55 protein-coding genes (1 of these 55 running past the window's edge) are annotated in these 55166 nt (G+C 74.1%); 31 read left to right on the forward strand and 24 right to left on the reverse strand.

Translation table 11 applies throughout. The annotated features are described in order from the left end of the window. On the forward strand, positions 1-339 hold a 339-nt coding region (locus ABZ449_RS02465; RefSeq protein ID WP_360338844.1), incomplete at its 5' end, for an alpha/beta hydrolase fold domain-containing protein. Between the two features lie 187 nt (positions 340-526). Further along, entirely contained in the window at positions 527-955 is a 429-nt protein-coding gene (locus tag ABZ449_RS02470; RefSeq protein ID WP_360338847.1) for an Ohr family peroxiredoxin, read from the forward strand. Between the two features lie 337 nt (positions 956-1292). Here the strand turns inward: ABZ449_RS02470 and ABZ449_RS02475 are convergent, their stop codons facing one another. The 3 genes from ABZ449_RS02475 to abc-f form a co-directional block, all read right to left on the reverse strand. Then, positions 1293-1844, reverse strand: coding sequence for a hypothetical protein (locus ABZ449_RS02475; RefSeq protein ID WP_360338850.1), 552 nt, complete (start codon positions 1842-1844; stop codon positions 1293-1295). Positions 1845-1927: 83 nt separating this feature from the next. Then, positions 1928-2491 (reverse strand): CGNR zinc finger domain-containing protein, encoded by a 564-nt coding sequence (locus ABZ449_RS02480; RefSeq protein ID WP_360338853.1) that lies wholly within the window; start codon positions 2489-2491, stop codon positions 1928-1930. 310 nt (positions 2492-2801) lie between these two features. Then, positions 2802-4436: a ribosomal protection-like ABC-F family protein gene (gene abc-f, locus ABZ449_RS02485; protein ID WP_360338856.1), complete on the reverse strand. Its 1635-nt coding sequence runs from the start codon at positions 4434-4436 to the stop codon at positions 2802-2804. Positions 4437-5013: 577 nt separating this feature from the next. Between abc-f and ABZ449_RS02490 the strand changes: the two genes are divergently transcribed. The 3 genes from ABZ449_RS02490 to ABZ449_RS02500 all read left to right on the forward strand — a co-directional run bounded on the left by ABZ449_RS02490 (position 5014) and on the right by ABZ449_RS02500 (position 7995). Further along, entirely contained in the window at positions 5014-5673 is a 660-nt protein-coding gene (locus ABZ449_RS02490; RefSeq protein ID WP_360338859.1) for a molybdopterin-dependent oxidoreductase, read from the forward strand. After that, positions 5621-6286, forward strand: coding sequence for a cytochrome b/b6 domain-containing protein (locus ABZ449_RS02495; RefSeq protein WP_360338862.1), 666 nt, complete (start codon positions 5621-5623; stop codon positions 6284-6286). Before ABZ449_RS02490 ends, ABZ449_RS02495 begins: the two co-directional genes overlap by 53 nt. Before the next feature lie 95 nt (positions 6287-6381). Beyond that, on the forward strand, positions 6382-7995 hold the full coding sequence (locus tag ABZ449_RS02500; RefSeq protein ID WP_360338865.1) for a tannase/feruloyl esterase family alpha/beta hydrolase: 1614 nt from the start codon (positions 6382-6384) through the stop codon (positions 7993-7995). 314 nt (positions 7996-8309) lie between these two features. Here the strand turns inward: ABZ449_RS02500 and ABZ449_RS02505 are convergent, their stop codons facing one another. The 4 genes from ABZ449_RS02505 to ABZ449_RS02520 all read right to left on the reverse strand — a co-directional run bounded on the left by ABZ449_RS02505 (position 8310) and on the right by ABZ449_RS02520 (position 13201). Next, a complete protein-coding gene (locus ABZ449_RS02505) occupies positions 8310-8738 on the reverse strand; it encodes a hypothetical protein (protein WP_360338868.1) in 429 nt (142 codons plus the stop codon). A 99-nt stretch (positions 8739-8837) separates the two neighbouring features. After that, entirely contained in the window at positions 8838-11621 is a 2784-nt protein-coding gene (locus ABZ449_RS02510; RefSeq protein ID WP_360338871.1) for a LuxR family transcriptional regulator, read from the reverse strand. A gap of 200 nt (positions 11622-11821) precedes the next feature. Continuing rightward, positions 11822-12673 (reverse strand): alpha/beta hydrolase, encoded by an 852-nt coding sequence (locus tag ABZ449_RS02515; protein WP_360338874.1) that lies wholly within the window; start codon positions 12671-12673, stop codon positions 11822-11824. Positions 12674-12838: 165 nt separating this feature from the next. Further along, complete coding sequence (locus tag ABZ449_RS02520) at positions 12839-13201, reverse strand: hypothetical protein (protein WP_360338877.1); 363 nt, start codon at positions 13199-13201, stop codon at positions 12839-12841. A gap of 248 nt (positions 13202-13449) precedes the next feature. Between ABZ449_RS02520 and ABZ449_RS02525 the strand changes: the two genes are divergently transcribed. Both ABZ449_RS02525 and ABZ449_RS02530 read left to right on the forward strand, forming a co-directional pair. Beyond that, a complete protein-coding gene (locus ABZ449_RS02525) occupies positions 13450-13644 on the forward strand; it encodes a hypothetical protein (RefSeq protein WP_360338880.1) in 195 nt (64 codons plus the stop codon). A gap of 269 nt (positions 13645-13913) precedes the next feature. Next, positions 13914-14288 (forward strand): hypothetical protein, encoded by a 375-nt coding sequence (locus tag ABZ449_RS02530; RefSeq protein ID WP_360338883.1) that lies wholly within the window; start codon positions 13914-13916, stop codon positions 14286-14288. A 149-nt stretch (positions 14289-14437) separates the two neighbouring features. Here ABZ449_RS02530 and ABZ449_RS02535 read toward each other — a convergent pair whose 3' ends face one another. The 3 genes from ABZ449_RS02535 to ABZ449_RS02545 all read right to left on the reverse strand — a co-directional run bounded on the left by ABZ449_RS02535 (position 14438) and on the right by ABZ449_RS02545 (position 18304). Continuing rightward, positions 14438-14998: a hypothetical protein gene (locus ABZ449_RS02535; protein ID WP_360338886.1), complete on the reverse strand. Its 561-nt coding sequence runs from the start codon at positions 14996-14998 to the stop codon at positions 14438-14440. A gap of 127 nt (positions 14999-15125) precedes the next feature. After that, complete coding sequence (locus ABZ449_RS02540) at positions 15126-16448, reverse strand: MFS transporter (protein WP_360338889.1); 1323 nt, start codon at positions 16446-16448, stop codon at positions 15126-15128. Between the two features lie 503 nt (positions 16449-16951). Then, on the reverse strand, positions 16952-18304 hold the full coding sequence (locus ABZ449_RS02545) for a right-handed parallel beta-helix repeat-containing protein (RefSeq protein ID WP_360338892.1): 1353 nt from the start codon (positions 18302-18304) through the stop codon (positions 16952-16954). Between the two features lie 40 nt (positions 18305-18344). Between ABZ449_RS02545 and ABZ449_RS02550 the strand changes: the two genes are divergently transcribed. The 3 genes from ABZ449_RS02550 to ABZ449_RS02560 are packed head-to-tail and all read left to right on the forward strand — an operon-like array spanning position 18345 to position 20006. Next, positions 18345-19577, forward strand: coding sequence for a Dyp-type peroxidase (locus ABZ449_RS02550; RefSeq protein ID WP_360338895.1), 1233 nt, complete (start codon positions 18345-18347; stop codon positions 19575-19577). Beyond that, positions 19574-19813 carry a hypothetical protein gene (locus tag ABZ449_RS02555; protein WP_360338898.1) on the forward strand — a complete coding sequence of 80 codons (240 nt, stop codon included), beginning with the start codon at positions 19574-19576 and terminating at the stop codon, positions 19811-19813. Before ABZ449_RS02550 ends, ABZ449_RS02555 begins: the two co-directional genes overlap by 4 nt. A 22-nt stretch (positions 19814-19835) precedes the next feature. Then, positions 19836-20006: a hypothetical protein gene (locus tag ABZ449_RS02560; RefSeq protein ID WP_360338901.1), complete on the forward strand. Its 171-nt coding sequence runs from the start codon at positions 19836-19838 to the stop codon at positions 20004-20006. A 126-nt stretch (positions 20007-20132) separates the two neighbouring features. On the opposite strand, the gene ABZ449_RS02565 is transcribed toward ABZ449_RS02560, so the two are convergent. Beyond that, complete coding sequence (locus ABZ449_RS02565; RefSeq protein ID WP_360338904.1) at positions 20133-21434, reverse strand: cytochrome P450; 1302 nt, start codon at positions 21432-21434, stop codon at positions 20133-20135. 141 nt (positions 21435-21575) lie between these two features. Next, positions 21576-22202 carry a helix-turn-helix domain-containing protein gene (locus tag ABZ449_RS02570; RefSeq protein ID WP_360338907.1) on the reverse strand — a complete coding sequence of 209 codons (627 nt, stop codon included), beginning with the start codon at positions 22200-22202 and terminating at the stop codon, positions 21576-21578. Between the two features lie 102 nt (positions 22203-22304). Between ABZ449_RS02570 and ABZ449_RS02575 the strand changes: the two genes are divergently transcribed. Together ABZ449_RS02575 and ABZ449_RS02580 are read left to right on the forward strand one after the other, a co-directional pair. Beyond that, on the forward strand, positions 22305-22739 hold the full coding sequence (locus ABZ449_RS02575) for a DUF4345 domain-containing protein (RefSeq protein ID WP_360338910.1): 435 nt from the start codon (positions 22305-22307) through the stop codon (positions 22737-22739). Between the two features lie 58 nt (positions 22740-22797). Continuing rightward, positions 22798-23340 (forward strand): MOSC domain-containing protein, encoded by a 543-nt coding sequence (locus tag ABZ449_RS02580; RefSeq protein ID WP_360338913.1) that lies wholly within the window; start codon positions 22798-22800, stop codon positions 23338-23340. A gap of 57 nt (positions 23341-23397) precedes the next feature. Here ABZ449_RS02580 and ABZ449_RS02585 read toward each other — a convergent pair whose 3' ends face one another. The 4 genes from ABZ449_RS02585 to ABZ449_RS02600 form a co-directional block, all read right to left on the reverse strand. Continuing rightward, positions 23398-23547, reverse strand: a complete 150-nt coding sequence (locus ABZ449_RS02585; protein ID WP_360338916.1) for a hypothetical protein — start codon at positions 23545-23547, stop codon at positions 23398-23400. Positions 23548-23807: 260 nt separating this feature from the next. Then, complete coding sequence (locus tag ABZ449_RS02590; RefSeq protein WP_360338919.1) at positions 23808-24089, reverse strand: metal-sensitive transcriptional regulator; 282 nt, start codon at positions 24087-24089, stop codon at positions 23808-23810. 117 nt (positions 24090-24206) lie between these two features. Then, positions 24207-24527: a cation transporter gene (locus tag ABZ449_RS02595; protein WP_360338922.1), complete on the reverse strand. Its 321-nt coding sequence runs from the start codon at positions 24525-24527 to the stop codon at positions 24207-24209. A gap of 314 nt (positions 24528-24841) precedes the next feature. Next, a complete protein-coding gene (locus tag ABZ449_RS02600) occupies positions 24842-26380 on the reverse strand; it encodes a serine protease (RefSeq protein ID WP_360338925.1) in 1539 nt (512 codons plus the stop codon). Positions 26381-26612: 232 nt separating this feature from the next. Here ABZ449_RS02600 and ABZ449_RS02605 point away from each other — a divergent pair, with 232 nt between their 5' ends. From ABZ449_RS02605 to ABZ449_RS02615, 3 genes are all read left to right on the forward strand, one after another. Continuing rightward, complete coding sequence (locus ABZ449_RS02605; protein WP_360338928.1) at positions 26613-27254, forward strand: sigma-70 family RNA polymerase sigma factor; 642 nt, start codon at positions 26613-26615, stop codon at positions 27252-27254. After that, entirely contained in the window at positions 27251-28396 is a 1146-nt protein-coding gene (locus ABZ449_RS02610; protein WP_360338931.1) for a CU044_5270 family protein, read from the forward strand. Before ABZ449_RS02605 ends, ABZ449_RS02610 begins: the two co-directional genes overlap by 4 nt. A gap of 372 nt (positions 28397-28768) precedes the next feature. After that, the gene (locus ABZ449_RS02615; RefSeq protein ID WP_360338934.1) at positions 28769-30211 is read left to right on the forward strand and encodes an MFS transporter; all 1443 of its coding nucleotides are present in this window, start codon (positions 28769-28771) and stop codon (positions 30209-30211) included. A 268-nt stretch (positions 30212-30479) separates the two neighbouring features. Here ABZ449_RS02615 and ABZ449_RS02620 read toward each other — a convergent pair whose 3' ends face one another. Both ABZ449_RS02620 and ABZ449_RS02625 read right to left on the reverse strand, forming a co-directional pair. Further along, entirely contained in the window at positions 30480-30698 is a 219-nt protein-coding gene (locus tag ABZ449_RS02620; RefSeq protein ID WP_360338937.1) for a DUF397 domain-containing protein, read from the reverse strand. Continuing rightward, the gene (locus tag ABZ449_RS02625) at positions 30695-31522 is read right to left on the reverse strand and encodes a helix-turn-helix transcriptional regulator (protein ID WP_360338940.1); all 828 of its coding nucleotides are present in this window, start codon (positions 31520-31522) and stop codon (positions 30695-30697) included. Before ABZ449_RS02625 ends, ABZ449_RS02620 begins: the two co-directional genes overlap by 4 nt. A 290-nt stretch (positions 31523-31812) precedes the next feature. On the opposite strand from ABZ449_RS02625, the gene ABZ449_RS02630 reads away from it, so the two are divergent. The 4 genes from ABZ449_RS02630 to ABZ449_RS02645 all read left to right on the forward strand — a co-directional run bounded on the left by ABZ449_RS02630 (position 31813) and on the right by ABZ449_RS02645 (position 33385). After that, positions 31813-32250, forward strand: a complete 438-nt coding sequence (locus ABZ449_RS02630; RefSeq protein ID WP_360338943.1) for an ATP-binding protein — start codon at positions 31813-31815, stop codon at positions 32248-32250. Continuing rightward, positions 32247-32528, forward strand: coding sequence for a hypothetical protein (locus tag ABZ449_RS02635; RefSeq protein ID WP_360338946.1), 282 nt, complete (start codon positions 32247-32249; stop codon positions 32526-32528). The genes ABZ449_RS02630 and ABZ449_RS02635 overlap by 4 nt, the downstream gene beginning before the upstream one ends. Beyond that, positions 32525-32722 carry a hypothetical protein gene (locus tag ABZ449_RS02640; RefSeq protein WP_360338949.1) on the forward strand — a complete coding sequence of 66 codons (198 nt, stop codon included), beginning with the start codon at positions 32525-32527 and terminating at the stop codon, positions 32720-32722. The genes ABZ449_RS02635 and ABZ449_RS02640 overlap by 4 nt, the downstream gene beginning before the upstream one ends. A 201-nt stretch (positions 32723-32923) precedes the next feature. Continuing rightward, positions 32924-33385 carry a hypothetical protein gene (locus tag ABZ449_RS02645; RefSeq protein WP_360338952.1) on the forward strand — a complete coding sequence of 154 codons (462 nt, stop codon included), beginning with the start codon at positions 32924-32926 and terminating at the stop codon, positions 33383-33385. A 3-nt stretch (positions 33386-33388) separates the two neighbouring features. On the opposite strand, the gene ABZ449_RS02650 is transcribed toward ABZ449_RS02645, so the two are convergent. The 3 genes from ABZ449_RS02650 to ABZ449_RS02660 form a co-directional block, all read right to left on the reverse strand. Beyond that, positions 33389-33739, reverse strand: coding sequence for a hypothetical protein (locus ABZ449_RS02650; protein WP_360338955.1), 351 nt, complete (start codon positions 33737-33739; stop codon positions 33389-33391). Positions 33740-33826: 87 nt separating this feature from the next. Then, on the reverse strand, positions 33827-34774 hold the full coding sequence (locus ABZ449_RS02655; protein ID WP_360338958.1) for a hypothetical protein: 948 nt from the start codon (positions 34772-34774) through the stop codon (positions 33827-33829). 58 nt (positions 34775-34832) lie between these two features. Continuing rightward, positions 34833-35168, reverse strand: a complete 336-nt coding sequence (locus tag ABZ449_RS02660; RefSeq protein WP_360338961.1) for a metal-sensitive transcriptional regulator — start codon at positions 35166-35168, stop codon at positions 34833-34835. Positions 35169-35356: 188 nt separating this feature from the next. Between ABZ449_RS02660 and ABZ449_RS02665 the strand changes: the two genes are divergently transcribed. After that, entirely contained in the window at positions 35357-37600 is a 2244-nt protein-coding gene (locus ABZ449_RS02665; RefSeq protein WP_360338964.1) for a heavy metal translocating P-type ATPase, read from the forward strand. A gap of 171 nt (positions 37601-37771) precedes the next feature. Next, a complete protein-coding gene (locus tag ABZ449_RS02670) occupies positions 37772-38314 on the forward strand; it encodes a hypothetical protein (protein ID WP_360338967.1) in 543 nt (180 codons plus the stop codon). Here the strand turns inward: ABZ449_RS02670 and ABZ449_RS02675 are convergent. Then, positions 38311-40104, reverse strand: a complete 1794-nt coding sequence (locus ABZ449_RS02675) for a hypothetical protein (protein WP_360338970.1) — start codon at positions 40102-40104, stop codon at positions 38311-38313. The genes ABZ449_RS02670 and ABZ449_RS02675 overlap by 4 nt on opposite strands. 252 nt (positions 40105-40356) lie before the next feature. On the opposite strand from ABZ449_RS02675, the gene ABZ449_RS02680 reads away from it, so the two are divergent. The 9 genes from ABZ449_RS02680 to ABZ449_RS02720 all read left to right on the forward strand — a co-directional run bounded on the left by ABZ449_RS02680 (position 40357) and on the right by ABZ449_RS02720 (position 52931). Further along, positions 40357-44559, forward strand: coding sequence for a hypothetical protein (locus tag ABZ449_RS02680; protein ID WP_360338973.1), 4203 nt, complete (start codon positions 40357-40359; stop codon positions 44557-44559). 101 nt (positions 44560-44660) lie between these two features. Next, on the forward strand, positions 44661-45083 hold the full coding sequence (locus tag ABZ449_RS02685; RefSeq protein WP_360338976.1) for a hypothetical protein: 423 nt from the start codon (positions 44661-44663) through the stop codon (positions 45081-45083). Continuing rightward, positions 45080-45910 carry a nucleotide exchange factor GrpE gene (gene grpE, locus ABZ449_RS02690; protein WP_360338979.1) on the forward strand — a complete coding sequence of 277 codons (831 nt, stop codon included), beginning with the start codon at positions 45080-45082 and terminating at the stop codon, positions 45908-45910. The genes ABZ449_RS02685 and grpE overlap by 4 nt, the downstream gene beginning before the upstream one ends. 31 nt (positions 45911-45941) lie before the next feature. Next, on the forward strand, positions 45942-48518 hold the full coding sequence (locus ABZ449_RS02695) for an Hsp70 family protein (RefSeq protein ID WP_360338982.1): 2577 nt from the start codon (positions 45942-45944) through the stop codon (positions 48516-48518). After that, a complete protein-coding gene (locus ABZ449_RS02700; RefSeq protein WP_360338985.1) occupies positions 48515-48925 on the forward strand; it encodes a hypothetical protein in 411 nt (136 codons plus the stop codon). The genes ABZ449_RS02695 and ABZ449_RS02700 overlap by 4 nt, the downstream gene beginning before the upstream one ends. 99 nt (positions 48926-49024) lie before the next feature. Then, entirely contained in the window at positions 49025-49264 is a 240-nt protein-coding gene (locus tag ABZ449_RS02705; protein ID WP_360338988.1) for a chaplin, read from the forward strand. Positions 49265-49404: 140 nt separating this feature from the next. Next, complete coding sequence (locus ABZ449_RS02710) at positions 49405-51036, forward strand: AMP-binding protein (protein WP_360338991.1); 1632 nt, start codon at positions 49405-49407, stop codon at positions 51034-51036. A gap of 82 nt (positions 51037-51118) precedes the next feature. After that, positions 51119-51550: an SRPBCC family protein gene (locus ABZ449_RS02715; RefSeq protein ID WP_360338994.1), complete on the forward strand. Its 432-nt coding sequence runs from the start codon at positions 51119-51121 to the stop codon at positions 51548-51550. Between the two features lie 112 nt (positions 51551-51662). Continuing rightward, a complete protein-coding gene (locus ABZ449_RS02720; protein ID WP_360338997.1) occupies positions 51663-52931 on the forward strand; it encodes an APC family permease in 1269 nt (422 codons plus the stop codon). 82 nt (positions 52932-53013) lie between these two features. Here the strand turns inward: ABZ449_RS02720 and ABZ449_RS02725 are convergent, their stop codons facing one another. After that, complete coding sequence (locus ABZ449_RS02725; RefSeq protein WP_360339000.1) at positions 53014-53415, reverse strand: YccF domain-containing protein; 402 nt, start codon at positions 53413-53415, stop codon at positions 53014-53016. Positions 53416-53988: 573 nt separating this feature from the next. Here ABZ449_RS02725 and ABZ449_RS02730 point away from each other — a divergent pair. Next, positions 53989-54966 carry a peptidase S1 gene (locus tag ABZ449_RS02730; RefSeq protein WP_360339003.1) on the forward strand — a complete coding sequence of 326 codons (978 nt, stop codon included), beginning with the start codon at positions 53989-53991 and terminating at the stop codon, positions 54964-54966. 139 nt (positions 54967-55105) lie between these two features. Here ABZ449_RS02730 and ABZ449_RS02735 read toward each other — a convergent pair whose 3' ends face one another. After that, positions 55106-55166: the end of a substrate-binding domain-containing protein gene (locus ABZ449_RS02735; RefSeq protein ID WP_360339006.1), read on the reverse strand. It continues 641 nt past the right edge of the window; only the last 61 of its 702 coding nucleotides appear in the window; its start codon lies beyond the right edge, outside the window; it ends in the stop codon at positions 55106-55108.

A 55166-nucleotide genomic window follows, 5' to 3' on the forward strand; every position in this document is an offset into this window, starting at 1 on the left:
CACCGCGACCACATGCGCCGCTTCTGGGACGACTACCTGCCCGAGACGACCCGCCGCACCGAGGCCACCGCCGCACCACTGCGCGCCTCCCTGGAACAACTCGCCGGCCTGCCACCCGCCCTCGTCGTCACCGCCGAAGCCGACGTCCTGCGCGACGAGGGCGAAGCCTACGCAGCCAGACTCCGCACCGCCGGCGTCCCCGTCGTCTCCACCCGCTACCAAGGAGTGATGCACGGCTTCCTCCTCATCGGCGGCCTCCACCCCACCGGCACCACCCGCGCCGCACTGCTCCAGGCCGTCGACACCGTGCACATGGCCCTGCACGGCCGGCCCTGGTGACCGTCCTCCCGCGCGCGGGTTCGGTGGCCGGCCCGACGGTCAGGTAATCCCGTCACCGGCTTGACTGGTGACGTAAGGGGTTGCCATCATTGCGTCACCGGCTGGACCGGTGATGCTTCGGAGGGTGTGAGCGCATCGCCGGGAGGGGCCGGACGCCGATTCGATCCAGATGTGGGGAGCACCAGTCATGGCAGTCAGCTACACCGCAGTCGTCGACGTCGACGGTGAGGGCCGCAACGGCGGCCGGGTCCGTTCCACCGACGGTCTGCTGGAGACCGGTCTCGCCATCCCGACGGAGTTCGGCGGCCGCGGTGGCGCGACCAACCCGGAGCAGCTCCTCGCGGCCGGCTGGGCCGCCTGCTTCCTCGGGGCCGTCCGCCGGGCGGCCGGCGAGCGCAAGGTCCGGCTCACCAGCACCACCATCACCGCCGAGATCACGCTGACCCACGGCGACGACGACGAGTTCTCGCTCTCCGCGGTGCTCCGGCCCGTGCTCGGCGGTGTGGACCAGGCCACCGCCGAGGAGCTGGCGCACGCCGCCCACCGGATCTGCCCGTACTCCAAGGCCACGCGCGACAACATCCCGGTCGTCATCCACGCCGGCGTTGCCGCCTGACCCACCCCCCTGACGGCGGGTCCCGTGCCTGTTCCCCCGTCCCGCACGGGACCCGCCCACACATCCCCGCTCCCCCCGCACCCCCCCCGCACCGCACCATCGACCGGAGAGCGAGGACGGCGCATGACGGCCTGGGCGCACACGTGTCCACGGGTGGCCGGACGTTTTCGTCACCTTCCTGGCCGGTGTTCCGGCGGCCCGGGGGAGCGTTCGTGGCCGGACGGCGCGCAGCTGTGGAGCTGGGTGGAGACCGTCGTGCTGCTGGGCTACGGCCCGGGGGCCTCGTCCTGCGGGTGGGAGTCAGCCCGCTTCGTGTGAGCCGGCCCGCGCCGGTGGGTCAGCCGGCGTCGCCCGGGGCGGCCGGGCCCGGCGACAGCAGGGTGTACATGACGGAGCGCTGCTGCTTGTGGCGCCGGATGCGGCCCTTGGCGACGAGCGATTCCAGGGTGTTCCGCACGACCTGGGGCGTCGGGGTGCGCTTCGGGTGCTTCGCCAGGAGTTCGTCCCGCAACTCCTTCGCCGTGCGCGGCTCGTCGTGCCGGCCCAGGAGTTCCGCGAGCAGGTCACCGAGCAGAGGCCGGTGCGAGGTCCCCTTCACGCCGGCCTTCGGGGCCTGTTCATCCGTCCGCGCGTCCGCCGTTCCGGCCGTCGCCGTGCGGGCGGCCGTGCCGGCGGACCCGTTCCGCCGCCGCCCGGGAGGAAGCGCCCGCTCGGAGGGCCCCTCGTACCGTTCGGCGAGACTCAGGATGTCGGCCAGTAGGGCCTCCTCCTGCTTCAGCGTCCTGAGCTCCTCCGCCAGCTCCTGCTGTCGCCGGTGGTTCTCCTCCAGGTCCGACGCGGCTTGTTCCACGTACCGGGACCGGAGCGTGGAGGCTGGATGGCGGGTCACGACCGTTCACTCCCTTGGCATGGATGGTGTTGCATGGTACCCATGCCGGGGCCCGCGCGCCGACGCGCGCGCTCGCGGAGCGACTACCGGGCGCCCGCGGTGGACGGCGTCTTCTTCCGCGCGCGGTAGGCGGCGGCCTTGATCTTGTTGCCGCAGGACTCCATGCCGCACCACTGGCGGCGCATGCCGCGGGAGCGGTCGATGTAGACCCGGGTGCACTCCGGGTTGCCGCACTCCTTCATCAGGGGGACGTCCGGGCCGCTGAGGAGTTCGACCGCCTGGCGCGCCACGGTCGCCAGCGCCTGCTCGGGGGTCGCCTCGTTGTGCCGTCCGGCCATGGTGAGCTGCGGTGTCACGGGCGGCTTGCGCGCGGCTGCGTTGAGCACGGCGAGCGCCTCGCGGTCGAAGGGCTCGTCGAGCCTTCGGTTGGTGACGAGCCGGTAGACGGCCTCGCGGACGGTCGTCGCCTCGTGGACGTCCTGCTCGTCACCGGGCGTGATCGTGTCCACCAGCCCGCTGTCCAGGTACCAGGCGTTCAGGCGCTCCGGCGTCACGAACATCTCGAACCGGACCGTGCGTCGTGCACGGAGCGTGGCCGCGAAGTCCAGGGCCGGGTGCCCGCAGACGAAGACATGGTCAAGGTTCACATCACCATGCTGACAGGTGACTGTGCGGAGGTGCAATAACGCGGGGCACCGGCCGGGCCGCGTCGCGGCTCGCGGCCCTGCCGGCGCCGGCGCGGCCGGCGGTCGTGGCCGGCGAGGACGACCGCGCCGGGACCGGCGCCGAGGGCTCCCTCCCATCCGTCGCACGGACGCGGGGAGGGGTGGTCGATGGGTCGTCGAGCAGCAGCGGCCCGGGCGGGTCGGCGACCAGGAGCGCCGGTGCGAGCCGTCGGGGCGGTGGGCCCGCCGGGTCCGGAGCACCGGGCGGCGGGCCGTGTCGCACCTCGGCGGCTCACACCGTGGGCGCCCCGGTCTCCTTCAGGGTGCCGTCGGCCAGCCGGAGCCAGCGGTTCACCCCGATCTCGGCGAGGAAGCGCTCGTCGTGACTGACCACCAGGAAGGCGCCCTGGTAGGAGTTCAGGGCGCTCTCCAGCTGCCCGGCGCTGACCAGGTCGAGGTTGTTGGTCGGCTCGTCGAGCAGCAGCAGGTGCGGGGCCGGCTCCGCGCACAGCACGCAGGCCAGGGTGGCGCGCAGCCGTTCGCCGCCGGAGAGCACTCCGACCGGCAGGTGGGCCCGGGCGCCGCGGAAGAGGAAGCGGGCGAGCAGGTTCATCCGCTCCGTCTCGGGCCGCTCGGGGGCGAACGCGGCGAAGTTCTCCGCCACGGTGCGGTCGAGGTCGAGCAGGTCCAGGCGCTGCGAGAGGTAGGCGATCCGCCCGTCGTTGCGGCTGATCTCCCCGCTGTCCGGCGCGAGTTCGCCGGTGACCAGGCGCAGCAGGGTGCTCTTGCCGGCGCCGTTGGGCCCGGTCAGCGCGATCCGCTCGGGCCCGCGGACGCTCAGGTCGACGCCGCCGTCGGCGAACACCGGCCGGCCGTCGTGGCGGACCTGGAGGCCCTCGCCGAGGAAGAGGTTGCGCCCGGCGGGCACCTGGGTGTCGGGCAGTTCCAGGGAGAGCCGCTGCTCCTCGCGCAGGGCGCGCCCGGCCTCGTCGAGCCGGGCCCTGGCCTCGTCGACCCGGGCCGCGTGCATCTGGCCGGCCCGTCCCGCGGACTCCTGGGCGCCGCGCTTCATGGTGCCGGCGAAGATGCGGGGCAGGCCGGCGTTCTTGAGGTTGCGGGCGGCGTTGCTCTGGCGGCGCTCGGCGCGTTCGCGGGCCTGCTGCATCTCCCGCTTCTCCCGCTTCAGCTCCTGCTCGGCGTTGCGGACGTTCTTCTCGGCGACCTCCTGCTCGGCCCGGACGGCCTCCTCGTACGCGGTGAAGTTTCCGCCGTGGAAGCGCAGTTCTCCGTTGCCGAGTTCGGCGATGTGCTGCATCCGGTCGAGCAGCGCGCGGTCGTGGCTGACCAGCAGCAGGCAGCCGTTGAAGTCCGCGAGCACGTCGTAGAGCTTGTGCCGGGCCCGGGCGTCGAGGTTGTTGGTCGGCTCGTCGAGCAGCAGCACGTCGGGGCGCTTGAGCAGTTGGGCGGCGAGGCCGAGGGAGACGATCTGGCCGCCGCTGAGGGTGCTCAGGCTGCGGTCCAGGGTGAGGCCGGTGAGTCCGAGGCGGTCGAGCTGGGCGCGGGTGCGCTCCTCGATGTCCCAGTCGTCGCCGATGGTGGTGAAGTGCCGCTCGTCGACGTCGCCGGACTCCACGGCGTCGATGGCGCGGATGATCGGGGCGATGTCGAGCACCTCGGCGACGGTGAGGCCGGAGGTCAGGGGCAGGCTCTGGCGGAGGTGGCCGAGCCGTCCGGTGACGGTCACCGAGCCGGTGGCGGGCTCGAGTTCGCCGGCGATCAGCTTGAGCAGGGTGCTCTTGCCGGAGCCGTTGGGCGCGACCAGGCCGGTCCGGCCGGCGGGCACGGTGAAGGACAGGTCGTGGAAGACCGGGGTGTCGTCGGGCCAGGCGAAGGAGAGGTTGGAGCAGACGACGGCGGCGTCGGACATGGGGATGACCTCGAAGGGAATGAGGGCAGGAAGGCGGACCTCTGCCCTGGGCAGACGTGCGGAAAGGGGGTACGACGAAACGGACCACCTCGGCGGCGCTCCTGAAGCACCGGCCGGTGGCCGTCAGATCCGGATCTCACCCGGAGATGTCGTCGTCACCCGCCACGTCTGCCACTCCTCGATCACACGACTACTGGTCCCGGCCACTGTAACAGGGGTCGTCGGCTGCCGGGAGGCCGGACATGTGTGTCCCGTCGGGGGTCGGCCGGCAAGTGCCTTTCCGCGTGGCCGCGTTCACCTCCGGTCCGGGTGCCGTGGCCGCGGCACCCGGCTCGTTGACAGGTCGGTCGCGGCCGTGCCAGCATCGTCACCAGTTGAACCGGTGACGCAGTCGGGTGACGGCTCGGCCGCGTTCACACGTGTGAACCCACCCGCGAACGGGCAGGCCGGAGGACGGTCGCCCGCCGGGATCCTCGCCATCCGAAGGAGCACGCTGACCATGGCCGGAAGACCGAAGCGGAGGGCACCGAAGCGGAGGGTCGAGGGCGCTCCCGTGGGGCGGCGCACGGTACTGGGCATGCTCGGTGCGGGCGCCGCGGGGCTCGCCGCGGCGCCGTACCTCCAGCGCGGCTGGGAGCGGGCCCTGGCCGCCGCCTCCGAGGCGGACGCGACCGGACTGACCGGCCTGCTGCCCGACCCGGGCGGCTTCCGGTACTACAGCATCGTGGGCTCGGTGCCGCAGAAGGACGAGACCGACTACGCGCTGCGGGTCGACGGTCTGGTGGAGCGTCAGATGACGTACACCCTGCCGGAACTGCGCGCGCTGCCGCAGACCCGGGTGGTCCACGACGTCCTGTGCACGGACGGCTGGCGGGTGGAGCGCACGCCCTTCGAGGGGGTGCGGCTGGCGGACATCCTCGACGCCGCCGGAGTGCGCTCCCCGGGCGCGGCCGTCCGGTTCACCTGCTTCGACGGCGAGTACACCGAGAGCCTCACCCTGGAACAGGCCCGCCGCTCGGACGTCCTGGTGGCGCTGACCATGCAGGACGAGCCCCTCACCCACGCGCACGGCGGACCGGTCCGCCTGTACGTGGCCCCCATGTACTTCTACAAGTCGGCCAAGTGGCTGTCCGGCATCTCGGTCACCGACAAGGTCGTCCCCGGCTACTGGGAAGAACGCGGCTATGACATCGACGGCTGGCTCGACGACGCCGACCGAAGCGGCGCGGCGGCCTGAACTCCCGGACCGGGTCCGGCGTTTCAGCACCGCCGAACGCCTCGTCCACCGGGCCGTCGGCGTTCTGATGCTCCTGTGCCTGGCCTCCGCGGCCTGCCTCTACCTCGGGCCGCTGGCCCAACTCGTCGGACGGCGCCACCTGGTGGCCACCGTCCACGAGTGGTCGGGCATCCTGCTGCCGCTGCCCTTCCTGCTCGGGCTGTTCTCCGCCGACTTCCGGGCGGACCTGCACCGGCTCAACCGCTTCGCGCCGTACGACCGGGAGTGGCTGCGGGCCGCCCGCCGCCGGACGTGGCCCGAGGCCCGCCCGGCCGGCAAGTTCAACGCCGGCCAGAAGCTCTACGCGGGCTGGATCGCGGGCGCCGTGCCGGTGATGGCGTTCACGGGGCTGTTGATGTGGTTCACCGGCCTGCTGCCGTTCGTCTCCCGCACCAGTGCGATCTTCGTCCACGACCTCCTCGCCTGGGCGATCGCTCTCGTGGTCTTCGGCCACCTGCGCAAGGCGCTCCAGGATCCGGAGGCCAGGCGCGGGATGCGTACCGGGTACGTCAGCCGCGCCTGGGCCGAGCGGCACCACTCCCGGTGGCTGCACCGGGACCGGACGGACGCCTGATGGCCGCCGCTGCGCCCGGCCTCACCGACCCGATCGGTGACGACTTCTCCACCACCCCTTGCTCTTCGACCCTACGCATTCGGGACGGGATACCCATGAAGCGATTGTTGACCGTGCTCGCGACCGGCGCGGCGCTGGCCGCGGTGAACCTGCCGACGGCGGTGGCGGAGCCCTCGTACGGCTCCGTGCCCGCGGTTCCCGGCTGCTCGGCTCCGGCCGTACGGGCCCCCGCCGGCACGAAGGCGGAATCCGTGACGGCGGTCCGCCGCGAGGGCGGCACCATCCACGGAACCGGGCTGCTGGGCGGCACGGTCGAGGGCGTCCCCGCCTTCTGCGAGGTGACGGTCACCCTGACCCACCCGGGCGACGACGACCACGCCAGGATCCTGACCTGGCTGCCCGTCAGTGGCTGGAACGGCCGCTTCCAGGCGCTCGGCGGAAGCGCCTTCGCGGCCGGGGACAACGGCGTCGGGCTGGGCACCGCGGTCAGGAACGGGTACGCCGCGACCACCACCGACGGCGGGCTGGCCGACGTCGTCGACGTCGGCTGGGCCCTGAACGCCGAGGGGGAGGTCAACACGGCGCTGCTGAAGAACCTCGCCTCCCGCTCCCAGCACGAGGCGGCGGTGGTCGGCAAGCAGGTGGTCGCCGCGCACTTCGGCGAGCGGGCCGCCTACTCCTACTTCAACGGGTGCTCCACCGGCGGCCGCCAGGGGTACATGGAGGCCCAGCGCTACCCCGACGACTTCGACGGCATCCTCGCCAACGCGCCGGCCGTCAGCTGGGACGCGTTCGAGGTCGCCACCCTGTGGCCGCAGGTGGTGATGAACAACGAGAGGACCTATCCGTCCGCCTGCGCGTTCAAGGCCTTCACCGACGCCGCCGTCGCGGCCTGCGACCCGCTCGACGGCGCCACGGACAACCTGGTCAACGACGCGTCGCGGTGCGACTTCGACCCGCGTCGGCTGATCGGCACCACGGTGGTCTGCGACGGGAAGGAGCTGACCGTCACCGCGGCCGACGCCGCCGTGGTGCGCAAGATCTGGGACGGTCCGCGCACCGCGTCGGGCCGCAAGCTCTGGCCCGGCGTTCCGGTCGGCGCCGACCTCTCGGGGCTGGCCGGCACCACGACCGACACGAACGGCCAGGTGAAGGGCGCGCCGTTCCCGGTGCCGCAGCTCTGGGCCGCGACCTGGCTGGAGAAGCAGCCGTCGTTCGACGTCTCGACGATCACCTACGACGGGTTCACCCGGCTGTTCGAACAGTCGCGGGCCGAGTACGGCGGCGTCATCGGCAGCGACGACCCGGACCTGTCCGCCTTCCGTGACTCCGGCGGCAAGCTGCTGACCTGGCACGGCCAGGCCGACCAGTTCATCCCCACCCAGGGCACCGTCGAGTACCGCCGGCAGGTCGAGCGGAAGATGGGCGGCACCCGGCGGGTCGACGACTTCTACCGCCTCTTCCTCCCCCCGGGCGCGGGCCACTGCGGCCTCAACAAGGGTGTCGGAACCATCGACGACCTCGCCGCCCTGACGGCCTGGGTCGAGCGGGGCGAGGCGCCCCGGACGCTGCCCGCCACCCTGGTCGACGCGGCCGGGCGGAGCGTCGACCGCGACGTGTGCCGCTACCCCGAGGTGTCCCGCTACCGGGGCCACGGCGACCCGGCCGCCGCCTCCGGCTTCCGCTGCGTCCTTCCCTCCCGGCACTGATCCCCTCCGGTGCCCGCCCGGCCCGCGCCCGACGGCGCGGGCCGGGCCTTTTCGCGTCGGGCCTCTTCGCGTCGGGGGAACGTGCCGTCAGGCGCCCCCGCCCGTCCCGCCCGCACCGCCCGCACCGCCCGTACCGCTCGTGCCGCTTGTACCGTCCCCCCCCGTCCGCACCGTCTGCCCCGTCCGCACCGTCCGCACCGTCCGCACCGTCCGCACCGTCCGCACCGCACCGCCCGTACCGCTCGTGCTGCCCGTGCCGTCCGGGCATGCCGAAGGGGCCGACAGCCGGTGCTGTCGGCCCCTTCGGGGTGGGGTCACTTGGCCCGCAGGGGCCCCGCGAAGGACTTGCGCAGGGCCGGGGGAGCGGCGATGGGGAGCAGCGCGGCGAGCATCCGGCCCTTGAGGGTGTCCGGCTGTCGCGTCAGCTGGACGTCGACCCGGGTGCCGTCGTCCTCGGGGGTCATCCGGAACACCCAGCCGCCGCCGGGGCCGAAGAGCTTGGAGTCCAGGGTGGTGACGGTGACGGTGTCGCCGCCCGGCTCCCACTCGTAGCGGGCGCGCTCCCAGGCGGCGGCGGTCCCCTCGGTGACCTCGGCCCAGGTGTCGCCGAGCCCGTGGACCTCGAAGTGCTCGGCGTCGATCGTCGGCCAGGCCTCGGCGCGGGCCGGGCCGAAGTCGGTCAGCACCGCCAGGACGTCCTCGGTGCCGAGTGTGGAGACGAGGTGGAACCGTACGACTGCCATGGTGGGGTGTCCTCATCGAAAGTAACTGTTCTGACCGGTGACGAAAGATTTCCATGAGCCTCCGTCACCTGTCAAGGTGGTGACGCATGATGAGAGGGGTCACGCCTCCGGGGCGGCGGGCACCCGGCCGAGGGCGTCGCGCAGGGCGGCGCGGGAGGTGATCCCGAGCTTCGGGAACACCCGGTACAGGTGGGAGCCGACGGTGCGCGGGGACAGTCGCATCCGTGCGCCGATCTCCTTGTTGGTCAGACCGCCCGCGGCGAGGTCCGCGATCCGGCGCTCCTGCCAGGTCAGCGCCGCGACATGGGCCGGGGAGGCCGGCGGGCGGGCACCGGTGGCGTGCAGTTCGGCCCGGGCCCGCTCGGCCCAGCCCGCCGCACCGAGCCGTTCGAACGCCTCCGCGGCGGTGGTCAGCGACGGAAGTGCCGCCTTCCGCCCCCGGGTCCGGCGCAGCCGGACGCCGTGGGCGAGGCGGATGCGGGCGAGCTCGAACGGGAAGGCGGCGGCCGCCGGGTGGTCCTCGGCGCGGCGGTGCCACTCGGCGGCCTCCGCCGGGTCGGTGGCCGTCATGGCGAGCGCGCCGTACGTGACCAGGGCGAGGCGGGGGGAGAGGGCGGGCAGGCCGGCGTCCCGGGCGGCCAGGGCGTGCCGGCGGGCCTGCTCGCGGCGGCCGGTGTGCAGGGCCGCCTCGACCAGGTCGAGCAGCGTCCGGGCGGCCTGGTGCGCGCAGGACGCCAAGGTGCCGGGCGGTGTGACGGCGGCGGTGTGCAGGTAGGCGGCTTCGTAGTCGCCCGCCGCGAGGGCGGCGGCGGCGCCGATGGCGTCGGCGATCCGGGTGAGGGAGCCGATTCCGCGGGGGCGGGCCCAGGCGTCGACGGCGGCCCGCAGCTCCCGCGCGCGCTCCGCCCGGCCGCGCAGCGCGGCCAGCAGGCCGAGGTGCGCGCGGGTCTGGTGGGCGAGCAGCGGGTGGTGGGTGGCCGTCAGTTCCAGGACGCGCTCCCCGGTCCGTTCGGCCTCGTCCCACTCTCCGGCGGCCAGCTGGTCGAGCATGATCAGGTGCAGCATGGTCAGGCCGGCCGTGACGGCCCCGGTCTCCAGCTCCCGCTCGACGGCGCGCCGCAGGTGCGGCCGGTACCGGTGCAGGGCGTCCACGTGGTGGGCGGCGACCGCCAGCCGGGCCAGCTCCCAGGGCTCCGGCGCGCGCAGGCCGGCGAACGCGCGCTCCACCCGTTCCCGCACCCCGGCGCCGCGCCGGACCACGTCGCTCCACGCGTCCTGGTAGAGGCGGGAGGACGGTGGCACCAGGTCGCCCAGGGAGGCGAGGAGTTCGTGGGTCCGTTCCCACCCGGCCTCGTCGGCGGCGTACAGGTTCACGGCCAGGAGCAGGTCGACGAGCCGGGTGAGCACCTCGGTGGACGCGCGCTCACGGTCGTCGCGGATCCCCTCGATCGCCGCGACGACCTGGCGCCGCGCGGACCGTACGTCCCCGTCCTGGTGGAGCGCGCCGTGGGCCGAGACGAGCACCGATATCGGGGACTCGCCCGCCTCGGGCGCGCCGTCGCAGAGCGCCAGCCGGCGCGCCCGGTCCGGCAGGCCCGCGTGACCGGCGACGAAGGCCGCGTCGCCCAGCCGCCGGGACCGCTCCTGGCGGCTCCCGCTGAGCTCCGCCGCCCTGGTCAGCCAGGCCACGGCGGCCACCGCCCCGCCGCGCCGGGTGATCGAGCCGGCGGCGGTCTCCAGCGCGGCCGCGACCGCCTCGTCCGGTCCGACCGTCGAGGCCGCCAGGTGCAGGGCGCGCCGTTCCGGATCCTCGTGGTGCACCCGCGCGAGCACCGCGTGCGCCGAGCGCCGCTCACCGGGGCTCGCCAGCTGGACGACCGTCGACCGCACCAGGGGATGCCGGAAGACGAACTCGCCGCTGAACGGGTCGACGTCCAGCAGCCCGCTGTCCGCGGCCGGCTCGACGTCCGTCATGCGGTAGTGCGCGCGCAGCGTGCGGCCGGGCGCCGCGCCCGCCGCGACGCCGTCCAGGGCGCCGCGCAGCAGCTCGGCGCGGACGGCGTCGCCGAGCGCCCCGATCCGGGCGGCGTAGACGTTCCGCAGCCGCCGGGGCAGCGGGACGCCCGCGCACCCCGGCAGCTCCGGCCGGCCGGCCCCCGCCCGGTCGTCGGGCAGCGCCCGGGCCGTGCGCAGGACGTGCGGCGGCAGTTCCACCAGGGCCAGCGGGTTGCCCTGGGCCTCCTCCAGGATCAGCCGGCGGACCGGGGCCTCCAGGCCGGGGTGGCGCAGGTCCAGGAGCCGCTCCGCGGCCGGCTCGGACAGCCTGCCGAGCGGCAGCGCGGGCAGCGCGGCCGTGTCGAGACCGGAGGGGACGTCGGAGCGCAGGGCGACCAGGAGCTTCACCTGGCTCACGCCCAGGCGCCGCCCGACGAACCCGCACACCTCGGTGCTGGGGCCGTCGAGCCACTGGCCGTCGTCGAGCACCAGCAGCAGGGGGCGGCGCGCCGCCGCGCGGGCGAGTAGGTCGAGGACGGCGACGCCGAGGGCCATGACCGAGGGCGGCGGCCCCGCGCCGCGGCCGAACACGACGTCCAGGGCCGCCCGGTCGGCGTCGGCCGGGCGGCCGATGTCGGGAAGCAGCGGGTGCAGCAGCTGGTGCAGGCCGGCGAACGGCAGCTCCCGCTCGGCCTGCGCGCCGCAGGCCCTGATCACCCGGTGGTTCCCGCCGGCGGCGAGCCCGGCGGCGTGTTCCAGCAGGGTGCTCCGGCCGACACCGGCGTCGCCCCGCAGGACGAGGGAGCGGCCCTCGGCGGCCGTCACGAATGCGGACAGCTCCCGCTGCTCGTGTGCGCGGCCGACGATCCTCGCGTTGATCGCTTCCACCGTGGTTCCACGTCCCCTTCCGGTCGGTGCCCACCGGGCGCAGGCGTGTGCCGAGCCCCGTCGGCCGGCCCGGCACACGCCTGCGCCCGGCACGCACGAGTCCGGTACACACGAGCCCGGTACGCGCACGCCCGGCGTCGCCGTGTGGCGGCACCGGGCGGAGGGCAGGTGAGGGGGCCGTGCGGGGCGCCGGTCAGCGGTCAGCGGGCGGTGGCGCGGGCCGCCCGCTCGATGACGTCCGCGACCAGCCGCGGGTGGGAGACCGCGACCGAGTGGGAGGCGGCGACCTCGGTGGTTTCGGCGTGGGCGCGCTCGGCCATGAAGCGCTGCGCCGCGGCGGGGATGTTGAGGTCCTTCGTGGTGACGACGGCCCAGCTGGGCTTGGTCAGCCAGGCGGCGGAGGTGGCCTTCTCGGTCAGGGCGGCCTGCGCGACGGGTCGCTGTTCGGCGGCCATCAGGGCGGCCTGGCCGGCGGGGACGTCGGCGGCGAACTGGTGGCGGAACGCGTCCTGGCGGATGTACAGGTCGGTGGCGGTGGTGCCGTCGGCCTGTCGGTAGCTGACGGGGTCGAGGGCGTCCGGGAGGGTCGAGCCGGGGTACTTGTCGGTCAGCTCCAGGGCGCTCTCGCCGGGGGCGGGGAGGAAGGCGGCCACGTAGACGAGGGCCTTGACCTCCGGGTCGTCGGTGGCGGCCTGGCTGATGACGTTGCCGCCGTAGGAGTGGCCGGCGAGGATCTTGGGGCCCTTGACGTGGTCGAGGACGGTGCGCAGCGCGGCGGCGTCCGAGGCGGGGCCGCGCAGCGGGTTGGCGGCGGCGACCACCGGGTAGCCGTCGGCGCGCAGCGCGGAGATGACGCCGTTCCAGCTGGAGCCGTCGGCGAAGGCGCCGTGCTCCAGGACGACGGTCGGTTTGGCGCGGCCGCCGAAGGCGTCGGCCGCGGTCGCGCCGTCGGCGGCGCCGCCGAGGGTGAACGCGCAGAGGGCGAGGCCCGCCGTGATCGCCGAGACCGCACTCGCCGCCAGCCGCCCGCGTCGACCCTTGATGCTCACCACGACAGATCCCCTTCCGGGTATTCGGCATGGGGCGGCCGGCATCACCGAAGCCGTCACCGCCCTGACAGGTGATGAGACTGCCGCGACTGCTCGTCACCTGTCAAGGTGGTGACGGTCGGACAATGGGAAGGGCGCGGCGCCCGGAAGGGGCGCCGCGCCGCGAGGTCACGCCGGGACGACCCGGTAACTCTGGGCCGCCAGCGGGAGGTTGGACTGGGCCAGCGAGCCGCTCGCCCACGCGTTCGCGCCGCTGCAGCCCGCGCCCGGGTACAGCACCACGGACGCGGCGCCGTCGACGACCTGCACCGAGCGGGCGGGTGTCGACAGCGTGTGGCAGGTGCCGAGATCGGCGAGGTCGACGGTGGTCGCCGCGCCGCGCCCGTCGGCGGCCGAGTAGAGGCGCGCGCCCGGCTCCAGCGGCGGCCAGCCGGCGGCGGCGTCGGCCGCTCCGGCCCCGAGGGCGATCAGGGCCGCCGTCATGACGGTAGCCACGGACGCGCTGCGGAGCCTTGCCTGGGGTGTGAACATGCGAACCCACCTTCTCGTGTGTGACGGAACGGCCGGAAGGCCGGTGCCGGGCCCGGGCTCGCCGGGCCTGGCCGGGAGCAGATCCTTACATCTTCAACAATGTGCCGGGAGTGGGGAATCGGCCAAACACGTGTGAGTCGCGACCGGGCCGAGGTGTGTCCGCGCAGTCATCGTCACCGTATTGACAGGTGACGATCCGGGATGCACCCTGAAGCCGTCGTCCGTGATCGCAGATCGGGAGAGTGGCCATGAGCGAACAGCCCGCAGGCGACCCCGCCGCCGAGTCGCGGCACGCACGCTACGGCGTCCTTCCCGAGCGCATCCGCTTCGAGGAGATGACCGAGGAGTCGGCGACCGGCCCGGGCGGCGCGGCGGACGCCGCGTACGACCCCGAGAGCCGCTGGAACTTCTACAACTGCCTGGCCGTCGACCTGGGCCCGTAGGGCCTGTCCGGCCTGTTGCGGGGACCGTCAGGCCTGCTTGACCGAGATGCGTCCGTTGCCGGTGCTCAGGGTGAGCCGGTACCGGCCGGACGGGTCGTCGGAGACCCCGATGTCCTGGTGGCCGTTGCCGGTCTTCGCGGACACCTTTCTGGAAGGCGTTGCCGGACGGGCCCCGTCGCGGGGCGGACCCCACGAAGCTACCGCGCCGGAAAAGCCGTGGACCATGGGGCTGGCCCCCCTGTCCGGATGGGGAGTTCTCCTGAACAGTGGTGGCCCGGGATCGGCGGCACCCCCGGCTGCCGCCGCCCGAGCCGGGCATCCCGGACCGCACCGCCGCGTTCACGGCGGGCGACGCGCTGGGAATCGCGGCGATCGTCGGGATCCCGTCCGTGGCGATCTGCGTCCTCTACTCGCTGTTCAGCACGAGGACCGGCGCGGCGTTCCGGGGCCCGCTGGCCGGGCTGCTGCTCCTGCCGCTCTGGTTCCTGCTGTTCTTCCCGCCGCTGCTGCCCTTCCTGCTGCTGGGTCAGCTCCTCTTCGCCCTGTGCGTGGCCCGGGCGCCGCTCCTGGGCCCGCCCCGGATCCGGCCCCTGGCGCGCCGCCTCCTCGACGCCGTCCGTGGCGGGCGCCTCGGGAGGGCATGAGGGGTCGGCCCGCCGAGGTCCTGTGCGGGACCAGTGGACCGGCAGGAGGGCGCCGCTCGACCGCTCGACCGCTCGGGCGCGGTCGTCCTCGGCCGCCGACGCTGACGGGCCGTGTGTCGGCGGCGCCGGCGGCCGCGTGACCGGGTGGGTCACGCCCTGCGCGTGATGATCTCCTTCACGCCGTCCGCGACGGCTCGGCTGGTCCGCCAGCGCCGGAGCGAGCGGTCCGCCGCCAGCTGTTCGACGACCGGGGTCAGCCAGGTGTCGTCGCCGAGGCGGTGGACCCGGCCGAGGTCGACGATGTCGCCCAGCAGCTGGCGCAGTACGGTGATTTCGGGCATCGGGTACCACCGGCGGTGGTGGACGAACCGGGGCCGCCACACGTCGTAGGGGTGGCGGACCATGCTGCTCAGCCGGGAACCGTGGGCGCCGGTCCGGTCCTGTCCGGCGCGGGGTGCGTCGGCGGGCGTGCCGAGGAAGCGGTCGCCGGTGACCCCGAGGCGCAGGCTCATCAGACGGGCCCAGGGCACCAGGACCGGCTCCTGGCCGGCGACGCGGTGCTCGAACCCCTCGGGGAGGACGGCGAGGTACGCGCCGCTCTCGTGGTCGCCGATGAACCAGCGGCCGTCGATCCGCACCATCGGACCGAGGCCGAACGGCTGCGGGTCGGCATCGGGGGAGTCCACGGCGGTGGGGTGGTTGGTGTTCACGGCTCTCCTCAGGGCAGGCGGCGCTGCGCGCAGACCAGTCTTACCGGTGCCACCCCTCGGGTCACCATACCTGCCGGCAGGGGTCGTTGAGCGGGAGGACGCGAAAGCCGCCTTTCCGGCAACGGAGTTACTCGGCCCCGGCCCCGTCCTGGGTGTCGGTGCCGGCCGGGGTGTCGGTGCCGGACCCGGCGTCGGTGCCGGACGCGGCCGGAACGGCCTCCATCGCGGTCATCCGCGGGAGCAGGAACAGGACCGCGACCAGCAGGACCAGCAGCAGGCCGCCGCCGATCAGGAGCGGGGTGCGGATGCTGACGGCGGAGGCGATCCAGCCGCTGAGCGCGGCGCCGGACATGATGCCGAGGCGGCTCAGCAGCATGTAGCAGCTGTTCACCCGGCCGAGCAGCTCCTTCGGCACGGCCTGCTGGCGCAGCGAGATCGCCTGGATGTTCCAGGTGACGATCCCGAAGCCGACCACGCCGTACAGCGCGGCGACTTCGGCCACCGAGGTGCTCAGCCCCATCAGGATCAGCGAGACGCCCATCAGCAGGAAGGCGAGGGCGATCCGGGTGCCGCGGCCGAGCAGCCGGCTGAGCCGGCCGGCCAGCGTGCTCGCGGCGGTGCCGCCGATGGCGCCGGCCGCGAGCACGATGCCGTAGGAGGCGGCGGGTGCGTGGATGACCCTGGTGACCATCAGGACCATCATGGTGGTGCCCATGAAGCAGGCGAGCGCGCCGAGCGTGGAGAGCACCGCGAGCATCCGTACGTCGCGGTGGCGGACCAGCCAGTCGACGCCCTCGCGGATCTCGGTGAGCACCGGGCGGCGGTCGGCCGCGGTGCGCGGGGCGGTGGAGCGGCCGGTGGCGGCGACCAGGACGGCGGCGAGCGCGAAGGACACGCCGTCCACCGTGAAGGGGGAGGCGACGGCCACGGCGAACAGCGCCGAGCCGAGCAGCGGGCCGATCAGGTTGCCGCCGACGAGCATGTTGGCCTGCATCCGGCCGTTGGCGGCGTCGAGTTGGTCGGGGCGGACCAGCTCGGGGACGGCCGAGGTGGCGGCGTTGGAGAAGACCGTCTCGCCGCAGCCGAGGAGGAAGGCCAGTGCGGCGAGTGCGACCAGCGGCGGGTCGGCGAGGAAGACCCAGCAGGCGAAGCCCAGGACGACGGCGGCGCGCGCCGCGTCGATCGTCCACATCAGCCGTCGCCGGTCGGCCCGGTCGGCGAGCACTCCGCCGTACAGGGACATCACCAGGAAGGGCAGGGACGCGGCGACGGAGACCACGGAGACCGCGCTGGGGGAGTCGGAGACGGCCACCGCCAGCAGCGGCAGGGCGGAGTCCCGCATGCCGTCGCCGACCGAGGAGATCGCCGAGGCGGACCACAGCAGATTGAACTTCCGTCCCAGTTGGGGACGGCTCTTGGACGGCTTCGCGGCCAGGTCAGCTGAGGTCACCGACGCAGTATGTCATGTCCGCGGAGGGCGGTTCGGGCGGTTTCCGAACTGCCGGAGGTGTCCCGAACTGTCCGTTGCGGCAAGGGTGTCGGGCTCGTCCTCCGGTGTCCGGAGTGTCCGGTCGGGCCCCGGTGGAATCGGCCGGGACTCCGGTCGGGTCTCGGCCGGGTCTGCGGTCGGGGATCGAGGTCGGGTCTCGGTCGGGCCTGCGGGCGGGTACTGCGGGCCGGCGCCCGGTCGGGATCCCCGCCGCGTTCGGTCCGGGCGACGGGCGGCCGTGCCCTTGCCGGGCGTCATCCGAGCCCCGAGACACCCTTGACGAGGGTGGTCGGCCCGTCCGCCGGGGCCAGGCCCGGCACCACCAGCCGGGCGCGGCCCTCCGGCACCCGGTCGGCGAGCAGCCGGCCGATCGCCGCGCCCGGCCCGGCCGTCCCACCGACCCTGCCGGGCGGGCGCGGGCGCGGACACGAGTACCGACGTGCGCCCCGAACGGGCTCCCGGGGTCAGTGCTTCGGCACGGCGTCCACGGACTCCGGCAGCGGGTACGCGCCGGGGTCGACCGGCCCCGGGAGGTCGGTCGCCGGGCGGCCGGGCGCGGTCGGGTCCGGCAGCGACGGCTGGGCCGGCGGGACGGGCACCTGACTGAACGGGATGCCGGGCGGCGCCTGGACGGGGCTGGTGCGGCCGAAGGGCGGGGCGGTCCGGCCCTGGACGGCGCAGCCCGCCGCGGTCTCCAGGCCGTCCGGGCTCTGGACGGCCGACTGGTTGCCGGTGAAGCAGTTGCCCGGGTCGACGGAGGCGAGCACCAGATCGGTGCCGTTGCCGGTGGCCCGGTTGCCCTCGACGCGGTTGCCGCTCGCCGGGTGCCCGGGCGGGTCGGTGATGACGATGCCGGCCGCCCGGTTGCCCTGGACCAGGTTGCGCTGCACCTGGTTGGCCGTGCCGCCGCCGATCCCGATGCCGATGCCGTGGGCGCCGTCGGCCTGTTGGGGGCTGTCGGCGGAGTTGTTGTCGGTGACGACGTTGCCCGCGACCACCGCGCCGTGCTGGGGGGCGAGGGCTTCGAGGTCGTTGGAGTTGAGGGTGACGCCGACCCGGTTGCCGTGGACCCGGTTGCCGACGATGGTGAGGTTGTCGGAGGCGTTGGTGACCTCGATGCCGACGGCGTTGCGTTCGACGGTGTTGCCCCGCACCAGGGTGTCGCAGGGCTTGCACTGGCCGACGTAGATGCCGGAGTCGGCGCCCCCGGACGCGTACGAGTCCTCGATGATCCCGCCGCGGGCGTCGAAGGCGTAGATGCCGTACAGGCCGTTGTTGTACGCGGTGACGTTGCTGGCGCGGAAGCCCTGGACGGGCGGGAAGCGGACGGTGTCCAGCGGGTCGTAGGCGGAGCCGCCGGCGCCGCGCTGCTGCAGCTTCTCGTCGGTGACGCCGGTGAACAGCACGCCGTTGGCGAGGTAGCCGTGGACGGTGAGGTTCTCCACCACGGAGCCGGGGCCGGAGGCGGTGATGCCGTTGACCAGCCGCAGACCGCCGTCCAGGACCACGGTGTTGCGGTCGGTGCCGCGCAGCACGATCTTGGGCTTGGTGAGGCGCACGCTCTCCCGGTAGGTGCCCGGGTCGACCAGCACGGTGTCCCCCTCGCGGGCGACGTCGACGGCCTGCTGGATGGTCGGGAAGTGCTGCGGGACCCGGATCACCGTGCCGTCCGGATGCTTGGCGTCGGAGGAGGTCGAGCCGCCCGAGGAGCAGCCGGCGAGGGCGAGGACGGCGGCGGCGAGCAGAACGGGCAGGCGCTTGACGGTTCGGACCCCGCGTGGAGGTGTTGCGCCCGGGACGAGATGACGTGTGGTCAAAAGTTGCATACGACGTGTTCTATCGTCTCCAATGTCGCCCATGCATGCCGAAGCCGGAAAGGCGCAGGACCAGCCACCGACCGTCAGGGCCGGTGTGGGGCGCAGGGCTCTGATCACGGGCGGGGCGGTGGTGGCCGCCGGGCTCGGGGCGGGGGCCGCGGCGCTGGCCCTGGGCGGCGACGGCCGGGGCGGCGGTGACGGTCACGGTGGTCCGGGCCGCACCGCGGCGGCGCCGGAGCCGTCCGCCGTGCCCTTCCACGGCGAACGGCAGGCCGGGGTGACGGCCCCCCAGCAGCCGGCCACCCAGCTGCTGGCCCTCGACCTGGCGCCCGCCGCGACCTCGGACGGGCGGGCCGCCCTGCGCGCTCTGCTCGGCGGGCTGACCAGGGTGCTGGCCGAGGCGGCGGGCGACAGCCCGGCGGACGCGCGGCTGCGGGACGGCCGGCCGGCCGGGCTCAGCAGCCTGGTGGGGGTCGGGCCGGGCCTCGCGGCCGGACTGGGGCTGAACGTTCCACCGGCCCTGCTGACCGAGCTGCCCGTCTTCCCCGGGGACCGGCTCGACCCGGCGCGCGGCGGCGGCGACCTGGTGGTCCAGCTGTGCGCGGCGGACCGCTGGCCGCTGTCCGTGGTCGCCGAGCAGGTGGGCGAGGCGGCCCGGGCGGCCGGCGCGACGGTGCGCTGGACGCAGTCCGGCTTCCTGGCCCGGACGGCCGCGGGCGCCACCCCGCGCAACCTGTTCGGCTTCAAGGACGGCACGGCGAACCCGGACGGCACGGACAGCGGTCAGTGGGTCTGGGGCCCGCCGGGGCCGTACGAGCACGGGACGGTGCTGGTCTACCGCCGGATCCGGATGGACACCGCCGCCTTCGCCGCCCTCCCCGGGGACCGCCAGGAGCAGGTGATGGGCCGGCGGGCCGGGGACGGCGCCCCGCTCACCGGCACGGCGGAGCACGACGAGCCGGACATCTACGCCAAGAACCCGGACGGCTCGTACGTCATCCCGGCCACCGCGCACGTCCGCCTCTCCAGCCCCCGACTGGACGGCGGCGCCCGGATGCTGCGGCGCGGCTACAGCTACGACGACGGCCCGGGCGACCGCGGCCTGCTGTTCTGCGCCTTCGTGCGCGACCCGGCCCAGTTCACCCGCGTCCAGAACCGGCTGGCCGCCCGCGACGCCCTCAGCGCCTTCGTCGAGCACACGGCCTCGGCGGTGGCCTACGTCCTGCCGGGGGCGCCGGAGGGCGGGACACTGGGGGAGGGGCTGTTCTCGTGAGCCGACCGGCGGAGCGGTCCCCGGCCGACGAGGAAGTCCCGCTGTCCGGCGGCAACATGAGTGTCGGCGTGGTCCGCGTCGGGGACACCGTACGGCGCCCGGCCGGGCCGTGGACGCCCGCCGTGCACGCGCTGCTGGAGCACCTGCACGCGGTGGGGTTCCGGGCTGTGCCGCGCCCGCTCGGCCTCGACGGACAGGGGCGCGAGGTGCTGGGCCTACGGACTGGACGAGGGTGAACGGCGCGCCCTGGTACCGCTGTTGGGGCCGCGCGCCCGGGCCATGCACGACTTCCTGCGGGACCGGGCGGGCCGTCGCGTCCAGCCCTGGGCGAGGCTCTGGGCGGAGGGGCACGGCGAGGTCTGGCGCGGCGACGCCGAGTACATCGAGCGGCGCCGGGAGCGCTGGTGGGGCGCCCTGCTCGACGGCTGACGCCGAGCAGGGCGCTGGTCACCCCCCCCGGGCCCGGCGGCGGGGGCCTCGGTCGCGGGGGCCTCGGCCACCGGGGGCTCTGCCGTCAGGGACTCCACGGCCAGGGACCCTACGGCCGGGGGTCGGCTACCAGTCCACCGGGAGACGGGCCGGGCTCCGGGTGGTGCTGCCGAGCTGCCAGGTGAGCTCCGCGACCGGGACGGTGAGGCGCAGGCCCGGCAGGGCGGTGGCGAGCCGGTGCAGGGACTCGCGCATCTCCAGGCGGACCCGCCAGGCGCCGATGCAGTAGTGCGGGCCGGCGCTGAAGGCGAGGGTGGGGGCGGCGAGCGGGAGGCCGAGGTCGGCGTCGAGGCCCTCGGGGTGGACGGCCGGGTCGCGGTTGGCGCTGCCGAGGCTGACGGCGAGGACCGAATCGGCCGGGATGGTGACGTCCCCGATCTCGATCGGCGCGGTGGTGCGGCGGATGGTGGCCTCGTCGTCGCCGAGCGGGATGTAGTGCAGCAGGCGTTCGGCGGTGCGCTCGGCGACGTCCGGATCGGCCAGGCGCGGCCAGTGCTCGGGGCGTTCGCCGAGCACGTAGACCAGGGCGTTGGCGAGGGCCCCGGCGACGCTCTCGTTGCCACTGGCGGTGAGCCCGGCGACCAGGAAGACGAGGGACTCCTCGGGGACATCGCCGTCCTGGTCGGCGGCCCGGACCAGTCGGCTGACCAGGTCGTCGCCGGGATCGCGGCGCCGACGGGCGACCAACTCGCCCATGAAGGCGCCGAATTCGGCGAGGGTGTCGTCGTGCTCGGCCCCGGAGCCGCCGGCCTGTCCGTCGGCCTCGCCCGGTTCGCCGGCCTCGCCCTGACCGCCGACCGCGCCCGGTTCGCCTCCTGCGCCGGGTTCGCCTCCTGCGCCGGGTTCGCCGCCCTGGGCGAGCAGGGCGAGGGTCCAGCGGTGCAGCCGTTCCTCGTCCAGGTGGTCGGGCCCGTCTCCGTCGAGCCCCATCAGTCGGGTGGTGACGGCGAACGGCACCGGCCGGGCGAACGCGGGGACCAGGTCGGCGGGCGCGCCGGCGGCGACCAGCCGGTCCACGGACTGCTGGACGGCGGCGGCGACCCAGGGCTGCCAGCCGGCGATGGCCCGTGGGGTGAAGGCTCGTTGGACGGTGCCGCGCAGCCGCCGGTGGGCGGGTCCGTCCTGGTTGAACAGGGAGGCCGGGTTGGCGGCCACGTCGGCGGTGGCACCCGCGGTGCCGACGTCATGCAGGTCGGCCCGGGTGACCCGGGGGTCGCCGAGGACCTGCCGGACGTCGTGGTACCGGGTGATCAGCCACGCGGGGGTGCCGTCCGGGAGGGTGGTGGGGTGGGGCGGTTGGGCCGGGGTGAGCGGGAGCCGGTGGAGTGGGGGGAGGGTGGTCCGGGTGTCGGCTGCGACGGAGTCCATGGGTCCCTTCGCGGGGTTCGGAGGTCCGGCTGGGCAAGGGGGTCAGAGCATCCAATTGGCATATATTCGTAGGTAATTGGATTCTTATGGAGCTTCTCCCATTACGCCCCGATGGTATGCCCTCGGCGCCCCCGGGCGCCCTCAGTGCCCCCGGTGCCCCCAGTCGGGCGCCGGATCGACGGGCAGCAGCGGCCGCAGGGCGCCCAGGACGGCGCCGATGCAGGTGTCCCGCAGCTCGGTGCGGGTGCAGGTCTCCTCGGTCAGCCAGTCGATGACCAGCACCCGGACGAACACCAGCCAGCTGCGCAGGACCTGGGACACCGCCTGCCGCGCCCGCTCGTCCGCGAGCGGGAGGACGCCGAGCAGTCGGCCGCGCAGGGCGTCGAGCTCCTCGGTGATGATCGTCTGGATCACCCGGTCCCCGGCCAGCACCCGGTTGGCCGCGAGCACGGCCTGCCGGTTGGCGATGAAGTAGTCCAGGTGGGCGTCCATGCCCTCGACCAGCTGCTCGATCAGGGTGTCGGCCGGGTCGAAGCGGGTCCTGGCGAGCAGGCCGTCGGCGGCCTCCCGGTAGAGCGCGGCGAAGAGGTCGTGCTTGCTCGCGAAGTGCCGGTACAGCAGCGCGCGCGAGACCCCGGCCTGCTCGGCGACCTCCTCCATCAGCACCTCCTCGTACGGCCGTTCGGCGAACAGCCGGGCGCCGACGGAGAGCAGCTGGGCGCGTCGCTCGACGGGGGAGAGTCGGCGTCGTCGTTCGTGGACTGGCATGCGGGCCAGGCTACTTGACACGTGTCTACGTGTTGGCGCTAGCTTGATGGGCGGCTCAAGTAGACGCGTGTCAACCGGAACTCCGGGACGGGTGGGTGGGTCATGGCCAAGGTGCGGACGCTACGCGTGCTCGCGTGGACGATGGGGATCGCCTGCGTGGCGATCGGGTTCCTCCACATCCTGCTGGGAAACGCCGCGATGCCCGGGATCGCGGACGCCGGTCCGACGGTCGGCAGCTTCGGCCGCTTCATGGGCGCGGTCTTCGCCGGGTACGGCGTCGCCTGGATCCAGGCCGCCCGCCGGGCACCGGTGCCCGCCCGGACGGTGCGGTGGCTGGCGGCGGTGCTCCTGCTGGGCGGCCTCGCGCGGGTGCTGTCGATCGTGGTGGACGGCCGGCCGCACTGGTTCCAGCTGGTGCTGATGGCGATCGAACTCGGGCTCCCACCGGTGTGCCTGTGGCTCGCCGACGCGGACGAGCGGGCGCGGGGCGACGAGGCCGTGCGGCGGCTGCGGGCGTCCTCGGAGGGGCGGTCGTAAGGGCGGCTATGCTGCGAGGTCGATCGAACGTGCGTCCGCAAGGAGGGTGGTCCGGATCATGGGCGGCACCGTGGTGGCAGTCAGCAGCAACGCCGAGTACTCGTTCACCAAACCGAACCGGGACGTCATCACCCTGCTCGCCGGGCTGGGCGTCGAGGGCGACGTGCACGCCGGGGTGACGGTCAAGCACCGCTCCCGAGTCGCCAAGGACCCGACCGTGCCCAACCTGCGCCAGGTCCACCTGATCCACCGCGAACTCCTCACCGAGCTCGGTGAGTCGGGCTTCGACGTGGCCCCGGGGGCGCTCGGCGAGAACATCACCACCGCGGGCGTGGACCTGCTCGGCCTGCCGGTCGGCGCGGTGCTGCGGATCGGTCCCGAGGCCGAGGTGGAGATCACCGGCCTGCGCAACCCGTGCGCCCAGATCAACGACTACCGGCCCGGCCTGCTCAAGAAGGTCCTCGGCCGCGCCGAGGACGGCACGATCGTGCGCCGCGCCGGAATCATGGGCATCGTCCGCACCGGCGGCCCGGTCCGGCCCGGCGACACCGTCGAGGTCGAGCTGCCCGACGGCCGACACCGCCCGCTCGACCGGGTCTGAAGGGGCGGGCCGCGGTCGGCAGCCGGAGAGCTCGTAGAGGTCAGCGACGGCGGCGCATCAGCGTGACGGTTCTCCATCGACGCGGCGCAGGTCGTAGAGGTACGTCCTGCCCGCCTTCCAGCTGCGCCACGGGCCGGTCGGCGGGAGGTCCCGGTGCCGGTCCTCGCCCGGCAGCGGGCCGGAGTCGGGTGCTCCCTCGGCATCCACGACGCACCAGCCCCGGCTCGGCAGTCACCGGCACCACAGGTCCAGGTCCCGCCGCTTGAAGGACGGCCTGCCGTGGAAGGAGCCGTCCGCGTCGAAGCGGTGGACCAGGCCGTCCAGGCGGCGGACGAACTCGATCGAATCCACGGCTGATCCCCCTCGCTCCGTGCGTCCGCCCGTCCCGCAGATACCCCCACCCCGTAAGGCGAAAGCTCCCGGTGCGCGAGCTGCCGGGAGGCGGGTCGTCCTCTGCTGAGGCGCGGTCAGGACTTGACGAGCCGGGCGATGGCCTGGTTGGCCTCCCGGATCTTGGTGCTCGCCTCCTGGCCGCCCTCGGCGATGGCGTCACGGACGCAGCATTCGATGTGCTCGTCGAGGAGTTGGAGGGCGAAGGACTGGAGGGCGCGGCTGGCGGCGGAGACCTGGGTCAGGACGTCGATGCAGTAGGTGTCCTGTTCGACCATGCGCTGGAGACCGCGGATCTGGCCCTCGATGCGGCGGAGCCTCTTGCGGAAGTCGTCCTTGTGGGAGCTGTAGCTGGCCATGGCCGTCTCCGGTTCCTGTGCGGTGAGGCGTGCTCACACTCTACCGGCGGGCCGCGCAGGTGGAGCCGGCCCGGACGGGCGGGGTGCTGCCCGCCCGCCCGGGCCGACGTCGGTGGCTCAGCCCTCGACGCGGCCGACCAGGTCGTAGCCGGCCTCGTCGATGGCGGCGGCCACCTCGGAGTCGGCGAGCGGCCGGGTGCTGCCGACGGTGACCTTGCCGGTGGCGAGGTCCACGGCGACGTCCTCGACCCCGTCGAGCTTCTTCAGCTCGGCGGTCACCGAGGTGACGCAGTGGCCGCAGGTCATGCCCTTCACCTGGAAGACCGAGGTCCGGGCGGACTCGGCGGCCGGTGCCGCGCCGGCGTCGGTGCCGCACGAGCCGCAGCAGGAGGAGGTCTCGGTGGCGGCGGACTCGACGGTGACGGTGGTCTCGCTCATGGGTGTGCTCCTGTCGTGGATGCCCGGCGCCGACCGGACTGCCCGGGCGGCTGCTTCGCTCTGAACATACCATACCCCCCCAGGGTAATGAGAAGGGTTCCTCGGAGCATCTCCCCGCCGCAGTAAGGTCGCCGACCCCGCAGTGCGGCAGCCCTGTTGCCGCCCTGCCTCGGCTGGTCGAGGCGGCGGCCCCAGGGGGCCTCGCCGGTCCAGTACGCGGTCATGCCGCGACACGATGGCCGGGCGGACGCCGAGAGGTGTCGGCGCCTGCCGGAGGTGGAGGCGGGCGCCGACCCGTCAGGTGGCCGCCGTCGTCACCGGGTGCGGTAGGCGTCGGCGATGGTCTGGTCGAGGGTGTTGCCGTCGGCGTCGGTCAGTTCGGCGCGCAGGGAGACGTCGGTGCCCGCGGGCGGGTTCTGGACGGTGACGGCGCCGGCTTCGACGGGGAGGCGGGTCCAGGAGGCGCCGCCGTCGGTGGAGACCGAGACGGTCAGCGAGCGGGTGCGGCCGTCCGCGCCGGAGCCCTGGACGGTGACCGGGATGCGCAGTGCGCTGCCGGCCGTCGCGGTGCCGCTCAGGTCGAGCTCCGGGGAGAAGCGGACGACGCTGATCGGGAGCGCGGTCGGCCCGGTGGTGGTGGCCGAGGTGAAGGTCCAGGACGCGTCGACGCGGGTGGTCGCGCCGGCCGCGGCCTTGCGCGTGGCCGTGGTGGCCAGGCGGTAGGAGGCCTTCCCCCCGGGCACGGTGAACTCGCCGCGTCCGGCCGCGCCGGAGGCGGCGCCGACCAGCACGCCGTCGCGGTACAGCGAGGTGTAGGCGGTGTCGAAGGACGGGGTCCACGGCGCGTGGCCGTCGCCGTCGGCGAGCAGCGGGACGTTCGCGGTGATCCGGTCGCCGTCGCGTGAGACGGCGGGACGGTCGGTGAGTGCGGGGCCGAAGACCGGGCTGTCGAAGATGTGGGTGGTCGTGGTTCCGGCTCGTACGGCGATGCGGTCGGCGGCGTAGTAGTTCGGTGCCGCCTCGTCGGCGCCGGGGACGGTGACGGCGATGTCCCAGGTGCCGCGCTCGGGCGCGACCAGGAAGGTGGCGGTGCCCGGCGTCCTCAGGACCCGGGGGGCGCCGGCGACCGTCCCGGTGCTCGGCAGGACGCTGAGGAGGGCGGTGCCGGTGCTGCCCGGTCCGGCGGCGCCACGGATGTTCAGGGTGGCCAGTTCCTCAGTGGAGTACTGCCGGGTGAGCCCGGTCAGGGCGCGGGTGCCGGAATGGGTCTGGCCGAGCAGGTAGCCGCCGGTGTCGGTCGCCCAGTGCGCGTCGTACCACTGCTTCACCGCGCCGGCCTCGGTCTCGGGCCCCAGGTGGCTCATGCGCAGGTTCGTCGACCTGTTGCCGACGTTGGCGCTCCTGGTGACACCCCCGTGCGTGACCTCGACGAACATCGAGCTCTGCAGGAAGCGCGCGTTGCCGTCCGGGGGCCGGACGTCGACGGGGACGGTGGTCCGCGCGTCGACGGTGACGGTGGTGTCCCGGTCGAGGTCGAGGCGCGGCTGGACGACCCAGTCCGTCCACGCCGGGCCGCCCGTCCCCTCGCCCGCGGGCAGGGTGCTGTCCAGCAGGTACCGGCCCTTGGGCAGCCGCACGGTGGTGACACCGGAGGCGTCCTGTTGGTTGAGGAACTCCTCGCCGCCGTTCTCGAAGACCCCGCTGAGGTGGGTGCGGAACGTCCCGGCCGGTTGGCCGTCGCGGTCCAGGTGCCTGATGGTGAGGGTGTACGTCTCCGCTTCCGCTTCCGTGGCGAAGGCCGTGCCGCCGAAGGCGGGAGTCGAGGTGCCGACCAGGGCGACGGCTACGGCCACGGCCCGGAGGGCGTTCCGGCGACGCACGGAACGAAACACGGCACGGGGCGCGGAGCCGGAGCCGGAGCCGGAGCCGGAGCGGGAAGCGGAGCAAGGGGTGGGGCGGGGTGCGGGGCAGGGTGCGGAAGTTGCGGTCATGTTCTGCACTGCTCGGACGGACGGGGGAGTTCCTGTGACGCACGTCACCGGAACCCGGGCGACGGACCGGGCAGGGCAGAGTGTGGAAGCACTCATGAGAACGCGTCTTCGCCGCGGCGACCCCGACGTCCTGGGCGAGCTGTACGACGAGCACGCCCAGGTGCTGTACCGCTACGCGCTGCGCGTGACGGGCGACTGGGCGGAGGCCGAGGACGTCGTCTCGACGACCTTCCTGGAGGCGTGGCGCGGCCGGGAGAGGCTGCACCCCGACGGCGACGGCCTGCGCCCGTGGCTGCTGGGGATCGCGACCAACATCATGCGCCGCAACGCCCGTGCCCGCCGGCGCCGTGACCTCGCGCTCGCCCGGCTCCCGGAACGCGGCGCCGTCCCGGACTTCTCCGACGACCTGGTCGCCCACCTCGCCGACATCGAGCACCTGCGTGCCGCGCGTCGCGCACTCGCCCGGCTCCGGCGCCGCGACCGGGAGGTCTTCACCCTCGTGGTGTGGGCCGGACTGGACTACGCGAGCGCGGCGGAGGCGCTCGGCACGCCGGTCGGCACCGTCCGCTCGCGGCTGTCCCGGGCCCGCGCCCGGCTGCGCGAACTCACCGAGGCCGAGGCCAGGGCGGAGGCGAAGGCCGAAGCCAGGGCCCGCGCGGCCGCCTCCGCCGCCGCCTCGCCCGTACCGGGCCGCCTTCCCGCGCTCCGGCCGTCGACCCAGGAGAGTCACGGATGAACGCCACCCCATGGCGCGGCAGACCAGGCCCGTCGGGCGAGGAGCCCTCGTGGTCCGAGCAGCCCTCGCGGCCGGAGCGGCCTGAGCGGCCCGAGGAGTCGGAGCGCCGCGCACTGGCCGAGCTGCTGCCGCCTCCTCGGGTGCCCGAACTGGACGCGGATCGCCGACTGCTGCTGCGGGAAGCGCTGTTGCGCAAGGCCGCCGAGCCGCGGGGCCGTCCCGCTCCGCGTGCCCCGCTCCGGCGGTCGGCCCGGTTCCGGATCGCGGTGCCGGCACTCGTCTGCGCGCTGGCGGTGGCCGGCGTCGTGGCGGTGGACCTCGGCGGTGCGGGGACGGCCGGGCGCGACCGTACGGTGGCGGAGGGCGGTGCCCCCGGCACCTCCGAAGCCGTACGGCTCCTCGACCGCATCGCACTCGCCGCCGCCGGGTCCGAGCAACCGACGGCCCGGGCCGACCAGTTCGTCTACATCGAGAGCAAGGTCGCGTACGCGGCGCAGAGCGCGGGGGGCGGTCCCGTGACCATGGCTCCCGTGCACAGCCGGCAGGTGTGGCTGTCCGCGGACGGCAGTCGTCCCGGCCTGCTGCGCGAGGAGGGCGGGTCCGACACCCGGCTCGGCGAGGACGGGCCGGTCCTCCGGCTCGACCGGCCGGGGGCGACGCCGCGGCCCGACGCCACCCGGGGGAGCGGCCCGTCGATCGGCGAACCGGCCCATGTGTACGTCGCCTCCCTGCCCACCGACCCGGACGCGCTGCTGAAGCTGATCCGCGAACAGACCCGGGGGCAGAGTCGGAGTCAGGGGCAGGACCCGGACCAGCGGGCGTTCGCCGCGATCGGCGACCTGCTGGCCGAGACCTGGGCGCCACCGCAGGTGAGTGCCGCGCTCTACCGGGCCGCCGAGCGGATCCCCGGGGTCACGGTGGTCGGCTCGGCCGTCGACGCCGCCGGGCGCGAGGGCGTCGCGGTGGCCCGTACGGCGCACGGGCAGCAGACCCAGTGGGTCTTCGACCGGACCACGTACGCGTTCCTCGGCGAGCGCACGGTCCTCAGCGAGGTCGGTGACGCGGGCCCGGCCGGGACGGTGGTCGGCACCTCGGCCGTCCTCGCCCGGGGCGCCGTCGATCGCGTCGGCGAACTCCCGTAGACGGCGCGGCGCTGTCGCCCGCCGCCGTACCGGCCGCCGGCTGACCGTCGTACCGGCGGCCGGCCGCCCTGGCCGGCGCACACGCTTTTCCCTTCACGCCGCGAATGCTGACGATCCGTCAACCACCCTCCACGAGCGCAGGATTCCCGCCTCTTGTGGGTACCCCTCACCTCCTGGCGCCGCGATCCGCGCTGCCGTCACCCGTTGACTAAACCCTACCCCCCTAGGGTATGTTCTGGCTCGTCCTCACCGGGGTCGTCGACCGCTGCCCTCACCATGCCTGCCCAGCAAGTTGACGATCACCGGCCAGTACCGAGGCGAGGGCGAGTGTCCTCGCCCTCGGCGATACCCCTAACGGGTAGGGAGTAAGAGATGGCAACCGACGAGACCGGGCCCAACCCCCGGAGGTGGCGCGCCCTGGCGCTGATCGCCGCCGCACAGTTCGTGGTGATCATGGACACCTCGATCATCGGGGTGGCCCTGCCCAGGATGAAGGACGACCTCGGCTTCGGCCAGGAGGACCTGTCCTGGGTGTTCAACGCGTACGTGGTCGCCTTCGGCGGCCTGCTCCTGCTCGGCGGAAGGCTCTCCGACCTGCTCGGCGCCCGCCGCCTGTTCAGCGCCGGCTGGGCGATCCTCGGCGCCGGCTCGCTTCTCGCCGGTCTCGCCCAGAACGTCCCCACCGAGCTGGCCGGGCGCGGCGTCCAGGGGCTCGGCGCCGCACTGATCGCCCCCTCGGCGCTCACCCTGCTGATGATGCTCTTCGGCGGGAACCCGAAGGAGCTCACCAAGGCCTTCGCCCTGTACGGTGCGGCGGCCCCGGCCGGCGGCACCGCGGGCGTCTTCCTCGGCGGCCTGATCACCCAGTACGTCAGCTGGCCGTGGGTGTTCTACATCAACATCCCGGTGGCCGTGGTCGCGCTGCTCGCCACCCCCGCGCTGATGCCCTCCGCGCCCCGGCGCAGCGGAGGCATCGACATCGTCGGCGCGCTCACCGTCACCGGCGGCCTGGCCGCCGCGGTGTACGCCATCGTCCGTGCCCCGGAGGCGGGTTGGGCCTCCGCCCCGACCCTGCTGACGCTGGCCGGCGCGGTCGTGCTGCTGATCGCCTTCCTGGTCGTCCAGGCGCGGCGCCGCGAGCCGCTGATGCGGCTGAGCATCTTCCGGGTGCCGAACCTCGGCGCCGCCAACCTCGCCCAGTTCCTGCTGGCCGCGGCCTGGGTGCCGATGTGGTTCTTCCTCAACCTCTACCTCCAGCAGGTGCTCCACCTCGGCGCCTTCGCCAGCGGCGCGGCCCTGCTGCCGATGACCGTCGCCATCATGGGCATCATGATCACCCTGGCGCCCCGGCTGATCGCCCGCTTCGGCCCCAAGGCGCTGGTCGTCACCGGCATGCTCGCCCTCGGCGCCGGCCTGTTCGGACTCTCGCTGGCCCGCCCGGACGGCAACTTCTGGACCGACGTGCTGCCCGCCTCGCTGCTCGCCGCGGTCGGCATGGCGCTCGCCTTCATCCCCTCCCTCGGCACCGCGATCTCCAGCGCGCCCCCGCAGGACGGCGGCCTCGCCTCCGGGATCGTCAACACCGGCTACCAGGTCGGCTCGGCCCTCGGCCTGGCCGCGATGACCGCCCTGGCCGGCGCCCGCACCCCGGACGCCACGGTCGAAGGCCTGACCTCGGGCTTCTCCGCCGCCTTCATCGGCGCCGCGGCGATCGCGGTGGTCGGCGGCCTGCTCGCGGCGGCCACCCTGCGCACCCCTCGCCCCGAGAGCGCCGCCCGCGGGACGAAGTCCGCGAAGTCCGCGACGGCCGCGTGAGGCCGTCCACCACCCCGTCCGCCCCGCCGGGGCCGCGTCACCCGACGCGGCCCCGGCGTCCGTGCCCTGTGTGAAGGAGTCCCGATGACGCCCCGCGAAGCCCCCGCCGCCCTGCCGCCCGCCCTGCTGAGGGCCGTACGCCACCCGGTCACGCGCTGTCTGCTCGCCTGCCTGGCAGGCGCCGTCGCGGCCGCCGCCGAAGGCGCGGCCCACACTGCACTGGCCTCGCGCGAGAAGTCGGCCGGGCCGACTTCTCGCGCAGGCGGGCTCAAGTGCTGGGGAGTTCGCCAGTCTTGACGGCGGCAACGAAGGCCGTCCAGGCGTCGGCGGGGAAGGTGAGCGCCGGCCCGTCGGGGTCCTTGGAGTCGCGGACGGGGACGACGCCGGCGAATCCGTCAGCGACCTCGATACAGTTGCCCTGGTTGCCGCTGAACTTGCTCTTGCGCCAAGCCGCGTGTTTCAGGCTGTCTCGATACGGGTCGATCATTCGAGTTCCTTTGCAATCTGTGTGACGAGTCGCCGCGATGGCCCCACATCGAGGGCTGCTGCCCGAAGCCGGTCAAAGGCCTGGTCGTAAGCCGTTACATCGTCATCTCGTTCGAGGTAGAGGCTACTCGTCAGAGCCTCGGTGTACACCACATCGAGATCGTTCCGAACGGGGAACTCCATAATCGCGAACGAGCCCAACACACCAGGATGCGCGCCGGCCTCGAACGGCACGACCTGCAAGGTCACGTTCGGTTCTTTGGATGCGGAGATGAGCTGTTGAAGCTGCTTCGCCATGATGGCCCTGCTGCCGACGACCCGTCGGAGTGCGGCCTCGTCCACGATCGCCCAGAGCTTGAGTGGTTCCTCGCGTCGGAGTGCGGCGTTCTGCCGCGCCATGCGCACGTCGACCAGAGCATTGATCTCCTCGGCTGTGCCCTCTGGTTGGAGCTTCCGAGTAACCGCCCGTGCGTAGTCAGCGGTCTGGAGTAGCCCAGGGATCAGCGATGACTCGAAGTTGCGGATCGACACAGCCTCCGCCTCGAAGCTGATGAACGAGGCATAGCGCTGCGAGATCACATCCGAGTACGGCTGCCACCACACCCTGCGCTTCCCCTCACGCGCCAGCGTTGCGAGTGCGTTCCGGGTGTCAGGGTCGGCGACCTCGTAGACGTCGAGCAGTATCCCGACCTCGTTCGCCCGCACTCCGTGGCGGCCGTTCTCCAGTCTGCTGACCTTGGACTGGTGCCATCCGAGACGTGCTGCCACGTCATCGACCTTGAGGTTGAGTCCCTCTCGGATCCTTCGAAGCTCCAATCCCAGCAATCGGCGGCGCACTGTAGGTGTTGCGGCCACTCTCCGACCTCCCCTCGTCGCGCTCTGTCGTCGGGCGACAGTCTGGCGTAGCGGAAGTGGTTTCGTCACATCAGATCCCAAGGGGCATATGCACTTCGCTGGGTCCGCTTGCACATCACCATCGCCAAGGAGCATGCTTACGAAGTGTGGTGAACATCACCACACAGCGTGATCCTCGCGGCTCATCGCTCGGGCATTCCTTTGCCCTCTGCCGTCCTTCGGATCGCGAACGTTCCCACCACCCCGGAGGAGGCCCCGCCATGCCCGGAATGCTGGAGAAGTCGCTCACCCCCACCGATCCGTACTCCTGGTGGCTGCCCATGCACCCCAAGTCCGCCAGCGCTGCCCGACGGCTGCTCCGAACGTTCCTCGCCGGCCAACCAGACGGTGAACGGCTCTTCGACATCGCCGAGTTGGTGGTCGGCGAGCTCGTCACCAACGCCGTTCTCCACGCCAAGACCCCGCCGGGGCGGCTCATTCGCATCCGGTTCGAGCGCCGTCCCGACGCTCTCCGGGTCGAGGTGCACGACGCTGACGCCAACCTGCCCTCCGTCCCGCGCCTTGCCGACGGGCACGACGAGGGCGGGCGCGGGCTCTGGCTCGTCTCCCAGCTGGCGGACTGCTGGGGCTGTGGCCCCCGCGAGGGCGGCGGCATCGGCAAGACGGTGTGGGCGCTGATCGGTGGGGGCGCGAAGTGAACATCGAACTCCCCTTCCCCATCTCCGCCGAGATCAAGGGCATCACCCAGGCCACCACCTTCAACAGCCTCTCCGGCGCCCTCGACGCCATTCGCGCCGGCCTCGCCCGACTGCCGCTGGACGACGACCAGGCCGGCTGCCTCGCCGACCGCTTCGGCGAGGCCGCCGTCGCTCGAATCGCCCACCAGCTGGTCGAGTTCGGCGCGGTTCGCGCGATGGCCTTCATCGGTGTGGAGTCCACCCACCCGATCTACCTGCGCGTGGCCGACCCCGAGTGATCGCCCGACTCACCTGGGCCCGCGTCGAGATGTGGTGGTGCCTCGGCGCCCAGTTCTCCCGCCCGATCCGCGCCATCAGCCCCCGCCGCCGGGCCGCCCACACCGAGATGAGGCTCTGGGCGGCCACCCCGGGCAACGCGGAGGCCCTTCTCCTCGCAGTGCTCCGGCAGGCCGCCCGACACCCCGTCGAGTGAAAGAGGTGCCGGGCGATCCCGTACGGATCGCCCGGCACCTTCCGTAGGGGCCTGCCCGGCGCCGGGCGGTCGCCGGCCGGCTGGGTACGGGAGACAGCCCGCACGGCGGCCGGCGCGGCGATCCACGCGCGGACCAGGGCTGCCAGTGAGCCTGGCCTCGATGTGAGGGCACCCGCCCCTGTCCGAGCTACTGTGAACGTCATGCCTGCGGCCTTCGAGGAAGTGCCCTTCAGTGAACTGCTCCACCACCCGGCGGCGACCACGCGCCGACTGGACACCGTTCGTGCGATCCGGCTACGGAGACGCGACGCCGCGGACCTCGCGTTGATGCGTGTCGACCAGATGGAACGCGATGCTTCAGTCGTGGACTTCACCTCCCGACTGCTTGCGGGGCTGGTGCGGACCGAGAACATTGCCGCCCTGCGTGAAGCACTGCCCGACGCCCTGCCCTGGAGCACCTTCCTGCCCGAAGGGGACATGGACACCCTGATCGCCGAGCTGGTCGACACGGCGCGCGGTGCGGCGGCCCTGGACGACCTCGCCCCGATCGCGGTTCTGCTCACCCAGTGGAAGCACAGCGCCGAGGTCTACGCGGACCCTGCGCTGTACGCCATCATCACCCGCGAGCCCGAGGGCGACTCCGATCCTGTTCGTCGCCCCTGACACTCACTGCGCCTCAAGTGCATCCGCGCGCTGCTTCAACTCCTCGGCGATGTCGTCCCAATCCGGGCCGTGCAGGTAGGGGCTGTCGGCCGCGTCACGCATGAGGGCCGGATCGTCCGGCCGCTGGAACAGGAGCAGCCGATAGGCGAGGTTGCGGATCCGGACCGGCAGGTAGCCGTCCACGAGGTGCGGGCAGAGCGTGCGCAGCATGGTGAGGATCTCCTCCGCGTCGGCGAAGGTCAGCCGCTCGATGAGGGATGACTCCGCGTGTGCCCAGTCGAGTTCGCAGGCGGGAGCAGGGCCGTGCTCGTCGCCGTAGATGCAACGGGCGAGGTCGGTCAGGGTGTTGTGCATGCCGGGAGCCTATGTGTGCGGGAACGCCAAGAGTGCCGGGCGATCCGTCAGGGGATCGCCCGGCACTCGTGTGCGCGGTGGAGCAGGTCAGTGCTGGTGGCCGCCCGCCTCCCCGGTGTGCTCGGCGGCGGGCGCGGCCGGGGTGGTGGCCGGGGCGGCCGGTGCCGTGGTGCCGTCCGTCGTCAGGGTGAAGGCCGCGGTGCGGACGGTGTCCTGGTGCTTGAAGTCCAGGAAGAGCCGGTAGCTTCCGGTGCTCGGTGCCGTGGTGGTGAAGCCGATCTCCGGGCCCGGGGTCGTGGTGTCCGGGTGGACGTGCAGGTAGGCGAGGTCGCCGGCGCGCAGGGCGACGAGGTGGCCGTAGGCGCCGAGGTAGGGCTGGAGGTCGGTGACGGGCTTGCCGTCCTTGCTGACGCTCAGGGTGAGCCCGCCGCTGCGCCCGGGGGTGAGGTCGCCGCCGAGGGTGACGGTGTACCCGTCGACGGTGACGGTCCGTCCGGTCTGCGGCAGCGGGGCGGGCCGCAGGTCGCCCGCGGCGTGCAGGTCGGCGCCGAGGGTGAGGCCCTCGGCGGCGCCGGCCGGGGTGAAGTCCGCGAAGACCCGGTACTCCCCGGCGGCGGGGACGGCGGTCGGGGCGCTCCAGGTGCCGTCGGCGGCCAGCGTGGGGTGCAGGTGCTGGAAGGTCGACAGGTCGCGCGGGGCGACGATCAGGTGCAGGTCCTTCTCGTGCTGCGGCTGGTAGGCGGTGACGGGCTTGCCGTCCGAGCCGAGGATGCGGAAGCGCAGGTCGGTGGGGGAGCCGGCGGTCACGAAGGGGTTCTCGACGCTGAGGGTGTAGCCGCGTTCGGAGACCTGGAGCCCGCCGGGCAGGTGCTCGGCGGCGCCGCCGCCCGACTCCTCGGTGTGCCCCGCGTGCCCGGCCATGGCGGGCTTGGGGGAGGGGCCGCCGTTGCCGGTGGCGTGGCCGACGCCGAGGGCGAGGCCGAAGGCGGCGGCGAGTCCGGCGGCGAAGGCGGTGATGCGCAGCGGGGTGTTCATGGCGGGGTTTCTCCTCGGGACGCGTTGCGGGCAGCGGAAGGGAAGAGGGGGCGGGCGCTCAGGCCCGCATGAGCCGGGCGATGGCCTGGGAGGCCTCGGCGACCTTGGCGTCCGCCTCGGCGCCGCCGGTCGCGATGGCGTCGTGGACGCAGTGGGCGAGGTGGGAGTCGAGCAGCTGCAGCGCGACGGACTGGAGGGCCTTGGTGGCGGCCGAGACCTGGGTCAGCGTGTCGATGCAGTAGGTGTCGGTGTCGACCATGCGCTGGAGGCCGCGGATCTGGCCCTCGACGCGGCGCAGTCGGCGCAGGAGCTGGTCCTTGTCGTTGTGGTAGCCGGCCATGGGGTCCTCCTCGGGAGTCCGGCGGGGCTCGATGCCCATGAGTGAATACCCCATGGGGGTATCAAGTCAAGCGAATCTCCGCTCCGAAAAAATACGGCCCTGGGGTATCGGTCAGCCCTTGCGGTCGATACCCCTCAGGGGTATAAATGAACCCGGCACCGCCCGATACCCCTCCTGGGTATGAAGGCCCGGCCGACGAACGTACCGCACCACAAGCGCACGAACTGTCACGAGGAGCGACGATGACTACCCAGGCACCCGCCTCAGCGGAGGTGGAACTCTCGATCGGCGGCATGACGTGCGCCTCCTGCGCGGCCCGCATCGAGAAGAAGCTCAACCGGATGGACGGGGTCACCGCCAGCGTCAACTACGCCACCGAGAAGGCGAAGGTCACCTTCGAGGGCGGGGTCGAGGTCGCCGACCTGATCGCGACGGTCGAGGCCACCGGCTACACCGCGGCGCTGCCCAAGCCGCCGGTCACCGAGGGCGCGGGCGCCGAGCAGGCCGAGCCGGCCGACGGACTGGCCCCGCTGCGCCAGCGGCTGTTCACCGCGGTGGCGCTCGCGGTGCCGGTGATCGCGATGGCGATGGTGCCGGCCCTCCAGTTCGACAACTGGCAGTGGCTGTCGCTGACCCTCGCCGCGCCGGTCGTCACCTACGCCGCCTGGCCGTTCCACCGGGCCGCGTTCACCAACGCCCGGCACGGCGCCGCGACCATGGACACCCTGGTCTCGCTCGGCACCATCGCCGCGTTCCTCTGGTCGCTGTGGGCGCTGTTCTTCGGCGACGCGGGGATGCCGGGCATGCGGCACGGCTTCGAGTTCACCATCGCCCGCAGCGACGGCTCGTCCAACATCTACCTGGAGGCGGCGGCCGGCGTCACCGCCTTCATCCTGGCCGGCCGCTACTTCGAGGCCCGCTCCAAGCGCACCGCCGGCGCTGCTCTCAAGGCACTGCTGGAACTGGGCGCCAAGGACGTGACGGTGCTGCGCGGCGGCGCCGAGGTGCGCATCCCGATCGCCGACCTCGCGGTGGGCGACCGCTTCGTGGTCCGGCCGGGCGAGAAGATCGCCACCGACGGCGTGGTGGTCGAGGGCGCTTCGGCGGTGGACGCCTCGATGCTGACCGGTGAGTCCGTCCCGGTCGAGGTCGGGGTCGGGGACGCCGTCACCGGCGCCACCGTCAACGCGGGCGGCCGGCTGGTGGTCGAGGCCACCCGGGTCGGCGCCGACACCCAGCTCTCCCGGATGGCCAAGCTGGTCGAGGACGCGCAGAACGGCAAGGCCGCCGCGCAGCGCCTCGCGGACCGGATCTCCGCGGTCTTCGTGCCGATCGTGATCACCCTCGCGGTGGCCACCCTCGGCTACTGGCTGGGCACCGGCGAGGGCTGGACCGCCGCCTTCACGGCAGCGGTGGCCGTGCTGATCATCGCCTGCCCGTGCGCCCTGGGCCTGGCCACCCCGACCGCCCTGCTGGTCGGCACCGGCCGCGGCGCCCAGATGGGCGTCCTGATCAAGGGCCCGGAGGTCCTGGAGTCCACCCGCAAGGTCGACACCATCGTCCTGGACAAGACCGGGACCGTCACCACCGGCCAGATGACCCTGCTCGCGGTGCACACCGCCGAGGGCGTGGACCGGGCCGAGGTGCTGCGCCTGGCCGGTGCCCTGGAGCACGCCTCCGAGCACCCGATCGCCCGGGCGATCGCCACCGCCGCCGCCAAGGCCGGCGAACTGCCCGCCGTCGAGGGCTTCGAGAACGTCCCGGGCCTGGGCGTCCAGGGCGTGGTGGACGGCCACGCCGTGGTGGCCGGCCGGGAGGCCCTGCTGAACGAGTGGTCGCAGCACCTGCCCGAGGCGCTGGCCGAGGCCAAGCGCACCGCCGAGGCGGCCGGCCGCACCGCGATCGCGGTCGGCTGGGACGGCGAGGCGCGGGCCGTGCTGGAGGTCGCCGACGCGGTCAAGCCGACCAGCGCCGAGGCCATCGGCAAGCTGCGGGCGCTGGGCCTGACCCCCGTGCTGCTGACCGGTGACAACCGGGCGGTGGCCGAGGCGGTCGCCGCCGAGGTGGGCATCGAGCCGGAGCACGTGATCGCCGAGGTCATGCCGCAGGACAAGGTCGACACCGTCAAGCGGCTGCAGGCCGAGGGCAGGGTCGTGGCGATGGTCGGCGACGGCGTCAACGACGCGGCCGCGCTCGCCCAGGCCGACCTGGGCCTGGCCATGGGCACCGGCACCGACGCCGCCATCGAGGCCGGCGACCTCACCCTGGTCCGCGGCGACCTGCTGGCCGCGGCGGACGCCATCAGGCTCTCCCGCAAGACCCTCGGGACCATCAAGAGCAACCTGTTCTGGGCCTTCGGCTACAACGTCGCCGCCCTCCCGCTGGCCGCCGCCGGCCTGCTCAACCCGATGATCGCGGGGGCCGCGATGGCCTTCTCCTCGGTCTTCGTGGTCGGCAACAGCCTCCGGCTGCGCCGCTTCCGCTGAGCCCGCTGCCTCCGACGCGCCGAGGCCCCGGAACCCCACGCGGGTTCCGGGGCCTCGGTACGTCCCGGATCCGCCGGTCGGCCGGCGCCCTCCGTGCGCATCCGTGGTCGCAGACCCCCGGCCGGGGCCCCGGCCGACCGGTGCCGATCGCCCGGCACTAGGGTCCGACCCATGGACGAAGACACCGAGCGCCGGCACCGGATCGCCGACCTCCTGCCGGAGGACGCCGCCCAGGACGTCAAGGACTGCTGGGCGATCGGGGAGCAGGAGGGTGGGCTCACCCTGCTGGTGGAGGGCCTGCTCGCCCGCCAGATCGCGATCGGCGGCACGGACCGGGCGCGGATCTCCGTGCTCGCCGAGGAGTGGGGCGAGCGCGAGCGGCTCGCCCCCGGACTCCTGCGCTGCCCGGGCGCCGGCGCGCCGGCCCCGGTACGGCTGCTGGAGGGCGAGCGCGACGAGGCCGAGGTCGTGACGGGCTGGAGCGAGCCGGAGCTGGCCGGTCTGGTGCTGGTGCCGTGGATCGGCTGCACCCGCTGCGGCCGGACCCTGCTGCGTGCCCACGGCTGGGAGTCCTGGGACGACTTCTCGTACCTCGCCGCGGCCTATGTGATCAGCACGCCGGACGGCCGCCGGGCCGAACGGATCTTCCCACAGGGCGCCGCCGGAGCGGCCTTCGCCGACCTGCTCCACGGCTGTCCGGACGGCACGGGCTAACCCGCCTCCTCCGGCAGCTCCACCGCCTGCCAGCGGTACGCCGCGTCCTCCTGCCAGATCTGCAACTCGCCCTCCACCACCGCCGCCAGGCACAGCCGCCAGTCGTCGCCCATGGCCAGCGCGACCCGGGTGGCCGGGCGCAGCGTGGGCCGCCACCAGCGCGCCCGGCGGGAGGCGCCGCCGGCCGGCAGCCGCAGCCGTACGCCGCCCGCGCCGGCCAGTGCGACGGTCGGGCCGCCGCGGTGGCCGACCATGGCGATGCCGAGCGAGGGCTCGCCGTCGCCGATCTCGGTTCCGGCCCCGGCCGCGCCGAGGGTGTGCAACTGGGCCGAGCCGTCCGGCCGCAGCGTGACGGCCTGCGGTCCGGCGGAGGTGCGGGCCAGCGCCCCGGCGCGCAGCGGACCGGCCGGGCCGACCGGGACGGGCGGCTGCGCGGTGCCGGGCCGCCAGCTCAGGACCCGCTCGCGGTGCTCGACCAGCAGCAGCCAGCCGCCGGGCCGTTCCTCCTCGGCGGCGAGCACCCGGTCGGCCGGGCAGCCGGGGTGTTCCTGACCGGTCAGGGTACGGCCGGGGGCCCAGCGGTAGGAGCGCAGCGCGCCGCCGGCGGCCGTCCACGCCGTCATCTCCCCGGCCGAACCGACCGCCCCCGCCAGGCCGTTGACCCCGCGCGCCGCCTCCCACCAGCCGCTTGCCGTACCGACCCACAGGGTGCCGCCGCGGTCCTCGGCGCAGACCACCAGCTCGCCGTGGGGTCCGGCCCACCCGGCGGTCAACTCCCGTACGGTGGAAGGCCCCTGACCTGCGGGGAGTCGCCGGCCGAGGTGGCCGGGGCCGGCCAGCGCGGTGCCGTCGGTGCCGCCGGTGACCACCAGCGGCCGCCCGGTCGGATCGGGCAGCACGGCCAGGCCCGCGGTGCGGGCCACCGGCCGGTGGGCGCGCAGCAGTTCACGGCCCCGGGCGACCCACGGGCCGAGCGGGGAGGGGCGGCGGTCCGGCTCGCGGGCCAGCGGTTCGCAGGCCCAGCGCGCCAACTCCTCGCTGTAGCCCGCGGCCAGCAGTTCGGCGCGGGCCTGCTCGGCGGCCAGTCGGTGGTCCAGACGGCCGTGGTCCGGCAGCAGCAGGGTGCGGACGAGGGTGCCGACCGCGAACAGGTCCTTGGCGGTGGTCGGGAATCCGCCCACCTGCTCGGCCTCCGGCGGGACGTGCCCGGGGGTGAACACCGCGACGGTCAGGGTGTGGTCCAGCGGGGCGAGGAAGGTCAGGTCGATCAGCTTGACCTGCCCCTGGCCGTCCACCAGGACGTTGGCGGGGGAGATGTCGCGGTGCACCCAGCGTTTGCGGTGCAGTTCGTCGACGATCCGGCAGAGCCGGGTCAGCACCTCCGCCACCGCCGGCGGGCCTCCGCGCTGGCCGCGCGCCCAGGTGTGCAGCGGCGCGCCCTCGACCCAGGGGGAGATCTGGTAGCCGAGCAGCGCGCTGCCGGGCGGGGTGCCGGGCCGGTGCGGGGAGGGGCCGAGCAGGAAGCTGGGCACCACCAGGTCGGTGACGCCCAGCCGGTGGGCGTTGTGCGAGACGTCGTCCCAGCGGCCGAGCCAGCGCCGCACCTCGGCCGGGTCGCGCTCCAGCATGATCTTCGCGGCGACGAGTTCCTTGCGCCCGTTGTGCCCGGTGCGAACCGCCCGCCACACCTCGGCCTCACCGCCCCGGTGGTGGAACTCCAGGAGCTCGTACTGCTCCGGGTCGAACTCCGGCCCGAACCTGAGCCCGGGGACCCAACGCGACTGCGACACCCGACCCCCGAGGCTACTGACCGCTGTGGACGCGCTGTTGGCGCGCTGCTGTTGAGCTGTTGCCGACCTGCTGCTGTGCTGCCGTTCCGCTGTCGATGTGCTGCCCAGGATAGTGCTCTTTCCTGTTCGTCCGTCCGATCGAGGGCCTATTCTGATGGCGCCCGGGCAACATCACGACACGACGTCAACTCATGGTCGCCCGGCGGTAATTGATCATGAGGTGGTCGGGGTGCGAACGCAGGGGGACGGTGCATGGCGCTGATAGCGGTGCTGCTGGTCGTGCTGGCACTGGCCGGTGCGGCAGCCGTCGCCCTGGCCCGCCGCCGACAGGCCCTGGACGCCCAGGCGGTGACCAAGGCCCTGGCCGCGGCCGCCGAACGGCTCGCCGCCGGCCGGGCCGCCCAGGCCCGCCGCCGCTACGCCCGGCTGGCCCGCCGCCTCGCCGGCGCGCCCGAGGACCTGCGCCCGCAGCGCGGCCTCGCCCTGCTCGGCCAGGCCGAGGCCACCATCCCCACCGGCGACCAGCAGGCCACCCTCGCCCTGTACCGCGAGGCCTACCCGCTGCTCGCCGACCCGGCCCGGCAACTGCCGCGGTGGAGCCTGCGCCACCTCGCCGAGGAGAGGATGCGGGCCCCCGAAGGCGACCTCGGCCCGCTGCTCGCCTTCCTCCAGGCCACCGCCGGAGGCGCCGAACCCGGCGAGGAGGCCGACGCCGCCGCCCGTGGCGTCGACTGGCTGCAGCACCGCTGCCGCGAGGGCGCCCCCGACCAGCGCGAACACGCCACCGCCGGCGCGCTCACCGCCCTCCCCGGCCGGGACTGGCCGGTGCTCGCCCGGGCCGCCCTGCTGCAGACCACCGACCGGGCCGCCGAGGCCGAGGCCCTGCTCGCCGCCGCGGCCCCCTCCGGCAGCGGCGAACTCTGGTTCCGCTGGGGCGCCCAGCTCTACACCCTGCACCGCGACCGGCCCGCCGTCACCGCCTTCGACGAGGCGCTGCGCCGCGGCCCCGGCGAACCCTCCCCGTGGGGACGCGGCGCGGCCCTGCGCACCGACAGCCTGCTCTTCCGCGGCCTGGCCCGCCAGCGCCTCGGCGCCACCGAGGAGGCCTGGACGGACCTCGCGGCCGCCGCCGGCGAGGGCCCGACCGACCCCCGCCCCCGCTACGCCCTCGGCCGGCTCGCCCTGCTGCTCGGCGCCGACGAGCCGGCCCGGGAGCAGTTCGCCGCCGCCCTGACCTTCCAACCCGACTTCGCCCCGGCCCGGTTCGGCCTCGCGCTGGTGCACGAGCGGGCGGGCCGCCCGGCCGAGGCCGCCGCCGACTACCGGGCCGGCCTCGGCGGGGCCCCCGACTGGCGCCCCGCCCGCGTCCGGCTCGGCGCCGCGCTGCTCGCCGCCGGGCAGAGCGAGCAGGCCGAACCGATCCTGCGCGCCGAGGCCGACACCGAACCGGGCACCCGCTGGACCGGCGTCGCCGCCTTCCACCACGGCCTCGCCCTCGCCCGCACCGACGACCCGGCCGGCGCCCTCGCCCGCTGGGAGGCGCTCGACGACGAGGACCTGAGCCCCCGCCGGGCCCTGGCCCGCGACCGGCTCGCCCGCACCCGCCTGGCCACCGACCCGACGGCCGCCCGCGAGCTCTGGCAGCAGGCCACCGCCGAGCACCCGGCCGCCCCCGGCTACCGCTCCGCGCTGCGCGAAGCCGCCCTGCGCGAGGCCGCCCACCTGCTGGTCACCGGCCGGGACGACGCCGGAGCACGCCGCCGCGCCGCCGCCGCGATCGCCCTCGCCGACACCCTGCCCGGCGCCCTCACCCACCGCCAGGCCCGGCTGCGCGCCGCCCTCGCCCTGGCCGAGGGCACCCCGGAGCCGGTCACCACCCTGCTCGACGCCGCCGGCGGCCTGCGCGACCGCTACCACCTGGCCGCCGTCGCCCTGCTGGCGGGCCGCCCGGCCCGGACCATCGCCCTGCTCGGCCCGCCCGACCCGGCCGGTGACCCGGCGACCGCCCGGCTGCGCGCCCTGCTCGCCGAACGGGCCGGCAACTGGGCCGCGGCCCTGGACTGGTACCGGCACTTCCTGACCTCGGGCGCGGCGGCGGGCACGGCACCCACGGGCGACTGCGCGCTCTGCGACCGCCCCGCCGCCGGCACCTGCGGGGGCTGCGGCCGCGAGGCCTGCACCGACCACCAGCACACCCCCGAGGCCGCAGCCTCGCCGCGCTGCGTGCGCTGCGCCGGCCCCGCGCTGCGCGCCGTCCTCGACTGCGCCCGCCGGGCCGGCACCCCCGAGGAAGCCGAACCCGTGCTCGCCCGCTGGGCCGAGGCGCTCGGCGCCGGCGCCGCCGCCACGCCCGTGCGGCTCGACCTCGCCCTGCTGCGCGCCGAACTCGGCCGGCTGGACGAGGCGCTGGCCGAGCTGCCCGAGGACGCCCGGGTGGCCCGCGCCGCCGTCCTGGTCCGCCGGGCCGGTGCCGCCCTCGCCGCCGGCCGGCCGGGCCACGCCGCCGTCGACCTGCGCCAGGCCCTCCGCCTCGCCCCGGGCGGCGAGGCCCGGGATGGCGAGGCCCGGGACGGGGAAGCGCCAGGCGGGGAGACGGCGGGCGGGGAGACGGCGGGCCACGCGCGCGCCGCCGGGACGCTCGCCCTGCTCGCCGAGCACGAGGCGCACCAGGCCGCCCTCGACGGCCGCCACCGGGAGGCCTGGGAGGGCTACCGCGAGCTGCTGCTCAAGGATCCGGCCCACCCCCGGCTGCTGCACGCCCTCGGCCTGGCCGGCTACCGGCTCGCCGCCTCCTCCGAAGCCTCCGGCACCCCCGGCACCCCCGGTACCCCCGCCGCCCCCGACGAGGAGGTCTGGGCCTGGACGCTCGGCTGCCTGGTCGCCGCCCTGCACCAGCCCGAGCTGTGGGCCGAGTCCGCCCGGATCACCGGCCGCACCCCCGAACCCCAGCGGCTGGCCGCCGCCCGCGCTGGCCTGCTCGACCGCCTCCGCGACGACCTGCGCGCCCTGGACCGGGCCGCCGGCCGCAGCGGCGACGAGGTCACCGCCTGGACGCTGCGCCTCGGCATGGAAGCGCACTGCGCGGACGCCTTCGCCCAGGAGGACATCCGGATCACCCTGCCCGGCCGCCCGGCCCGCCGTCTCACACTCGGCCCCGCCCTCGACCGGCTGCTCCGCGACGATCCCGAACTCCCGGGCTGGGCCGAGGCCTTCGAGCAGGCCGTACGGCGCTGGCGGCGGCCCGCCGGCCCCGACGCGCCCGCGCCCACCCGAGCCCTCGGCCTGTTCGGCGACCTCGGCCCACAGCGCTACCTGCAGCTCCAGGGCCGGCAGGCCGCCGCCGTCGCCGCCCTGGACGCGGTGCCCGAACAGCGGCGCGGCGAGGACTGGCAGGCGCTGCTCGGCGAGTCGCTGGTCAGCCAGGCCCGCGAGCACCACCGCAACCAGGACTGGCGCGAGGCCCTGGACAGCCTCACCCGCGCCCGGTCCGTCCCCGGCGCCCGGCTGCCCGCCGACGCCGCCGCCATCGCCGCCGAGTCCGGCCTCAGGGCCGCCCGCGCGCTGCTCAAGAACAGCCTGGACGACCAGGCCGGAGCCGCCGAACTCCTGGAGAAGGCCCTGGCGTTGGCTCCCGACGACCCGGAGGTGCGGGGCGACCTCGGCGCCACCTACGCCCAGTGGGCGCGCAAGATCAACAACGAGGACAAGGACTACCGCCGCGCCCTCGCCCTGCTGGAGAAGAGCCTGGAGCTGGTCCCCGGCGACCCGACCGCCCGGCACTTCCTGGAGGCCGCCCTCGGCAACCGGGCCGGCCAGCTCAGCCACCCCGACGCCACCGACGCGGAACTGGAGGAGGCCGCCGAGGCCTGGCGGGCGCTGATCGAACTCAACCCCGACCCGGACCACCGGCTCGGCCTCGGCTTCGTGCTGCTGCAACTCGCCCGTTCGGCCGCCTTCGCCGACGACCGGCCGCGCGCCCTCGACTGGATGGCCGAGGCGCTGCGCGCCGACCCGGAGTGGGAGGGCGGGACCGATCGCGAGGCCCCGCGCCGGATGTCGGTGATGCTCGCCAACCACGTGATGGACGCCATGCAGGACCAGCCGTTCACCGCCCAGGCCGCGATGCTCCAGAAGGCCCGGTCCTACGACGACTCCACCGACATCCGCCGACTGATGGTCAGCGTCTGGCGCGGCGAGGCCATCACCCATTTCGAGAGCCGCCGCTACTCCCAGGCCATCCGGCTGCTGGAGGAGGCCCTCGGCCTGTCCCGCACCCCGGAGGACACCGACAAGCTGCACCGCGAACTCGGCATCGTCTACGGCTCGTACGCCGTCCAGCGGGCCAACGCCCGGCAGCTGCGCGAGGCCCGTGACCTGGCCCGCAAGGCTGTCGAGCACAGCCCGGACGACCTCGAGCTGCGGGCGATGCAGCGGCGGATCAACTCGCTCTACTGACCGCAACCGTACGGCAGTTGGCGTCGCCCTAGACCGTACGCCGCAGGCCGCGCGGTCCACCCGAGCCGTTCCCGCCACCGTGAGGAGAGAGATCGCCCGCCATGCCACTGCACGAACCGTCGCCGTACGAGGTCCTGGGCATCCCGCTCACGGCCGGCGTGCGCGAGATCAACCTGGCCGTCGGGCCGGCGATGAAGGCCGCCCGGTACACCCGGCAGCAGATCCAGGAGGCCGCCGCGCTGCTGCGCAACCCGGACCGGCGCCTGGAGGCCGACCTCCAGCAGCCCCTCCCGCCCGAGCCGGTCGACCAGGCCGCCGAACTGCTCGCCCCCGCGCTCGCCGAGCCACTGCTGGTGATCGAGCGTCCACCGCTGCCGCCCGCCGCCCTGCCCGCCCTCCACCGTGCCGAGCTGGCCGCCGACTTCGCCGAGCCCGCCCCCGGCGGCGCCGACCCCGAACCGCCCGTCCCCGCCCGCTACGCGGCGGACCTCTCCGTGCTGCCGCAGATCGAGGTACCCGAATGACCGACGCACCGGCCGAAGCCCGCACCGACTCCAGCCCCGACGCATCCGCCGACGGCCGCCCCCACGCGCCCGCCGACGGAAGCGCCGCAGCCCCGCTCGACGGCCACCGCCGGCTGGAGATCCCGCCCGGGGTGGAGGACGTCGACCTGGAGGAGGCGTTCGGCCGGCTGCTCTTCCGGGCATCGCTGCTGGGCGGCAAGCTGACGGAGCAGAAGCAGGCCGCCCGGGCCGAGCAGCGCGAACTATTGGGCATCCTGGTCGAGGTGGACGACGCGCTCGCCGCCCTCGGCCTGGACGGCGAACTGGTGGCGCTCGGGCGCGGTGCCGGACTGGAGGCCACCCGGCGGCGGCTGCTCGGGCAGCTCGCCAAGGCCAAGGTGCGGCCGATGCGGCTGGAGGGCATGACGGCGGACCCGGACCTGACCGAGATCGTGCGCACCGAGCACCGTCCCGGTGTGGCGCCGGAGACGGTGCTGCGGACGGTGGTGACCGGGTTCTTCTGGGGGGACGAGGTGCTGCGCCGGGCCCAAGTGGTGGTCGCCGCACCGGAGCCGGAACCGGAGCCGGACCTGGCCCCGGACCCGCAGCCGGAGGACGGGGCGGCGGAGGCGGACCTCCCGGTCCCGCTGCCGGAGCCGGAGCCGGAACCGGAACCGGAGACGCCCGAGGCCGCCGAAGCCGCCGAGGCCGTCCCGCCCACCATCGCCGACGCCACCGCGCCGGTCACCCGCGACCAGCCCAAGGCGGCCCCGCCCCGGGCCCGCCGCCGGGGCGGGGCCGTGGCGAAGCAGGCCAAGCAGGCCAAGCAGGCCAAGCGCAAGAAGTAGCCAGGACCACGAGGGGCAAGAGGGGAACGACATGTACCGCACACTCGGCATCGACCTGGGCACCACCAACTCCGTGGTCGCCCACCTGCGCCGGGGCGAGCCGGAGATCATCTTCAACCGGCAGAACCAGGAGGCCACGCCCTCCGTGGTCGGCAGCGGCCGCAAGGGCGAGCTGCTGGTGGGGTCCACCGCGCGCAGCCGGATCGCCATCGACGGCGCCAACGTGATCCGCTCGGTCAAGCGCTTCATGGGCCGCAAGTTCAAGGACCCACAGGTCCAGGCAGCCCTGAAGGAGGTGGACTACAAGGTCACCGCGGGCACCGACGGCGACGTCAACGTCTGGTTCAACGGCCGCGCGTACACCCCGATCGAGATCTCCGCGATCATCCTGCACCGCCTCAAGGAGGACGCCGAGCAGCGCTTCGGCGAGCCCTTCCACCGCGCTGTCATCACCGTCCCCGCGTACTTCGGCGAGCGGCAGGTCGCCGCCACCCAGGAGGCGGGCCGGATGGCCGGCCTGCACGTGCTGCGGATCATCAACGAGCCGACCGCCGCCGCCCTCGCCTATGGCATCACCTCCGAGGCGGGCGACGAGGGCCGGACCGTCCTGGTCTACGACCTCGGCGGCGGCACCTTCGACATCTCCATCCTGCTACTGGTGCCCGGCTCGGTCTCGGTGCTCGGCATCGAGGGCGACAACCTGCTCGGCGGCGACGACTTCGACCGGGGGATCACCACCGCGCTGCTGGAGGACATCCGCGAGGAGTACGGAGCGGAGTACCAGCCCGACCTGCGCGACCGTCCCAAGATCGCCGCCACCGCCGAGACCATCAAGATCGAGCTCTCCCACCAGGAGTCCTCCGAGGTCATCCTGCCGGGCCTGGGCGCCGGTCAGCTGGTGCTGGAGACGGAGTTCGAGCGGGCCCGTTTCGAGGAGCTGATCGAGGCCCGGATCGAGCGCACCATCGAGCTGACCCACAAGGCCATCATGCAGGCCAACCTGACCGTCGGGGACATCGACGAGGTGGTGCTGGTCGGCGGCTCGACCGCGATCCCGCTGGTCGCCCGCCGGCTCGGCGAGGTGTTCGGTCCCCGCCGGATCCGGCGCGGCGTCAACCCGATGCAGTGCGTGGCGCTCGGTGCGGCCGTGCAGTCCGCGCTGGTCGGCGAGGTGGAGTGCCCCGAGTGCCGGGCCCCCGGCGACCTGTCCGCCTCCAACTGCGCCAACTGCGCGACCACCCTGCTCGGTGGCCCCCGGGTGTCCTGCCCGACCTGCCACGTCCCGGTCGACGCCGATGCCGCCGCGTGCCCCAAGTGCGAGCAGGCGCTGGACGGTTCGGGCTCCACCGGGGCCGGTGCGACGGTCCCGCGGCAGACCCGGGCCACCGCCGTGGTGCACGGCGGCAACTGCCCGCGCTGCGGCACCCCGGCGGCTCCCGGCGTGACCGCCTGCGAACTGTGCGGCGAGCCGCTCAACTCGGCGGCCCCCGGCCACACCAAGGTGGCCGGCACCGCCGCCGAGGACGTGGGCCTGCGCTGCGCCTCCTGCGGTGTGGTGAACCCGCCCGGCTGCGAGGTCTGCCCGGGTTGCGGCGAACTGGCGCAGGTCACCAACCCGTTCGACATCACCCCGAAGAACCTCGGCATCGAGCTGAACGACGGCCGCCTCGCCGTCATCATCCCCAAGAACACCAGCTACCCGACGAGTTCGCCGGTCAGCCGGGAGTTCGTGGTCTCCGGCAGCGGCCGGCAGCGGCTGGAGGTCGCGGTCTACGAGGGCGAGCACGAGATCGCCCAGCAGAACGAGCTGATCGGCCACCTCACCCTGCGGCTGCCCGAGGGCCTGGGCGGCCGCACCCCGGTGGAGGTCTCCTTCGGCCTCGACCGGGACCGCACCATCACCCTGTCGGTGCGCATCCAGGGCGGCGCCGAGAAGACCGTCAAGCTGGAGCGGGTCACCCTCGACCCCGAGCTCAAGGTGCAGGTCGAGGAGCAGCAGCGGCAGATCGAGTCCTTCACCGACCGTTGGGGCGGCGAGCTGACCGAGGCCGAACTGCGCGAGGCGCAGCGGCTGATGGACAGCCTGGACGACCTGGCGGCCGGGCAGACCCGCGGCCAGTCGGTGGACGCGGCGCTGGAGCGCGCCCAGCAGCAGCTCAAGGCCCAGCGCTGGGTGCGCGGTTCGGAGGCGTACCTGAGCCTGTTCATCCACTACTGCGAGAAGCACCTCGACCCGAGCGACCTGGACCGGCTGCGGTCGGTGGCCGCCGAGCTGCGGCTGCGCCGGGAGGCCGCCGACTGGGAGGGCGCGGTGCGCGCGGCCCAGCGGGCGGACGAGCTGTGCGACTCGCTCGGGCACACCATGCGGATGCTCACCATGTGCAACGTCTACGTGACCCAGAACATGGTCTCGCCCGCCCTGGGCCAGCTGATCATGGCGGAGCTGCGCGGGCTGGACGCGGCCGTGGAGGCGCCCAACATGGCGGAGGTCAACACCCACATGTCGAACCTGCTGGCCCTGTACGCGCAGGCGCAGCGGGAGCTGGGCAGCGAGCCGGCCCAGGAGTCGCTCGGCCCGGTGCGGCCGGAGGAGGCGGGGCCGCGATGAGCGCCGTACGAGCCGTGACGGCCCCGCAGGACGGGCAGGACGGACAGGACGGGCAGGACGGGCAGGCCGGGCGGGCCTCGCACGCCGCGCAGGCCCTGGAGGCCCCGCAGGCCCCCGACGTGCTGTGCCCGCTGTGCAAGGTCCCGGCGCCGGCGCAGACCCTGCGCTGCCCGTCCTGCCGGGAGGACCTGTCCGTGCTGTTCCGGCTGCGTTACGCCGGACGGATCGACTACAACGGGGCGCTGGGCGCCCTGGCGGCCGGGAACGAGGCCCTCGCCCTCGGCCTGCTGCACCGTGCGGTGGCGGCCGAGCCCGGGCTGCATCCGGCCTTGGAGCTGCTGGAATCACTGAGCGTCGACGTTCCCGCGGTCGCCGCGCTGGGGGGACGGGAGGCCGACACGCCCTAGGACGGGGCAATCCGGCGTGCGGAGGCGCGGATCGCTTGTGATCGTGAGCGATGTGTGATCGTCACACTTCGACCCGCTCTGCTCACAAGGAGTGACGCAATGCGTATGCGTACCACCATCGCCGCCACCGCCCTGACCGCGGCGGCGGTCCTCGCCGGAACCGGGACCGCCGTCGCCGGTGAAGCCACCGCCAACGGTGCCGCCATCGGCTCGCCCGGCATCCTCTCCGGCAACGTGATCCAGGTCCCGATCAACCTGGAGGCGAACGTCTGCGGGAACTCGATCGACATCCTCGCGCTCCTCAACCCGACCGCCGGCAACGTCTGCATCAACAAGTGACCCCGTGCGCTGGGGCCGTCCGTCGAGTCCGACGGTCGGCCCCAGCGCCGCGTCCGTTCCCCCCGTTCGGGGGTGGTGGCGCGGGGCCGGGGCCGCGAGCATGGTCCCTGTCCCGCACCGCCGTCCCCAGGAGTCAGCCCGTGCCGACCACGCCGACCCCACGCAGCTACGCCTCCGGAACCGCGGACGTCCCGCTGCTCGGCGACACCATCGGGGAGAACCTCGACCGCGCGGTGCGCGCCCACCCCGGGCGCGACGCCCTCGTCGACCGGGCCACCGCCCGCCGCTGGACCTACGCCGACTTCGCCGTCGACGTCGACGCCCTCGCGCTCGGCCTGCTGGAGCTCGGGATCGCCAAGGGGGACCGGGTCGGCATCTGGGCCCCCAACTGTGCCGAGTGGACGCTGACCCAGTACGCCACCGCCAAGCTCGGCGCGATCCTCGTCACGGTCAACCCGGCTTACCGCGCCCACGAGTTGGAGTACGTGCTCAATCAGGCCGGCATCCGGCTGCTGGTCGCCGCCGAGCGCTTCAAGACCTCCGACTACGCCGGGATGATCGAGGAAGTCCGGCCCCGCTGTCACGAGTTGGAGCACGTCCTGCTGCTCGGCAGCCCCGCCTGGGACGCCGTGACCGCCGCCGGCCGGCAGGCCGACCCCTCCCGACTCGCCGAACGCGGGCGCGAGTTGGCGCCCGACGACCCGATCAACATCCAGTACACCTCCGGGACGACGGGTTTCCCCAAGGGCGCGACGCTCTCGCACCACAACATCCTCAACAACGGCTACTTCGTCGGCGAACTGCTCGACTACACCGAGCAGGACCGGATCTGCATCCCCGTTCCCTTCTACCACTGCTTCGGCATGGTCATGGGCAATCTGGCCGCCACCTCGCACGGCGCCTGCATGGTCATCCCCGCCCCCTCCTTCGAACCCGGGGCCACCCTGGCCGCCGTCGCCGCCGAACGCTGCACCTCGCTGTACGGCGTGCCGACCATGTTCATCGCCGAGCTGGCCGACCCGGACTTCGACCGCTACGACCTCGGCAGCCTGCGCACCGGCGTCATGGCCGGCTCGCCCTGCCCGAGCGAGGTGATGAAGGAGGTCATCGGGCGGATGGGCATGACGCAGGTGTCCATCTGCTACGGCATGACCGAGACCTCGCCGGTCTCCACCCAGACCCGGGTCGACGACCCGGTCGAGCGCAGGGTCGCCACGGTGGGCCGGGTCGGCCCGCACCTGGAGGTCAAGGTGATCGACCCGGCCACCGGCCGCACCGTCCCGCGCGGCGAACCCGGCGAGCTGTGCACCCGCGGCTACTCCGTCATGCTCGGCTACTGGGGCGAGCCCGAGCGCACCGCCGAGGCCGTCGACGCCGCCCGCTGGATGCACACCGGGGACCTCGCGGTGATGGACGAGGAGGGCTACCTGGCCATCACCGGCCGGATCAAGGACATGGTGATCCGCGGCGGCGAGAACCTCTACCCGCGCGAGATCGAGGAGTTCCTCCACGCCCACCCGGACATCCTCGACGTCCAGGTCGTCGGTGTCCCCGACACCAAGTACGGCGAGGAGCTGATGGCCTGGATCCGGATGCGGGAGGGCGCCGAGCCGCTCACCACCGAGGCCGTCCGCGCGTACTGCACCGGCCGGCTCGCCCACTTCAAGATCCCGCGCTACGTGCACGTGGTCGAGGAGTTCCCGATGACCGTCACCGGGAAGATCCGCAAGGTCGAGATGCGGGCGGAGGCCCGGCGGATCCTGGGGCTGTAGACCCCGGGGCCGCCCGGCCGGCGTCCCTCCGCCCGGGTGCGTCCGGGGAGCGCGGTGGCCCGCCCGGCGGGAGAGTGTGATCATGCCCCTCGACGTCACAGTGGAACGCCTGATTCCCCTCCCGCCCGCCATCGTCGCCGCCTACGCGATGGACTGGCGCCACGACTCCGAGTGGACCCGGGGCATCCGCGGCGCCACCCTCACCCGGGAGGCCGACGGCGGCGGCTTCGGCGTGGGCGCCGAGGTCACCCGGACCGCGCACTTCCTGGGCCGGTCCTTCTCGTACGTGCTGCGCGTGGCACGCCACGACCCGCCGACGGTCCTCGACATGCTCTCCGTCGCCGGGCCGATGCCCATGCGCGTCACCTACACCTTCGAGCCCACCCAGGCCGGCACCTTCGCCCGCATCCGGGTGCGCGGCGGCATTCGCTTCACCGGCCCGCTGATGTCCCGCCGGGTGCGCGGCGCGCTCACCGCGGACCTGCGCGCCCTGGAGGGGCGGCTCGCGCGGTGACCGCCGAGGCCCGGCCCGCTGCCTTCCCCACCCGGGCGGCCCCGCACCCCGCGTTCCCCTGTCTCCGGTAGGGTGCGCCGACACCACAGCCGGATCCGGAGGGGGACAGCGCATGAGTTCGTCGCCGACGGCGGCCGGGCCGGGGGAGCTGCGGCGGCACCTCGGGGTGTTCGACGCCGTGGTGATCGGGCTGGGCTCGATGATCGGCGCGGGCGTCTTCGCCGCGCTGGCGCCCGCCGCCGGGGCCGCCGGGTCCGGGCTGCTGGTCGGGCTGGCACTGGCCGGCGTGGTGGCGTACTGCAACGCGACCTCCTCGGCCCGGCTCGCCGCCCGCTACCCGCAGTCCGGCGGCACCTACGTCTACGGCCGGGAGCGGCTCGGCGACTTCTGGGGGTACCTGGCCGGCTGGGGCTTCGTCGTCGGGAAGACCGCCTCCTGCGCGGCGATGGCCCTCACCGTCGGCTCCTACGTCTGGCCCGCCCAGGCCCACGCCGTGGCCGTCGCGGCCGTGGTGGCGCTGACCGCCGTCGACTACGTCGGCGTGCAGAAGGCCGCCTGGCTGACCAGGGCGATCGTCGCCGCCGTCCTGGCCGTGCTCGCCGCCGTGGTCGCCGCCTGCCTGGCCGGCGGCGAGGCCGACACCGGCCACTGGGCCGTCGGCGCGGACGCCGGCTTCCACGGCGTGCTCCAGGCCGCCGGCCTGCTGTTCTTCGCCTTTGCCGGGTACGCCCGGATCGCCACCCTCGGCGAGGAGGTCCGCGACCCCCGGCGCACCATCCCGCGCGCGATCCCGCTCGCCCTCGGCATCACCCTGGTGGTCTACGCCGCCGTCGCCCTCGCCGTGCTGGCCGTCCTCGGCCCCGATCGCCTCGCGCACAGTGCCGCTCCGCTGGCCGACGCCGTCCGGGCGGCCGGGGCGCCCGCCCTCGCCCCGGTGGTGCGGGCCGGTGCGGCGGTCGCCGCCCTCGGCTCGTTGCTCGCCCTGATCCTCGGGGTCTCGCGCACCACCCTGGCGATGGCCCGCGACCGCCACCTCCCGCACCCGCTGGCCGCCGTCCACCCCCGCTTCGGCGTCCCGCACCGCGCCGAGCTGGCCGTCGGCGCCGTGGTCGCCCTGGCCGCCGCCCTCGGCGACCTCCGCGGCGCGATCGGCTTCTCCTCCTTCGGCGTCCTGGCCTACTACGCCGTCGCCAACGCCGCCGCCTGGACCCTCACCCGCGCCGAGGGCCGCCCCCCACGCGCCGTCCCCGTCCTCGGCCTGGCCGGCTGCCTCGTGCTCGCCTTCGCCCTGCCCGCCGCCTCCGTCCTGTGGGGCGCCGCCGTCCTCGCCCTCGGCGCCGCCGCCTACGCCGTGCGCGGGGCCCTCGCCCGCCGCGCCTGAGCCCCGGCGAACGCGAACGGCCGGCGGGGGCTGCTGCCCTCCGCCGGCCGCGGTGGTCGTGTGAACTGCCGGGCGCCTGCGCTCAGCGGGCGCCCCACGCCTCATCGGTCGGGACGACCTCGCGACCCAGCGGCATCAGCGAGATCGGGATCATCTTGAGGTTCGCCCAGCCGAAGGGGATCCCGATGATCGACAGGAACAGCGGGATGCTGGTCACCAGGTGCGCGATCGCCAACCACCACCCCGCGAAGACCAGCCAGATCACATTGCCGATGCAGGACGCGGCCCCGGCGCCCGGCTTCTCCACCGTCGTCCGCCCGAACGGCCAGATGATGAAGCCGGCAATCCGGAACGAGGCGATGCCGAACGGGATCGTGACGATGAGAACGCAGCAGATGATTCCCGCAATCACATAGGCAATGGCCATCCAGATGCCACAGAAAAGCAGCCAAATGACATTGAGGATGAACTTCAGGGCACTCATGCTCGGTACCTTCTCACGGCTGATGGCGTTGCACTACGACCCTGCCATGCCCGTCGGCGAACGCGTCTACCCCCTTAGGGGTCGTTCCTCAGGGATCGGTCCGGGCCGGGGCGGCCCCGCTCGGCCGCGTCGAACGCGTCTCGCACGGCCCCATTCTGCCCGTGTCCGGGGGGCCTCCGGTATCCGAGTTTTCTAGGAGGGTCCCGTGCCCGAACAGCCCCTGCCCGGAAGGGGGTTGGGCATTTCTGGAAGTGAAGGCGCAGGCCTCCCCGGCCGGCTGGGCGGCGGGGTCGCGCCCACGGGAAGTCCGGCCTTGCAGATCTGACGGACGCTCTGCATAGTTGCTTCACATCCGGCGAACGCGCCCCAGGGACTGGCCCGCCGTGCTTTATGTCATGTACATGAATTTTCCTGCCCTTGCTGCTCCGACGCTCCGACGTGCGGCAGACCCCCGTCCCGGCGCCCCGAATGCCACCTGCGCCCAGGGCGGCGAGCCGCCTTTCGACGCGCCGGCCGGCCTCCCGGGAGACGTCCCGCGCCAGTACGTCCATCCAGAAGAAAAGGGGAAAGATCATGCGTAGCACCACCAAGACCGTGCGCCGTGCCCTGGCCGTCCTGGCCGTCGCGGCCTCAGCGGTGACCGCGACTCCGGCCGTCGGCCAGGCGGCGGCCGTGGAGAGCCCCCGCATCGCCGGCCCGGCCCCGGTGCCCGGAACGATCGCCGCCCTCGCCGTCGACGGCAGCCGCATCGGCGTCCTGACCACCGACGGCCGGGTGTTCGTCAAGGACGGCACCGTCGACTCCCGCGGATGGGTCCAGCAGTACGAAGGCGCGACCGCGCTGGCCCTGTCCGGCAACCGCGTCGGCGTCATCGCCAGGGACGGCCGCGCCTACGTCAAGGAGGGCAGCCTGTTCGCCGGATGGGTCGACGAGGGCGGCAACGCGCTCTCGATCGTCCTGGACGGCAACCGCATCGGCGTCGTCACCAGCGACCACCACGCCTGGGTCAAGGAGGGCGGCCTCTCCGCCGGATACGTCGACGTGGCCGTGAACGGCAACGCCCTCTCGCTGGCCCTGTCCGGCCAGCGCATCGGCGTCCTCACCAGCGAGCACCACGCCTGGGTCAAGGAGGGGGCCGTCGCCGACTTCACCAACTGGGCCGACATGGGCCGCGACGGCAACGCCACCTCCCTGGTCCTGAACGGCAACCGCATCGGTGTGATCACGACCGACGGGCACGCCTGGGTCAAGGAGGGCGCCGTCGGCGACCTCTCCAACTGGGCCGACGTGGCGGCGAACGGCAACGCTCTCGCGCTGGCCCTGAACGGCCGGCGCATCGGGGTCATCACCAGTGACCACCACGCCGCGGTCAAGGAGGGCGCCGTCGCCGACTTCACCAACTGGTTCGACGTCGCGGGCAACGGCAACGCCGTCGCCCTGGTCCTGAACGGCCGGCGCATCGGTGTGCTCACCAGCGACCACCACGCCCCGGTCAAGGAGGGCGCCGTCGCCGACGTCACCAACTGGGTCGACATGGGCGCCGAGGCCTGACGCCACGACGACGGGGCCGGCCGACCCGCTCGGGCCGGCCGGCACCGTCGTCGACCCGGCGATCAGCCCCTGGCACGGGGAGAGCCTCAAGTGGCCGCCGCCACGGCGATCTCCGGTGGGGCCGGCGTCGGACGGGTCGTCAGCCGTGGTGGCCGGCGGCCCGCATGCCCTTGGCGTGAGCGGTCTTCGCGGCGGTGTCG

It is taken from the genome of Kitasatospora sp. NPDC005856 (assembly GCF_040629945.1).
Taxonomy (GTDB): Bacteria; Actinomycetota; Actinomycetes; order Streptomycetales; family Streptomycetaceae; genus Kitasatospora.

What these genes read in the sequence shown, in the direction of transcription:
- ABZ449_RS02470 (WP_360338847.1), top strand. Translation starts at nt 527, where the DNA reads ATGGCAGTCAGCTACACCGCAGTCGTCGACGTCGACGGTGAGGGCCGC.
- abc-f (WP_360338856.1), bottom strand. Translation starts at nt 4,436, where the DNA reads ATGTCCGACGCCGCCGTCGTCTGCTCCAACCTCTCCTTCGCCTGGCCC.
- ABZ449_RS02490 (WP_360338859.1), top strand. Translation starts at nt 5,014, where the DNA reads ATGCTCGGTGCGGGCGCCGCGGGGCTCGCCGCGGCGCCGTACCTCCAG.
- ABZ449_RS02495 (WP_360338862.1), top strand. Translation starts at nt 5,621, where the DNA reads ATGACATCGACGGCTGGCTCGACGACGCCGACCGAAGCGGCGCGGCGG.
- ABZ449_RS02500 (WP_360338865.1), top strand. Translation starts at nt 6,382, where the DNA reads ATGAAGCGATTGTTGACCGTGCTCGCGACCGGCGCGGCGCTGGCCGCG.
- ABZ449_RS02505 (WP_360338868.1), bottom strand. Translation starts at nt 8,738, where the DNA reads ATGGCAGTCGTACGGTTCCACCTCGTCTCCACACTCGGCACCGAGGAC.
- ABZ449_RS02520 (WP_360338877.1), bottom strand. Translation starts at nt 13,201, where the DNA reads ATGTTCACACCCCAGGCAAGGCTCCGCAGCGCGTCCGTGGCTACCGTC.
- ABZ449_RS02525 (WP_360338880.1), top strand. Translation starts at nt 13,450, where the DNA reads ATGAGCGAACAGCCCGCAGGCGACCCCGCCGCCGAGTCGCGGCACGCA.
- ABZ449_RS02550 (WP_360338895.1), top strand. Translation starts at nt 18,345, where the DNA reads ATGCATGCCGAAGCCGGAAAGGCGCAGGACCAGCCACCGACCGTCAGG.
- ABZ449_RS02565 (WP_360338904.1), bottom strand. Translation starts at nt 21,434, where the DNA reads ATGGACTCCGTCGCAGCCGACACCCGGACCACCCTCCCCCCACTCCAC.
- ABZ449_RS02570 (WP_360338907.1), bottom strand. Translation starts at nt 22,202, where the DNA reads ATGCCAGTCCACGAACGACGACGCCGACTCTCCCCCGTCGAGCGACGC.
- ABZ449_RS02575 (WP_360338910.1), top strand. Translation starts at nt 22,305, where the DNA reads ATGGCCAAGGTGCGGACGCTACGCGTGCTCGCGTGGACGATGGGGATC.
- ABZ449_RS02580 (WP_360338913.1), top strand. Translation starts at nt 22,798, where the DNA reads ATGGGCGGCACCGTGGTGGCAGTCAGCAGCAACGCCGAGTACTCGTTC.
- ABZ449_RS02590 (WP_360338919.1), bottom strand. Translation starts at nt 24,089, where the DNA reads ATGGCCAGCTACAGCTCCCACAAGGACGACTTCCGCAAGAGGCTCCGC.
- ABZ449_RS02595 (WP_360338922.1), bottom strand. Translation starts at nt 24,527, where the DNA reads ATGAGCGAGACCACCGTCACCGTCGAGTCCGCCGCCACCGAGACCTCC.
- ABZ449_RS02605 (WP_360338928.1), top strand. Translation starts at nt 26,613, where the DNA reads ATGAGAACGCGTCTTCGCCGCGGCGACCCCGACGTCCTGGGCGAGCTG.
- ABZ449_RS02610 (WP_360338931.1), top strand. Translation starts at nt 27,251, where the DNA reads ATGAACGCCACCCCATGGCGCGGCAGACCAGGCCCGTCGGGCGAGGAG.
- ABZ449_RS02615 (WP_360338934.1), top strand. Translation starts at nt 28,769, where the DNA reads ATGGCAACCGACGAGACCGGGCCCAACCCCCGGAGGTGGCGCGCCCTG.
- ABZ449_RS02620 (WP_360338937.1), bottom strand. Translation starts at nt 30,698, where the DNA reads ATGATCGACCCGTATCGAGACAGCCTGAAACACGCGGCTTGGCGCAAG.
- ABZ449_RS02630 (WP_360338943.1), top strand. Translation starts at nt 31,813, where the DNA reads ATGCCCGGAATGCTGGAGAAGTCGCTCACCCCCACCGATCCGTACTCC.
- ABZ449_RS02645 (WP_360338952.1), top strand. Translation starts at nt 32,924, where the DNA reads ATGCCTGCGGCCTTCGAGGAAGTGCCCTTCAGTGAACTGCTCCACCAC.
- ABZ449_RS02650 (WP_360338955.1), bottom strand. Translation starts at nt 33,739, where the DNA reads ATGCACAACACCCTGACCGACCTCGCCCGTTGCATCTACGGCGACGAG.
- ABZ449_RS02655 (WP_360338958.1), bottom strand. Translation starts at nt 34,774, where the DNA reads ATGAACACCCCGCTGCGCATCACCGCCTTCGCCGCCGGACTCGCCGCC.
- ABZ449_RS02660 (WP_360338961.1), bottom strand. Translation starts at nt 35,168, where the DNA reads ATGGGGTATTCACTCATGGGCATCGAGCCCCGCCGGACTCCCGAGGAG.
- ABZ449_RS02665 (WP_360338964.1), top strand. Translation starts at nt 35,357, where the DNA reads ATGACTACCCAGGCACCCGCCTCAGCGGAGGTGGAACTCTCGATCGGC.
- ABZ449_RS02670 (WP_360338967.1), top strand. Translation starts at nt 37,772, where the DNA reads ATGGACGAAGACACCGAGCGCCGGCACCGGATCGCCGACCTCCTGCCG.
- ABZ449_RS02680 (WP_360338973.1), top strand. Translation starts at nt 40,357, where the DNA reads ATGGCGCTGATAGCGGTGCTGCTGGTCGTGCTGGCACTGGCCGGTGCG.
- ABZ449_RS02685 (WP_360338976.1), top strand. Translation starts at nt 44,661, where the DNA reads ATGCCACTGCACGAACCGTCGCCGTACGAGGTCCTGGGCATCCCGCTC.
- grpE (WP_360338979.1), top strand. Translation starts at nt 45,080, where the DNA reads ATGACCGACGCACCGGCCGAAGCCCGCACCGACTCCAGCCCCGACGCA.
- ABZ449_RS02695 (WP_360338982.1), top strand. Translation starts at nt 45,942, where the DNA reads ATGTACCGCACACTCGGCATCGACCTGGGCACCACCAACTCCGTGGTC.
- ABZ449_RS02700 (WP_360338985.1), top strand. Translation starts at nt 48,515, where the DNA reads ATGAGCGCCGTACGAGCCGTGACGGCCCCGCAGGACGGGCAGGACGGA.
- ABZ449_RS02705 (WP_360338988.1), top strand. Translation starts at nt 49,025, where the DNA reads ATGCGTATGCGTACCACCATCGCCGCCACCGCCCTGACCGCGGCGGCG.
- ABZ449_RS02715 (WP_360338994.1), top strand. Translation starts at nt 51,119, where the DNA reads ATGCCCCTCGACGTCACAGTGGAACGCCTGATTCCCCTCCCGCCCGCC.
- ABZ449_RS02720 (WP_360338997.1), top strand. Translation starts at nt 51,663, where the DNA reads ATGAGTTCGTCGCCGACGGCGGCCGGGCCGGGGGAGCTGCGGCGGCAC.
- ABZ449_RS02725 (WP_360339000.1), bottom strand. Translation starts at nt 53,415, where the DNA reads ATGAGTGCCCTGAAGTTCATCCTCAATGTCATTTGGCTGCTTTTCTGT.
- ABZ449_RS02730 (WP_360339003.1), top strand. Translation starts at nt 53,989, where the DNA reads ATGCGTAGCACCACCAAGACCGTGCGCCGTGCCCTGGCCGTCCTGGCC.